49 protein-coding genes, 1 pseudogene and 1 riboswitch (1 of these 51 running past the window's edge) are annotated in these 57,671 nt (G+C 47.2%); of the genes and pseudogenes, 35 read left to right on the top strand and 15 right to left on the bottom strand.

Annotated features, from left to right (window positions below):
- Positions 1-324: 324 nt before the first annotated feature.
- The 5 genes from J2T19_RS19590 to J2T19_RS19610 form a co-directional block, all read right to left on the bottom strand.
- On the bottom strand, positions 325-825 hold the full coding sequence (locus tag J2T19_RS19590; protein ID WP_307218682.1) for a hypothetical protein: 501 nt from the start codon (positions 823-825) through the stop codon (positions 325-327).
- A gap of 179 nt (positions 826-1,004) precedes the next feature.
- On the bottom strand, positions 1,005-2,009 hold the full coding sequence (locus J2T19_RS19595) for a cation diffusion facilitator family transporter (RefSeq protein WP_307218684.1): 1,005 nt from the start codon (positions 2,007-2,009) through the stop codon (positions 1,005-1,007).
- A 194-nt stretch (positions 2,010-2,203) separates the two neighbouring features.
- The gene (locus J2T19_RS19600) at positions 2,204-2,800 is read right to left on the bottom strand and encodes an SMI1/KNR4 family protein (RefSeq protein ID WP_307218687.1); all 597 of its coding nucleotides are present in this window, start codon (positions 2,798-2,800) and stop codon (positions 2,204-2,206) included.
- A gap of 241 nt (positions 2,801-3,041) precedes the next feature.
- On the bottom strand, positions 3,042-3,812 hold the full coding sequence (locus tag J2T19_RS19605; protein ID WP_307218690.1) for a DODA-type extradiol aromatic ring-opening family dioxygenase: 771 nt from the start codon (positions 3,810-3,812) through the stop codon (positions 3,042-3,044).
- A complete protein-coding gene (locus J2T19_RS19610) occupies positions 3,812-4,486 on the bottom strand; it encodes an alpha/beta hydrolase (protein ID WP_307218692.1) in 675 nt (224 codons plus the stop codon). The genes J2T19_RS19605 and J2T19_RS19610 overlap by 1 nt, the downstream gene beginning before the upstream one ends.
- Before the next feature lie 449 nt (positions 4,487-4,935).
- Here J2T19_RS19610 and J2T19_RS19615 point away from each other — a divergent pair, with 449 nt between their 5' ends.
- Together J2T19_RS19615 and J2T19_RS19620 are read left to right on the top strand one after the other, a co-directional pair.
- The gene (locus J2T19_RS19615; RefSeq protein WP_307218694.1) at positions 4,936-5,301 is read left to right on the top strand and encodes a glyoxalase superfamily protein; all 366 of its coding nucleotides are present in this window, start codon (positions 4,936-4,938) and stop codon (positions 5,299-5,301) included.
- Positions 5,302-5,333: 32 nt separating this feature from the next.
- On the top strand, positions 5,334-5,882 hold the full coding sequence (locus J2T19_RS19620; RefSeq protein ID WP_307218695.1) for a helix-turn-helix domain-containing protein: 549 nt from the start codon (positions 5,334-5,336) through the stop codon (positions 5,880-5,882).
- Between the two features lie 141 nt (positions 5,883-6,023).
- On the opposite strand, the gene J2T19_RS19625 is transcribed toward J2T19_RS19620, so the two are convergent.
- The 5 genes from J2T19_RS19625 to J2T19_RS19645 form a co-directional block, all read right to left on the bottom strand.
- Positions 6,024-6,743 carry a 3-ketoacyl-ACP reductase gene (locus tag J2T19_RS19625; RefSeq protein ID WP_056701941.1) on the bottom strand — a complete coding sequence of 240 codons (720 nt, stop codon included), beginning with the start codon at positions 6,741-6,743 and terminating at the stop codon, positions 6,024-6,026.
- A gap of 267 nt (positions 6,744-7,010) precedes the next feature.
- Entirely contained in the window at positions 7,011-7,910 is a 900-nt protein-coding gene (locus J2T19_RS19630) for a DUF4097 family beta strand repeat-containing protein (protein ID WP_307218698.1), read from the bottom strand.
- A complete protein-coding gene (locus J2T19_RS19635; protein WP_307218700.1) occupies positions 7,907-8,503 on the bottom strand; it encodes a DUF1700 domain-containing protein in 597 nt (198 codons plus the stop codon). The genes J2T19_RS19630 and J2T19_RS19635 overlap by 4 nt, the downstream gene beginning before the upstream one ends.
- Positions 8,496-8,825, bottom strand: coding sequence for a PadR family transcriptional regulator (locus J2T19_RS19640; protein WP_239291305.1), 330 nt, complete (start codon positions 8,823-8,825; stop codon positions 8,496-8,498). The genes J2T19_RS19635 and J2T19_RS19640 overlap by 8 nt, the downstream gene beginning before the upstream one ends.
- A gap of 306 nt (positions 8,826-9,131) precedes the next feature.
- On the bottom strand, positions 9,132-10,676 hold the full coding sequence (locus tag J2T19_RS19645) for an FAD-dependent oxidoreductase (RefSeq protein ID WP_307218704.1): 1,545 nt from the start codon (positions 10,674-10,676) through the stop codon (positions 9,132-9,134).
- 361 nt (positions 10,677-11,037) lie between these two features.
- On the opposite strand from J2T19_RS19645, the gene J2T19_RS19650 reads away from it, so the two are divergent.
- The gene (locus tag J2T19_RS19650; RefSeq protein ID WP_307218706.1) at positions 11,038-13,857 is read left to right on the top strand and encodes a glycoside hydrolase family 3 C-terminal domain-containing protein; all 2,820 of its coding nucleotides are present in this window, start codon (positions 11,038-11,040) and stop codon (positions 13,855-13,857) included.
- Positions 13,858-14,022: 165 nt separating this feature from the next.
- Here the strand turns inward: J2T19_RS19650 and J2T19_RS19655 are convergent.
- The 3 genes and pseudogenes from J2T19_RS19655 to J2T19_RS19665 all read right to left on the bottom strand — a co-directional run.
- Positions 14,023-14,505 (bottom strand): annotated as a pseudogene (locus tag J2T19_RS19655) (methyl-accepting chemotaxis protein); the annotation flags it as partial.
- 72 nt (positions 14,506-14,577) lie between these two features.
- On the bottom strand, positions 14,578-15,087 hold the full coding sequence (gene nrdG / locus J2T19_RS19660; protein WP_307218709.1) for an anaerobic ribonucleoside-triphosphate reductase activating protein: 510 nt from the start codon (positions 15,085-15,087) through the stop codon (positions 14,578-14,580).
- Positions 15,084-17,045 carry an anaerobic ribonucleoside triphosphate reductase gene (locus tag J2T19_RS19665; RefSeq protein WP_307218712.1) on the bottom strand — a complete coding sequence of 654 codons (1,962 nt, stop codon included), beginning with the start codon at positions 17,043-17,045 and terminating at the stop codon, positions 15,084-15,086. Before J2T19_RS19665 ends, nrdG begins: the two co-directional genes overlap by 4 nt.
- 482 nt (positions 17,046-17,527) lie before the next feature.
- On the opposite strand from J2T19_RS19665, the gene J2T19_RS19670 reads away from it, so the two are divergent.
- Both J2T19_RS19670 and J2T19_RS19675 read left to right on the top strand, forming a co-directional pair.
- A complete protein-coding gene (locus J2T19_RS19670; protein ID WP_307218714.1) occupies positions 17,528-19,165 on the top strand; it encodes a hybrid sensor histidine kinase/response regulator in 1,638 nt (545 codons plus the stop codon).
- A 154-nt stretch (positions 19,166-19,319) separates the two neighbouring features.
- A complete protein-coding gene (locus tag J2T19_RS19675) occupies positions 19,320-20,258 on the top strand; it encodes an aldo/keto reductase family protein (protein ID WP_307218716.1) in 939 nt (312 codons plus the stop codon).
- Between the two features lie 178 nt (positions 20,259-20,436).
- Here the strand turns inward: J2T19_RS19675 and J2T19_RS19680 are convergent, their stop codons facing one another.
- Positions 20,437-21,528: a GGDEF domain-containing protein gene (locus tag J2T19_RS19680; RefSeq protein WP_307218718.1), complete on the bottom strand. Its 1,092-nt coding sequence runs from the start codon at positions 21,526-21,528 to the stop codon at positions 20,437-20,439.
- Positions 21,529-21,810: 282 nt separating this feature from the next.
- On the opposite strand from J2T19_RS19680, the gene J2T19_RS19685 reads away from it, so the two are divergent.
- The 26 genes from J2T19_RS19685 (at position 21,811) to J2T19_RS19810 (ending at position 50,047) form a co-directional block, all read left to right on the top strand.
- A complete protein-coding gene (locus J2T19_RS19685; protein WP_056701967.1) occupies positions 21,811-22,206 on the top strand; it encodes a Fur family transcriptional regulator in 396 nt (131 codons plus the stop codon).
- On the top strand, positions 22,182-22,988 hold the full coding sequence (locus J2T19_RS19690) for a winged helix-turn-helix transcriptional regulator (RefSeq protein ID WP_307218721.1): 807 nt from the start codon (positions 22,182-22,184) through the stop codon (positions 22,986-22,988). The genes J2T19_RS19685 and J2T19_RS19690 overlap by 25 nt, the downstream gene beginning before the upstream one ends.
- A gap of 262 nt (positions 22,989-23,250) precedes the next feature.
- Positions 23,251-24,711: a catalase gene (locus tag J2T19_RS19695; RefSeq protein ID WP_307218723.1), complete on the top strand. Its 1,461-nt coding sequence runs from the start codon at positions 23,251-23,253 to the stop codon at positions 24,709-24,711.
- A gap of 247 nt (positions 24,712-24,958) precedes the next feature.
- Positions 24,959-25,375: a BlaI/MecI/CopY family transcriptional regulator gene (locus J2T19_RS19700; protein WP_056701974.1), complete on the top strand. Its 417-nt coding sequence runs from the start codon at positions 24,959-24,961 to the stop codon at positions 25,373-25,375.
- Position 25,376: 1 nt separating this feature from the next.
- Positions 25,377-26,237: a M56 family metallopeptidase gene (locus tag J2T19_RS19705; RefSeq protein WP_307218726.1), complete on the top strand. Its 861-nt coding sequence runs from the start codon at positions 25,377-25,379 to the stop codon at positions 26,235-26,237.
- A gap of 56 nt (positions 26,238-26,293) precedes the next feature.
- Entirely contained in the window at positions 26,294-26,707 is a 414-nt protein-coding gene (locus J2T19_RS19710; protein ID WP_307218729.1) for a DoxX family protein, read from the top strand.
- Between the two features lie 269 nt (positions 26,708-26,976).
- Positions 26,977-27,678 carry a pirin family protein gene (locus J2T19_RS19715; protein WP_307218730.1) on the top strand — a complete coding sequence of 234 codons (702 nt, stop codon included), beginning with the start codon at positions 26,977-26,979 and terminating at the stop codon, positions 27,676-27,678.
- A gap of 46 nt (positions 27,679-27,724) precedes the next feature.
- A complete protein-coding gene (locus tag J2T19_RS19720) occupies positions 27,725-28,060 on the top strand; it encodes a hypothetical protein (protein WP_307218732.1) in 336 nt (111 codons plus the stop codon).
- 246 nt (positions 28,061-28,306) lie between these two features.
- A complete protein-coding gene (locus J2T19_RS19725) occupies positions 28,307-29,890 on the top strand; it encodes a spore germination protein (RefSeq protein WP_370874907.1) in 1,584 nt (527 codons plus the stop codon).
- Between the two features lie 4 nt (positions 29,891-29,894).
- A complete protein-coding gene (locus tag J2T19_RS19730) occupies positions 29,895-31,091 on the top strand; it encodes a Ger(x)C family spore germination protein (RefSeq protein WP_307218734.1) in 1,197 nt (398 codons plus the stop codon).
- Positions 31,084-31,305, top strand: a complete 222-nt coding sequence (locus J2T19_RS19735; RefSeq protein WP_307218736.1) for a hypothetical protein — start codon at positions 31,084-31,086, stop codon at positions 31,303-31,305. The genes J2T19_RS19730 and J2T19_RS19735 overlap by 8 nt, the downstream gene beginning before the upstream one ends.
- Positions 31,306-31,351: 46 nt before the next feature.
- Positions 31,352-32,554: a GerAB/ArcD/ProY family transporter gene (locus J2T19_RS19740; protein ID WP_307218738.1), complete on the top strand. Its 1,203-nt coding sequence runs from the start codon at positions 31,352-31,354 to the stop codon at positions 32,552-32,554.
- A gap of 132 nt (positions 32,555-32,686) precedes the next feature.
- Positions 32,687-33,511, top strand: coding sequence for a uroporphyrinogen-III synthase (locus tag J2T19_RS19745; RefSeq protein ID WP_307218740.1), 825 nt, complete (start codon positions 32,687-32,689; stop codon positions 33,509-33,511).
- A gap of 241 nt (positions 33,512-33,752) precedes the next feature.
- A riboswitch (cobalamin riboswitch) is annotated at positions 33,753-33,942 on the top strand.
- A 334-nt stretch (positions 33,943-34,276) separates the two neighbouring features.
- A complete protein-coding gene (gene cobJ, locus J2T19_RS19750; RefSeq protein WP_307218742.1) occupies positions 34,277-36,208 on the top strand; it encodes a precorrin-3B C(17)-methyltransferase in 1,932 nt (643 codons plus the stop codon).
- Between the two features lie 282 nt (positions 36,209-36,490).
- Complete coding sequence (locus J2T19_RS19755) at positions 36,491-37,681, top strand: sirohydrochlorin chelatase (RefSeq protein WP_307218744.1); 1,191 nt, start codon at positions 36,491-36,493, stop codon at positions 37,679-37,681.
- Positions 37,678-38,448 carry a precorrin-6A reductase gene (gene cobK, locus J2T19_RS19760; RefSeq protein ID WP_307218746.1) on the top strand — a complete coding sequence of 257 codons (771 nt, stop codon included), beginning with the start codon at positions 37,678-37,680 and terminating at the stop codon, positions 38,446-38,448. Before J2T19_RS19755 ends, cobK begins: the two co-directional genes overlap by 4 nt.
- A gap of 119 nt (positions 38,449-38,567) precedes the next feature.
- Positions 38,568-39,215 carry a precorrin-8X methylmutase gene (locus tag J2T19_RS19765; protein ID WP_307218748.1) on the top strand — a complete coding sequence of 216 codons (648 nt, stop codon included), beginning with the start codon at positions 38,568-38,570 and terminating at the stop codon, positions 39,213-39,215.
- Between the two features lie 890 nt (positions 39,216-40,105).
- A complete protein-coding gene (locus tag J2T19_RS19770) occupies positions 40,106-41,257 on the top strand; it encodes a cobalt-precorrin-5B (C(1))-methyltransferase (protein WP_307218750.1) in 1,152 nt (383 codons plus the stop codon).
- Positions 41,220-42,521 carry a precorrin-6y C5,15-methyltransferase (decarboxylating) subunit CbiE gene (gene cbiE / locus J2T19_RS19775; protein WP_307218753.1) on the top strand — a complete coding sequence of 434 codons (1,302 nt, stop codon included), beginning with the start codon at positions 41,220-41,222 and terminating at the stop codon, positions 42,519-42,521. The genes J2T19_RS19770 and cbiE overlap by 38 nt, the downstream gene beginning before the upstream one ends.
- 32 nt (positions 42,522-42,553) lie before the next feature.
- On the top strand, positions 42,554-43,270 hold the full coding sequence (gene cobI / locus J2T19_RS19780) for a precorrin-2 C(20)-methyltransferase (RefSeq protein ID WP_128103880.1): 717 nt from the start codon (positions 42,554-42,556) through the stop codon (positions 43,268-43,270).
- Complete coding sequence (gene cobM / locus J2T19_RS19785) at positions 43,267-44,064, top strand: precorrin-4 C(11)-methyltransferase (protein ID WP_056701998.1); 798 nt, start codon at positions 43,267-43,269, stop codon at positions 44,062-44,064. Before cobI ends, cobM begins: the two co-directional genes overlap by 4 nt.
- Complete coding sequence (locus J2T19_RS19790) at positions 44,057-45,148, top strand: cobalt-precorrin 5A hydrolase (RefSeq protein WP_307218757.1); 1,092 nt, start codon at positions 44,057-44,059, stop codon at positions 45,146-45,148. The genes cobM and J2T19_RS19790 overlap by 8 nt, the downstream gene beginning before the upstream one ends.
- Before the next feature lie 97 nt (positions 45,149-45,245).
- Positions 45,246-46,835: a cobyrinic acid a,c-diamide synthase CobB gene (locus tag J2T19_RS19795; protein ID WP_307218759.1), complete on the top strand. Its 1,590-nt coding sequence runs from the start codon at positions 45,246-45,248 to the stop codon at positions 46,833-46,835.
- Between the two features lie 425 nt (positions 46,836-47,260).
- Positions 47,261-47,899, top strand: a complete 639-nt coding sequence (locus tag J2T19_RS19800) for a ThuA domain-containing protein (protein WP_307218762.1) — start codon at positions 47,261-47,263, stop codon at positions 47,897-47,899.
- Between the two features lie 99 nt (positions 47,900-47,998).
- Positions 47,999-48,376, top strand: a complete 378-nt coding sequence (locus tag J2T19_RS19805; RefSeq protein WP_056702003.1) for a phasin family protein — start codon at positions 47,999-48,001, stop codon at positions 48,374-48,376.
- Positions 48,377-50,047 carry an ABC1 kinase family protein gene (locus J2T19_RS19810; protein WP_128103875.1) on the top strand — a complete coding sequence of 557 codons (1,671 nt, stop codon included), beginning with the start codon at positions 48,377-48,379 and terminating at the stop codon, positions 50,045-50,047.
- A 469-nt stretch (positions 50,048-50,516) separates the two neighbouring features.
- On the opposite strand, the gene J2T19_RS19815 is transcribed toward J2T19_RS19810, so the two are convergent.
- A complete protein-coding gene (locus J2T19_RS19815) occupies positions 50,517-51,044 on the bottom strand; it encodes a pilus assembly protein (protein WP_307218767.1) in 528 nt (175 codons plus the stop codon).
- Positions 51,045-51,674: 630 nt separating this feature from the next.
- Here J2T19_RS19815 and J2T19_RS19820 point away from each other — a divergent pair.
- The 4 genes from J2T19_RS19820 to J2T19_RS19835 all read left to right on the top strand — a co-directional run.
- Complete coding sequence (locus tag J2T19_RS19820; protein WP_307218770.1) at positions 51,675-53,126, top strand: SulP family inorganic anion transporter; 1,452 nt, start codon at positions 51,675-51,677, stop codon at positions 53,124-53,126.
- Positions 53,127-53,900: 774 nt separating this feature from the next.
- Positions 53,901-55,469 carry a DEAD/DEAH box helicase gene (locus tag J2T19_RS19825; RefSeq protein WP_307218772.1) on the top strand — a complete coding sequence of 523 codons (1,569 nt, stop codon included), beginning with the start codon at positions 53,901-53,903 and terminating at the stop codon, positions 55,467-55,469.
- A 336-nt stretch (positions 55,470-55,805) separates the two neighbouring features.
- The gene (locus J2T19_RS19830; RefSeq protein ID WP_307218774.1) at positions 55,806-57,002 is read left to right on the top strand and encodes a hypothetical protein; all 1,197 of its coding nucleotides are present in this window, start codon (positions 55,806-55,808) and stop codon (positions 57,000-57,002) included.
- A 77-nt stretch (positions 57,003-57,079) separates the two neighbouring features.
- A protein-coding gene (locus tag J2T19_RS19835) for a hypothetical protein (protein WP_307218776.1) crosses the window boundary here: on the top strand, positions 57,080-57,671 show its start. The gene runs 611 nt beyond the window's last position; 592 of the gene's 1,203 nt are visible here — the first part of the coding sequence; it begins with the start codon at positions 57,080-57,082; its stop codon lies off the right edge, out of view.

A 57,671-nucleotide genomic window follows, 5' to 3' on the forward strand; every position in this document is an offset into this window, starting at 1 on the left:
GTTGTATCTCCATTCCGGTCTCTTTGGTGGCATACATAAAAAATACCCCATAGAGAGACTTTTTTAAAGTGTCTACTCTATAGGGTACAGTTTAAGGTAGGTCTATGTTTATTTTACACGTTAACGGAGAAGGCAGAACAAACTGGAGAAGCGGAGCGTTCGCCTGAAAGCTTTCTGAAGGAAAGCTACATCGGAAGCATAAGCCATCCCCGGATTTTACCCTTTATAGAAGGGAATCAAGAAATCTGGGGATAACAGCGATCGTAAGTTGTTCTGACTTCGGAGTGGCTTGTGTGATCCCACCAATCAGATTATATTGCGTCATTACATGCGCTTTTTGCGACCCACGATGAGCCATGCCCCGCCCATAATTAGCACAATCGCTACAAAAGGCTGGAAGAAAGACATGCTATTTAACATCGAGCCAATCGACATTACTGCGAAGAACAGCAAGAAGAGCACGGTTAGAATGTTGATCGGAATCAGCAACCATTTGTTACGGCCGCCGAACCAATACAATTCGAACAGACCCACAGCTACCGCAAGAATAAAGCCAGGCCACATCGTTCCCCAGTTATCAAACAGCATCGCGATTTGGCACACAATACCTGTAGTCAGCAAAATACCACCAGGAACGAGCAGGCCAACTCCTCGGCCGATCATGGAGAAGTAGAGCCAGTGGAAGAATAATCCCAGTGGGATGACGAATAATGTAGGCCAGAATGTGGCGAAGATCATCCCTGGACCCACTGAACCTCCCTGGTTCAGAATTAAGTACACACCTAACAGGATGAGGACAGGCGCAAAGATTGCACGTTTTGCCATCGTAGTGTTCTCCCTTTCTCTTTGTTTTTACGAACGTTGTCATTTCAATATACACAGCATACCATGAATTGGAAAAGAATAACCTCAGTCCTTGGCGTTAAAAAGAACCTAGACTTAAGTCTAGGTTCTGTGTTCTCATCCATACGATTTACCAATAGGTTCTACAGGTAGGTCAAAGTCTATTTTTGTGAAATGTCAGCATGTTTCTTGCCCCAGCTATTTACGCCGTCATCCTCAATAATGGAAATTGCTGCATCGGCAATGTCCGGGTTGGTCATCAGTTTCTCCTGAATACGGAATTTGATATCATCCGCATCTGCGAGGGAGAGACCTTTGGTTAACTCAATCAGACCTTCTACATGATAATAGCGACCTTCCTGAATGATGCGCATCATTTGAATATCAGCCACATGGGTATCTGCGAGAATGGTCTGGGATACTTTATCCTCAATATCCTGCGGAGCAGCTACGCCGATGAGTCCGATCATATTGTCATAACCAACTCGGAAGGCTACTGCGATCATGAGACACCCAATGAGTGTAGTTACGATACCGTCGAGCAGCGCGAAGTTGGTCAGTGCAATGACTACAACCGAGATCAGGGCAAGTGTTGCCCCGAGTACTGCCACTACATCTTCGTAGAATACGAGACGGGTTGGTGGGGCAGCACGGCCTACATTTTTGATGGCGGCAGGTACGAGTCCGAATCCTGTTGCTTTGGGTGCACGAGCTTCTTTCAGGATTTCCTTCATCGCTTTGATCAGAATGGCTCCGTCAATCAAGATGTTTAACACGAGTACACCGATGTTAATCCACAAGCCACCCGTATGACCAACCGGATGCTGCAACAGATGAATACCCTCGTGAATGGTTTCGTAGGCCATGATGGTGACCACGATAACGGCGATCATGCAGAAAATGTTAATGACACGCCCGAACCCTGTGGGGAATCGTGGAGTTGGTTTTTTCTCGGACAATACACTTCCGACAAATACGAACCCCTGGTTAATCGCGTCAGCCAAAGAGTGCATCGCCGAGGCGAACATGGCACCACTACCACTGAATAGGAAGGCTCCTCCTTTGCATAGAGCAAGTACCGCATTTCCTGCCATGGCTACGGCAGAGGATGTGTTTCCTTTTTTGACGAGAGACATCAAGCTCTCAGACTTCGGTTGTTCAGCCACTTCGAATGTTCCTCCCAGAAATATGTGATAGGTGTAGAAAGACAGTCCTGATCTGGATAGCATGTGCATTCCCACTAAATGTTATTATAACCGTCTTTACATATCCCAGCATTATGCAAAAAAGGTCATATCATCAACTGGGTAGACTCAGCATTCAAAGATAGGAGAGGTGTGTTTTGAAATAGCGTATACCTTCAGTATTCAATCGCGTCCAAGGCGCGTAAATTCTCGTTGGATTGCTCCAGTAGCTCTGTGAATGTGCCAGCCACATAGTAGATAAAGTCAGGATCATGCTTGTACATAATAATCTGTCCATATGTCCCTTCTGCTGCTGGGTCGAAATCGAACATTAGATATAGGGAACCGCCTCCCAGCATACCGATGGTAACCCATTTCTTTTGAAACAGATAAGGCTTGATTCGAGCATCTAGTTTGCTCATCTCCTCAGAAGAGTAGAAGTCTTCCAGCTTATTCTCTACAACTGTGGCTTGCTCTCTGTGAATCTTCTCTAACGATAATAGATAAAATGCGGTGTCTTGGCTGCCTTCAGCATCGGTAGGATATAGGATATGAAAGCCATAACCACTCCCATTTTTGCGTTTGTAAAATGCACGGAAATCCGCGGGCAACTGCACGCTATGTTCCTGCTCGAATGCATTTAATTGTTCGTCTGTGACACCGTCCAGTTCACGATAGGCACTGAGTAGCTCCTGATTTTCCTCATCTTGTACTTTCTCATCTAATAAACCGTCTAGCTCGTCCATCAATGCATATATACGTTGTTCCGGCATGCCCATCCCTCCAGTGAACTATTGAAATACAAGCGGTGAATGATGTACAAAATAAGCCTCGTCTGATTCACCTCATATTATAGGTATAATCCGGAACGTCTCACAAGAATCGCGAGTCCTTGTCTATATGCTACGTTGGTCTCAGGTTTTAGCACCCGTAGCAACCCAAAAAAGCGTGAGCGACAGGGAAGATACCTGTGCCCACGCTTTATATTATTCGTATCTTTTTCGATCCAATGAATTAATCAAACTTCCAACAGGACAGACTTAGATTGCCCAGCTGATAGGCTTTGAACATCAAGGTCGCCTGCTTGTTGCGATCCCCTGCACCCATTGCAAGTAGCAAAGGTACAAAGTGTTCTGGTGTAGGCACGGCTGCTTGCGCAGAAGGAGCAAGTGTATCGTAGGCAAACAGAGAATCGGTATCCCAGCTCTTCAATTTGTCCTGTAACCAATTGTCGAACTCCAGCGCCCAAGCATCTATTTCGCTGCTGCCCCAGTTAAGACGACGGAGATTATGCACGGTTCCGCCACTGCCAATAACAAGAACATCTTGTTCGCGCAAGGAAGCGAGTGCTTGTCCTACCTGATACTGTTGTTGTCCTGTCAAATATCGGTTGACGGACAAAGCGACAACAGGAATGTCGGCGTCAGGGTAGAGAAGGCGAAGCACAACCCATGCCCCGTGATCCAAACCGCGTACATCATCTGTCTGAACCGGTATTCCAGCTTCCGTGAATAGACGCTCAACCTCAGCCGTGGTCTCAGCATGTCCTTGCGCAGGATATTTGATCTGATACAATTCAGGCTGGAATCCCCCAAAATCATAAATTGTCTCATACTCAGCGACAGAAGAGACTTGTTGCGTCGTTGCTTCCCAGTGAGCGGAGAACAAAACGATCGCTTTAGGTTTAGGCAGCGTTTGTCCGAGTTCCTGCAAAAATTCTGTGTATGCATTTTCCTCCAATGCAAGGGATGGAGCACCGTGTGCAATAAATAGAGATGGCATCATTATGAATTCAGTCCTTTCGATTCTCCGGTTACCAGGTTCGCATCTGTGCGAAGGAAGTGTTGGAATTGTTGATATAGCTCGGGAGTCACATGATGACCACCTTGATAAGGTACGTAGGTTACGTAATCGGTATATTGACGGAAGAAATTCGCATTATCTTCACCCAACTGCAGTGGGAATAGATGATCTTGATCGCCATGGGAGATGAACGCAGATAATGCTGGATTCGGTTGTAGCGTGTACTCGCTTTTCACAAATTGCGGTAGATAACCACTCATCGCGACAATGCCTTGGATAGCATCTCCCATCACGAGTGCAAGAGTCATCGCCATAATAGCGCCTTGGCTGAACCCAGCAATATAACGTCTTGAAGGGTCAATAGCATACTTGGAGGACAGTTCAACAATGAATTGTTGTAGCCCTTCAACGGACGCATCATATAATTCACGGATTGGATTGCCAATGCTCTTGATCTGAAAAAATGCATAACCGCCGCCTTGGACGATCGGCCCACGCACCACAATGATAATAAATTCAGACTGCAAAGGCTCCATCAAACGGAGCATATCTTGTTCATCCGATCCCATGCCGTGCAGGGCGAAGATGACGGGATATTGTTGATCTGCATGGTAATGAGCAGGAAGACGAACTTCATGGATATATGTTGATTGCATTGAAAACACCACCTTGGTAAGAATGAGTAGATTCTATTTTCAAAATTTAAAAGTTCACCAATATGAAATAATTATTCTTATTTATGAACAAAATTTATCATGCATCCATTGTGAGGTCAACATCTTTTTTGTATTATAGATGTTGTTCAAAAAGCCCGCTTTTGATTACGCGACATGCCTACTGGCATGATCAGCATCGAATATGGAATTCCGCCGAAATAGGTAGATGCTTACGAAGGTTGTTTCCTTCGGAAACAATGTAGTTGCTCACGTAGTTTCCCTACGCTCCGCTACTCCATTTCTAGCGTCATCCCATCTTCTTGGTACTGAAAACCGATCTTTTTGAACGTTTATTGAATAGAACTATGTTGTGTATAAGGAATATTTGATGGAGATAGGTGTGGGTCATTTCAGCCGGTTTACAACTTATGATCAAGGACGTGATAAGCATGTTAAAGGGGATTGTCCCTATTCTGAGGATGTTTGACGAGAACAAGGCAAAAGAATTCTACCTGGACTACCTCGGTTTTCAATTGGATTGGGAGCATCGATTTGAGCCGGATATGCCCTTATATATGCAGATTTCGCGTGATACAATTATCATCCATCTATCGGAGCATCATGGAGATTGTACGCCCGGAGCGGCGTTGCGAGTAGCGACGGACGATGTGCAAGCGTTGCAGCAGCAGCTTCAACTCTCCAACTACAAATATGCCCGACCCGGCATTGAGGAGACGCCTTGGCATTCAAAGGAGATGACTGTAACTGATCCGTTTGGTAACCGAATTATTTTTGCTCAGACTATGACGGAGTAGATCGTTTTTACAGGGAAGGGAGGGGGAGCGATATGGACATTGGCTCAGCCATTCGTACGATTCGCAAACAGAAACAGATTACAATTATGCAAATGTGTGAAGGCACAGGCTTATCCAAAGGATTTATTAGCAATGTGGAAAATAATAAAACATCACCATCAATCGCGACGCTCGAAAGTATAGCTGATTATCTCAACGTGCCACTTCCTTATCTGTTGCTGACACCAGAACAACGGATGAACGTGGTGCGCAAGCATGAGCGCCAGGAGACCACTGCAGGTAGTGGGCAGATTAAGGTTCAGCATCTCACCGCCAAGGGGGCCATGCGGTTGTCCATCGTGGAACTTCCGCCGGGAGCGTCGACAGGTAGTAACAAACATGTGGGAGAAGAGAGCCACCTTATTCTACAGGGTAAAATTCGCGCAGAGCAGGGCGAGGACGTTGAGCTGCTTGAAGAAGGTGATTCCTTCACTTGGAATGCCATCGTGCCGCATGAGGTCGCCAACATCGGAGATGAGCCGGCCATTGTGTTAATCGCCGTTTCCAAGGAGTTGGATTTGGATCAATTGTGGAATGCCTAGTTCCTTTTCCGTGTAGCCCGATATAGTGCAGAACGATGACAGAGAGAGCAAAGAATACCAAGAGAGAGAGCAAGACAAAAAGCCGCCAGAATAGCTCTGACGGCTTCATTTGCATAAGGCGATTTACTTTATGTCGTTTTCTTATTGTGGATTCGTTGTCCAGATGCCCGCAGCTTTGACAAACACACGATCCGAAAGCTTCAGTGTTGCCAAAGCAAGTTCAGCTACATCTTCCGCTTGCATCATGCGATCTTCGTCGCCAACTTTCAGGCCTGCGTTCGTAGCAAGCTCTGTATTTACCGTGCTTGGCGTTAATGCCGTTACGCGGATGTTGGATTTGCGCACTTCCTGCATGAGGGACTCGGTCATACCCAGCAGAGCGAACTTGGATGCACAATATGCTGAACCTGTAGCGAATCCGCGCTCACCTGCCGTTGATGCGATATTGATAATGCTTCCGCTGCTCTCCTTAATCATGCTTGGCAGTACAGCACGTGTTACATAATATGTACCCATGACGTTGACATGCAAGATGCGCTCCCATTCCTCTGGGTCCATATCTAATAGTGTGCCGAAGGTAGCAATACCTGCGTTATTAATAAGAATATCGATGGCACCAAGCTCCATCTCGATGGCAGCAACAGCTGCCTCAGCCTGTGTACGATCTGAGATATCAGCAATAGCACTGGTTACTTTGACACCATGCTCTTGACTAAGCGATTGTTGGAGTGCTTGCAAATCCGAAGCTGTGCGGGCGATCAGTCCAAGATGCACACCTTCTTTGGCAAGTGCCTCTGCGATGGCACGACCAATCCCTTTACCTGCGCCAGTGATGATCGCTGTTCTATTCTTAAGTTCCATGTGGGTAATTCCTCCTTCGAGATGATCTATAAAAATTAAACTAAAGAATATTTACACTTGCCACTCCGATGACAGAGCAACCTTCCGATCGCTGTTATCCCCAGATTTTTTTGAATTTTTCCCTAAAGGAGGAATCCGGGGATAAAGGCGAACGCTACGCTTCTTCAGGTTATTTCTGCCCTCTCCGTTCCCGTGTAAATGTATAGTTCAATTTGTATAGCATTCAATTATACTATATTACCCACGGTTCGGATATTTCCTTCATCATTATTGCGTGATCTTAATACTACCTGAAGTTGCTCTTGCCTTGATTACATCTGTGCTGGTCATCGGAGATTCCGGAATGTTAATATCTCCCGACGTAACCTTAACATCATAGAAACCTGCGAATTCAGGTGCGGCTTTAATGGTAATATCGCCAGATTGCCCTGACACATCAATCGGAGCTACAGTTGTCTGCTCGATTCTTACCGTTCCTGAGGTGAACGTTACATTAGCTGCACCTGCGAGTTCTTTAATCTGAAAATCGCCAGATGTCAGATCACTGGTGACATTTCCAGTAACAGCATCCATCTTGAAGCTGCCTGAGGTCATTTTCACATCCATATCGCCTTGAATCCCTGAGCCAGAGACATCTCCAGAAGTAAGGCTCAGCCCAATGTGGGGAACCGTAATGTCCTTCAATCGAACTTCGCCAGATGTATTCGTAATATCCAGTGTGTTGGCATGCAGTCCTGCCAGATTATAGTCTGAGGAGGAAGAAGTGAGCTTCACTTCATCTAGCGTATGCCCTTCAGGAATGGCAACGGTTAAGGTTGGCTTCGAGTTGCTCCAATTGAAATTGAAAAATTCAATGCGGACACGATCGGGTTTCACGAGATTGAACGTACCACCAGATAATGTAGCATTCTCCAGACTTTCGATGCTATCCTTATCCCATTTGCCATCTGCTTCAATATAGCCCTGAGATTCAGGACTCACTATGAATTGAATGTTGGCATTGAGATTGGCGTCGATCAGCAGTCGCTGCAATTCATCATTCTTAAAGTCCCATCGTTTGGAATAATCTTCACGCTGATTGCCGAATTCAACGCCGTATACCGATACGCCAACCAGACCAATCAGAATACATAACAAGGCTGTGACGAACCATTTTTTTGTAGTCATCCATTATACTCCCCTTGTATCGTTTTTTTGTTCCATTTTACGTATTGAAGCGTCACGGAGCTGAAGGCTTTGAATAGGAATCTGGCTAACATCGCAAACAGAATGCCTATACCACATGCTGCAATGGAGAAGAACAACTTCGAGGGCGCATATTCTCCAAAGAATAATAGATCAATCACGGCAGCTATAGGCGTTAAGGCGAGAAGAGAGAATCCAGCAACGGTGAGCCAGACGGACCATAGGAGTAGACCAAGCGGGAAACCTAACATAAGATTCAGGAAAACGAGTCCGATCCCGGTAAACACATTACGCGCCGTTGTACTACTCTTTGGTGGAGAAGTATTCGTAGGCATACCCTCGTAAGAATAATCCGTTCCCATAGTCATACTATCCATGACATACCGGTCACCAAGTACCTCACGTGCGATTTCCTCTGGTTGCCCAAGCTCGCGGGCAATGTCTTCCTCCGTGCGTCCATCCACAAGCCCAAGCTCAAAATGCTGTTCGTAATCAGCAAGTAACTCTGCTCGTTCTTGCGGGTCCATAGCGCTAAGCTGCAGTTCCATAAGTTGCATAAATTGTTGTTTATTCATTCGAGTTACCATCCTCAATAAGATGTGCGACATTACGCACAAATTCATTCCATTCCTCGGTGAGGGTATCCATGTAAACACGACCTTCATCAGACAACTTATAGTACTTACGTGGAGGCCCCTCCGTTGATTCCTGCAAATAAGTTGTGCAATAGCCGTCATTCACAAGCCTGCGTAGAAGCGGGTATAGCGCACCTTCCGCCACTTCAATATGTTTGGAGACCGCCTGAGCCAGTTCGTAGCCATAACGATCCTGACGGTTGATTAGGACCAGGACGCATAGCTCCAACACTCCTTTTTTGAACTGGATATTTACATTCACACAGGTTCCTCCTTCATTCCGTATTCAATCACTAGTGTGTATTGTTCAATAGCTGTGGATATAGAATAGCACTCAGTACTGTATAATGCAAGGTAGTGATTTTAAAATAGTTCTGGAACACAGATTGGTGCTTTCCACTCTCATGTAAATGGTAGAACCCATTCACCTAATCCAATCTATTATATTAAATGTAAATTTATGTATGTATATTCTATTACTTCAGTATACGCAAAACCCGGATAAAATGCCTCCGTCTGAAGACGGAACTCTATCCAGGTCTGCATACTGATTTTTATCGTTGTAGCGTTATTCCATGGCTTCAAGCACTTTGAGATCCTTGACTGCAGGCCCCTCGATAACTTCTCCTGCATAATTAAATCGTGAACCATGGCATGGGCAATCCCATGAACGTTCGCCTTCATTCCATTCCACTTCACACCCGAGATGGGTGCAGGTGGTATCAACTAGGAAGAGCTTTCCGGAAGCATCTTTGTATGCTCCAGCACGTTTGCCATCATGACGGACAACTGAGCCTTCATCATTGCCGAGCTCATTCACATGTTTGTGCACGATGCCTACTTTGCCAGAGATTAATTCTTTGGCAACATTAACATTTTCCACAATAAAATTTTTGATACCTGGATCACTCTTGAATCTTGCTGGATGGAATATCTCAGCATGTGGATTCTCTACACCCGTAATTCGATCGGCAAGCAGATGCCCGGCCATCGTACCTGTGGTCATACCCCATTTGGCAAAACCGGTAGCTACGTAGACGCGCTCATGTCTTCCGGTGATTGGGCCGATGTAAGGAACCTTGTCGAGTGAGATAAGATCCTGTGCAGACCAGCGGAACGGGATGTTGCGAATGCCATAAGTATCTGCGGCGTAGCGCTCTAACCGCTCATAATGACCAAACGTACAGATGCCTTGACCGGTTTTATGGTTCTCTCCGCCGAAGAGGATCAATTCTTTTCCTTCATGCAGGACAGTACGCAATGAACGGGATGGTTCATCATCAGAGATGTACATGCCGCCAGCGAAAGGTTTCTGTGGCTCAACAGCTACAGCGTAAGAACGCTCGGCATGAAGTCTGGTGAAATAAAAACCAGGATCATACACTGGAAAATGAGAGGCAACGACCACATGCTCGGCTGTAACCGAAGGACCATTCCCATAGGTTCTAACATGTAAATTAGCATCTTCCTCCACATCCGTTACCGTGGTATGTTCGAAGATGCGAACCCCATTTTTCACAGCAGAGTCTAGTAGAAAATGCAGGTAAGCTAGCGGATCAAAGCGAGCTTGTCCTGGCATCTTGATGCCTGCTCTTGATGGAACATCGATAGGGAGTGGATCAACCCATTGACCAGGGATATCCAGCTTCCCATAGGCTGTCAGCTCAATCTCAAGCTTCTTCAAGTTTTCTTCGGATTGGATATACACGTAAGCATCCTCGTCAGCCCACTGACAATCAATTTTGTGTGACTTCACCAGCTCACGCATCCAGCTTGCAGCCTCTGCATTACCTTCATAGTACATACGTGCCTGTTCGTGTCCGAAGTGCTGCATGATCTCGTTGAATATGACGCCATGCTGTGCAGATACCTTCGCCGTGGTGTGTCCAGTTGTTCCATCCAGCACCTTCCCTGCTTCAAGAACCACAACGCGTAGCCCTTTCTGAGATAGCAAGTACGCTGTTGTGATGCCTGCAATCCCTGCACCGATAATGGCTACATCCGCTGTCGTATCTTCTTCCAGTTTGGGATATGAATCGAAGGAGTGTGTAGCTCTCCATAAGGATTCCGGAATGGGAGGCAGTCCCACCGGGGGTTGTTGCTGATCACTCATATCTATTCCTCCTGTATCTTCTCTTGAATCCGATTGGTTCTAGATGTATAGGCGCAGTAAGTCAACCTTCTATCATGATTACCACACTAAGCGAGAAAAAAACGATACATGACAGACTTTCCGAGGAATATTCATATTTTCCTGTGGTAACCTCTATTTTTTTTGATGAACATACGATATGATAAGAGTATTATCGAAACCGTTTTAGGTAATTTATTTTATAGTGGAAAAAAAGTAATAAAACATAGGATGTATAAGGACTTTATTGTTCATATACCTATCCAATAGGTACAATGGAGTAGGTATGATTTTACTTATTATGTATTCGCTATCATTTTGAATTCAAAGGAGATTCCATACGATGACCAACCAAACCAAATATCCTTTTCAAGATACGTCATTAGAACTAGACTCCCGCGTGAAAGACCTTGTATCCCGTTTAACGGAAGATGAGAAAATTGAATCCATGTTACAGTATCAGCCAGCGGTAGAACGACTCGGTGTTGCTGCATATAAACACGGGACTGAAGCTGCCCATGGTTTGGCATGGCTGGGAGAAGCAACATCGTTCCCACAACCGGTAGGGCTTGCATGTACATGGGACACCGATCTGATGAAAGAGATCGGTTCAGTGATCGGGGACGAGGCACGTGTGTTTTATAAACGCAATCCAGCAGTGAACGGTCTTACGCTTTGGGCGCCGACGGTTGATATGGAGCGCGATCCACGTTGGGGACGGAATGAGGAGGCCTATGGTGAAGACCCTGAACTGACAGGAGAGCTGTCTACAGCACTGGTTAAGGGGATTCAAGGTGACCATCCGAAGTATTACAAGGCGGTTGCGACGCTGAAGCACTTCCTTGCGAATAATAATGAAGTAGATCGTGGCAGTGGCTCGTCCAGCATTGATCCGCGTAATATGCGTGAATATTACCTGAAAGCGTTTGAGAAGCCATTCAAAGAAGGTGGCGCGCAGTCGATGATGACTGCGTATAACTCCATCAACGGTACGCCGGCTCTATTACATCCTTATGTGAACGAGATTGTTAAGGGTGAATGGGGAATGGATGGTTTTGTTGTCAGCGATGCAGGCGATGTGATGGGTATTAAGAATGATCATAAGTACTATGATTCTCATACACCAGGTACCGTAGAATCGGTCAAAGCTGGGATCGACAGCATTACCGATGATGCCGATCTGTCCAAGCAAGCACTTCGTGAAGGATTGGAGCAAGGTCTACTTGCATGGGAGGATATTGACCGCGCATTGTTCAACACCTTCCGTGTTCGCTTCCGTCTAGGTGAGTTTGATCCAGAGGAAGGCAATCCGTATGCATCCATTGGAGAAGAAGCGATGATGACGGACAAAGCCAAAGCATTGTCACTGAGAGCAGCAAGAGAGCAGGTTGTATTGCTCAAAAACGAGAACGGTACTTTGCCACTCGACAAAACCAAAGCAGGTAAAGTGGCTGTCATCGGCACACTGGGCGGCACCGTATATCGGGATTGGTATGCAGGAACCATGCCATATAGCGTATCACCACTTGAGGGTATTCAGAGTAAAGTAGGCAACGACAAAGTATTGTATAAGGACGGAAATGATCGCATTACGCTGACTTCAGTAGCGAACGGCAAAGCGGTTGGTCTGGCAGAAGGAGAGAATTCACCACTGATTGCTTCCGGAGAAGCAGATACTTTTACGCTTACGGACTGGGGGTTTGGCAGCTACACGCTGCAATCCGAACGTAATGGTAAATATGTGACCACGGATGAAGAAAAAGTAACGGCATCTGCGAACGAAGTATATGGCTGGTTCGTGAAGGAAGTATTCCATCTGTTGCCACAGCCTGACGGCAGCGTGGGCTTAACGACATGGAATGGCAAGACGGTAACTGCACCGAATGATGGAAACGATGCATTCGCCGTTTCGGAAGAACTGAAGTCCTTTGGCAGTGCGGAAACATTCCAGAAGGACGTTGTTGTGGATGGTGTGAAAGAAGCGGTTGCGGCAGCGAAGGAAGCTGAAACGGCCATTGTGTTCGTAGGTAATAACCCGCTGGTGAACGGCAAGGAAGAGATCGACCGCCCAAGTCTGGATCTGGCAGAATCCCAGCAACGCTTAGTGGAAGCCGTGTATGCTGCTAATCCGAATACGATTGTTGTCATTGTAGGCAGCTATCCCTTCACTTCCAATTGGGTACAAGAGAACATTCCAGCTGTATTGTACACGTCCCATGCAGGACAGGAGCTAGGAAATGCACTTGCCGATGTACTATATGCCGATTACGCTCCAGCAGGTCGTCTGAACATGACATGGGTACAATCCGCAGATCAGCTTACAGATATTAAAGACTACGATATTATTCAATCAGGCCGTACGTATCAATATTTTGAAGGAAATGTATTGTATCCATTCGGACATGGATTGACATATGCAGCATTCAAATACAGTAATCTAGAACTGACACCTGCACAGGCGGGGACAGAAGATGATATTACGGTAACAGTGGATGTCACGAATACAGGCACAATCGCGAGCGATGAGGTTGTACAATTGTATGTACGTGCAGGCAAATCTCGTGTGAAACGTCCGCTCAAAACGTTAAAAGGATTCCGTCGCCTTCATATTGAAGCCGGGGCAACCGTTAACGTGAGCTTCAAGCTCCCGGTACAAGAGTTGGCCTTCTGGGACGTGACTCAGGATCGCTATGTGGTAGAGTCTGGAACCTATTCGATTATGGTGGGGAAATCTTCTTCGGATATTCAACTTGTTGCCGATCTGACGGTTGAGGGAGAAACAATTCCAGCCCGAAACTTGAGTGTCTCCACACGAGCTGAGAACTATGATGCGTACCTCAGTGTTGATCTGGATGAGAGCAAAGAAGGCGGAACAGCTATCCGTGCTCTTGGAGAACAGGGATGGGTTCTGTATAAGGATGCAGATCTCGGCAGTGAAACGACTGAGCTGGAAGCACGTGTATCCTCCGAACAGGAGGGTGCTGTCGTGGAAGTTCGATTGGGTTCCCCTGATGGTACATTGGCAGGACGTACTGAGCTGGCACAAGGTGGAGCCCAACAATGGTCTTCGGTGAAAGCAGAGCTTACGGGTGCAACAGGCGTACAGGATGTATATATCCTGTTATCAGCAGGGGTACGTCTCAGTCATTTTCAGATTCGATAATTGCGCTGAATTCTATTAATCTAATGCAAAGAACCTTCGAAACCACGTGTATGGTGGGCTCGAAGGTTCTTTTTTGTGCAACTTATATTTCACAGACGAATCATTGTTGGATCAATCTGAAATGTGTCTTATAGGCAAGGCTGCTTTAATTATCAAATGAATTTGCTATTGTGCTTCTGTTTTAATAATTTTATCAATAAATTGTTTGAGCTGTTGATTGGTTGCATTTAATTCATCGATCGTTGTCATAAAATTGTTAACGAGTTCTGCCTGTTCTTGCGAACTCGCACTAATCTCACCAATCTCATTTTCCATTCCCTGTATCGATTGCCGAACAGCTAGAAGAGATTCTTCAATGCGAGTAGTTGCATCCTTGGTATCTACAGACAGCTTGCGAATTTCCTTAGCAACGACTCCAAATCCTGCACCTGCTTCACCTACACGAGCAGCTTCAATGGCTGCATTTAAGCCAAGCAGATTCGTCTGCTCGGATATTTCGCGAATAAAGCTGGCAACCTGATTGACGTTACTCGATTTCTGCACCGCTTCTTTGGAATTGTTCAAAATCTCTTATGTCGTGGCACTGAGTTCTTCCGAGTGTGCAGCGACATGCTGTACGCTGTCCATGAGTTGATTGGTAAGGTTGTCGGCTCAAAATAAATCAAGCATAGAACTTGCGTTAAAACTTCTGAAGTCTACGTATGAAAAAGAAAAAGACCGTTACGATGCATCCATCTGCAAGGTAACGATCTTCTCGTTCATTTGTGTTGCTCTCACATCAATAATTCGTTGGTTACGGCTACCGCGATAAACTAAAGAAACATCTCGTTCGGCGGCGACATAACGCCCATCAATAATGACGTCACATAATTCGGCTAGTGCTGCCCGAGACGGCTCCAGCACGAGTTCTTCATACATAAATCCGGTGTATGCCCAGACAGACAGATCAGGGCGTAGTACTCGAAATTGTTGAACCCAAGGGATCAGATCGGCTGCCGAGAAAAAAGGGTCGCCACCACATAAGGTTACGCCATCCAGCAGAGGGTGGGTTGTAACTTCATGCATGATTTCCTGCTGCTTCTCCTCTGTAAACGGCTCACCTGAGCGAAAGCTCCATGAGTCTGGGCTGAAACAGCCTGGACAAGCATGGAGACAACCACTGATGAACAACACTGCACGTAAGCCGGGGCCTTCATTGACAGATTCAGGGATGTAACCGTGCAGGTTCACTTATGCTTCACCCGATCTCGAACTTCAGCTTGTTTGGCACCGTTGAATCGCACCTTGTAATCCCCGGTGAGATAACCGGTAACCCGGCGTAGACGTTGGAAATGCACATTGTTCTCGTGAATGCCACAGTTCGGGCAGCTCTCCCCAATGACACCTTCATAGCCGCAAGATGGGCAGCGATCAATGGGGTGATTGATGGAGAAGTAGCCAATATCTTGTGCCAATGCATATTGCACAATTCGCTGGAAAGCCTTCGTGTTGGCCCGCACATTCCCATCAAGCTCAACATAGGAGATTGCTCCGGCGTTACATAGCGTATGGAAAGGTGCCTCAAGTTCAATCTTGCGGTAGGCAGGTAGGTTGTAATATACAGGCACATGGAACGAATTCGTGTAATACTCACGGTCATTAACACCTGAAATTGAACCGAACCGCTTCCGGTCAATCGTTGTGAATTTACCAGATAACCCCTCGGCAGGTGTTGCGAATAGCGTAATGTTCAAGTTATGTAATTCACTCATTCGGTCGCAGAATTCACGCATCGTACGGATGACATTCAATGCTTCTTGGTGAATATGCGGATCTTGACCATGGTGTCGTCCATATAGAGCAGTCATACATTCCGCAAGACCGATGAAGCCAATGGACAACGTACCATGTTTCAAGAGATCAGCCACCGGTTCATCGGGATCTAATTGTTTACCACCTTCCCATACACCCTCACGCATCATAAAGTCAGAGGCTTTAGCTGGTTGCGCCTTCTGAATCTGATATCGATGAAGCAGACCTGAAGCTGCTTGCTCCATAACCGATTGAAGTGCAGCATAAAATCCTGTCCGATCGGCTACAGCGCGTGTTCCCTGACAGATGCCGAACCGAATACCTAGTTTAACCAAGTTGATTGTATTGAAGGACAGATTACCTTTTCCGCTCTGACGGTTACGTCCGAATCGATCTGCCAGTGTACGTGTACGGCATCCCATCGTAGCAATAATGGTGTCCGGATCATCTGGCTGATAGAACGGCAGATTGAACGAAGCATCCACATTAACAAAGTTAGGGTACATGCGGCGCGAAGAACAGGTGACGGCAAGCTGGAATAGATCATAGTTGGGCTCTCCAGAAGCCTGATTAACCCCTTGTTTACACTGGAAAATATGCTGTGGGAATACAGGTGTCTCCCCGTTCCCTAGACCACGGATGGTAGCTTCTAACAACGAGCGAGATACGAGTCGTCCTTCGGCCGATGTGCAGAGTCCGTAATTAAGTGATGTGAATGGAATTTGTCCTCCAGCACGGCTGCTCATGGTATTGAGATTATGGATCAATGATTCAGCAGCTTGTTCGGTCTCTAGGATCGTCTCATCCATAGCAAAATCATAGGCACGTGGGCATTGCTCCTGTGCTTCAGCACTATCCAGATAGAGTTGTTCATCCGGAATGTATGCATGCTCTCCAAAGAGCCGTTGCCCTTTACGATAATGCTTCTGGAAGGAGCGTCGCACATAAGGTGCAAGATCCCAATCTATTTTGTTGGCAGATACACCGCCATATTGACTATTCTGTTGAGACTGGAAAATGATTGCTACCAGTGCCATCGCTGACATGATCGTCTGGGGAGTACGGACTGAGCCGTTACCCGTATTGAAGCCGGAGGCGAGTAATCGGTCAAATGGAATGAAGATACAGTTGGTTGTGCCAAGTCCATACTGATCAAGGTCATGAACATAGAGGTCTCCATGCTCCACAGCTTGCGCGAGCCCTTCGGGCAGGACATGGCGAACCGCATGCCACTTAGCTGTCTCTGAACCGAGCCGGCTCATTTTTCCACTAAATGAATCTCCATTCAGGTTGGCATTCTCCCTTAACGTATCCGCATCCTCAGCCCCAATAATTCGTCTGCCAAGGTCAGATAGTAGGTCATTTGCTGGTGGAGAGGCACATTCAAGCATATTCATTTAAGGTTCCTCCTATAATGAGAGTATATATTGGCTAAGCCTGATTAAATACTACATGTAGTTTTTCATTATCCAGTTATAAACTATATATGGATTTTTGGGTGTGATAATGATCACATCGTAATCGTGACAGAACAGCAGATTTGTTTGTAGAATGTGGATAAAGGTTTCCAAAGTTGGATTCGAAGAGTATAATTTCTTTTTATGCTACACCGCATCAAAACATCTCGCTCACGGACACAAAATCTAGCAGCAATGGTAGATAATCATCGGCCATTCCTAGCGTGGAGATCCAGCGAAACAGGAACTTCTCAGAAAGAGCAGCGATCCTGAAATCGCCTGTGTGATTCTTCTGAATGTCCGTGGTGTTAAAACATATATGTACAGGTTGTGACAACTGGTTCAGGAGTTTTTTTTCACCCTCATATATCTTTATGGATTGATTCTAATTTGAAGCGCAGCTAAGACAAGAGGGGTGAGTCATGGGAACCACAGGTGTTGCAAGAGGATTTTATGAAGATATACAGGAAGCTGCGACCCACATCGTGGACGTATTAAGTGGGATTCTGCAGGTGAATACCATCTTTGTTGCCAGCAATGATGGCATGACGAATGTGATTCTTGAGGCATTTAACCGTCATGAGCAGTTGGTCACTAAAGGTAGCAAGCTTCCATTTGAGACATCCTACTGTAGTTTGGTTTTACAAGATAAAAGCAGTGAGCTAACCATTAAAGATACGGCGCAGCATCCATTAACACGTTCTATGAATGTGACGGATGGTTTGGGGAGTCGATTCTTCATCGGAGTCCCTATCTTGCGGCGATCGGGTGATGCGTTTGGCACCATATGCTTAATGGACAACCCGGATTACCAACTAAATGAAACGGATATGAAAACACTAAAAGCAATGGCTGTGTTTCTCGGATACGTCATTGATCTCGAAGATAGCTTGTTGATGCAGGAGCAGAAGTTGAGTGATACGGAACAACTGAAGGCGCAGTTGCAAGCAGAGAAGGAACGAGCCGAGTCCGAGGCCATGACCAAAACGCAGATGCTTGCGTTAATGAGCCACGAAATTCGCAATCCATTGAACGGGATTCTGGGGTTGACGGATCTCATGCGGACGCCAGATATGCCCGAAGAGCATCTGGAATATGTGAACATGATTGAGACAAGTGGCAATATATTATTATCCCTACTGAACAATATGATGAACTTCAACATCAATGATACTGGCAAAACGGTTGTACACGATGATCCATTTGATCTGGTGTCTACAATTGAGAATACAGTGTATCTTCATGTTGGACAGGCGATCAGCAAGGGCATTGAGGTTGGTTTGAACCTGGAGATGAATGTATCCCAAGTATTTGTAGGGGATGAGATCAAGATTGGGCAATTGCTGGCACATGTGCTGCAATACGCTATTGATTATACACGGACTGGTTCGGTGCTGATCACGGCCGTTGTGGATGAAGAGAGTACAGACAACCAAGCTGTGCTCCTGTTGAATGTAAAGTATAGCGGCAAGATGCTGCCTGCGGACAAGATGCGACAGGTGCTTCATACTTCAGACGGGAATATCAGCACACAGCGGATCGTTGGTACGAATCTGGGGTTAGCCGTGAGTCAGAATCTAGCGATTCTGATGAATGGAAGCATTCAGATCAACAGCTTGGGGGAAGACGAGACGGAATTCCAGATTAGGCTGCCACTGCTTAGACACTGGGAGTTACCTCAGCTTAACAGCATCCAGCAGCGATTGAAGGGAATGAAGGTATTACTTGCCAAAGACCCGGACATTTTGCAGGGTGTATCTTCCTTGATGCGAAGATGGAAGATGGATGTGCATATGACCTCAGGCTCAGCAGAGGCATATAGCTGGATGGAAGAAGGCTTCAGCCCGGATGTAGCGGTAATTGATATGGGATTGGTCGAAGGTGGTGCGGTCGATTTTGTGCATAACCTGAAATCTCGTGCTCACGCACTGCCGATTATCGTACTTGTGCCCTATGGTATGCATATTAACCCCCGGGAGGCAGAAGTATTTGACGCCGTTCTAACGAAACCCGTGAGACAGGCTGATCTATTGAACGCATTAAGCGTCATCTTGCACTAGAGATCGATATATAAGATATACAGCGCATCTGTTCATAAGGTGCGCTTATTTCTTTTGGAAGTCTGGTCAAAATGATTCGTTTAACGTGTATAGTTGCGTTACAATAGAAAGGGAACGTCATCATAAAGATTTATACAAGGAGGATGTGCAATCAATGGAGTATCGCAGATTAGGTGGAAGCGGACTGAAAGTAAGCGAAATCAGCTTGGGTAGCTGGCTGACATACGGAGGATATGTGGAACGTGAAAATGCGGTGAAATCAATTGAAACCGCATTCGATGAAGGTATTAACTTTTTTGATACAGCTAACGTGTATGAGCGTGGCGCAGCAGAGGAGCTACTGGGTCAGACATTGAAAGCGTACTCTCGTGATTCTTATGTTCTGGCAACAAAAGTATTTGGCAAAATGGGCGACGGTCCTAATGACCAGGGATTATCCCGTAAACATATTATGGAGCAATGTGACGCGAGCTTGAAGCGTCTTGGAGCCGATTATGTGGACATTTACTATTGCCATCGCTACCATACGGAAACACCGATTGATGAGACACTACGTGCGTTAGATGATCTGGTACGTCAAGGTAAGGTGCTGTATGTAGGTGTCAGCCAGTGGACAGCAGCTCAGATGGAGGCAGCGCTAGGTACAGCAGATCGTCTGTTATTGGATCACATCGTGGTGAACCAACCGGTATATAATATGTTTGATCGATACATCGAGAAGGAGATCATTCCACTAGGTGAACAAAAAGGCATTGGACAAGTTGTTTACTCCCCGCTTGCTCAAGGCTTATTGACCGGGAAATACACGTCGATATCGGATATTCCTGAGAATAGCCGTGCAGCCAAGCTCGGCTGGGACGAAGGCAAGATTAATGCAGATCGAATCGGTAAAGTTCGCCAACTGATCGAGGTGGCAGACAAGCTAGATTTGAAGGTGGGTCAACTGGCACTTGCTTGGATTCTGCGTCAACAAAATGTATCTAGTGCACTTGTAGGCGCAAGTCGTCCAGAACAAGTGAAGGAGAACGTTGTAGCTTCGGGTGTGAAGCTGGATGCATCCATTATTGAAGAGATTGAGCAAATATTGGCTTAATATGAAGTGGTCTATCGGCTTCTGAAGCGATATGAAATGAAGAAAGGGATGCACTCTCAAGCCGTCTAGATGGACGGATGAGAGGGCATCCCTTTTGATCTTATACGTGATCGGAAGGTTACTCTGTCATCGAAGTGGTAAATGTAAGATTCTTTAGTTCATTTTATATAACGAGACCCTATAACCTATGTTGCACAGAAAGTGGCAGTGAGCGCTTCTTCATAACACATACCCGATTCCGTCCTGTATTTTTGGCTTCATACAAGCCACGATCCGCCTGTTCGAAGAAGTCATCGTCATCCTTGTCATCGCAGTTATCTGGAAACACGGCTACGCCGATCGAAACGGTTAGACGTGTTGTATTTCCGTCGGGAAGAGAAAAGAGATACTTCTCTACAGCCTTCCGTATCCGTTCCGCAACGGCAAGAGCTTGCTGCTGATCGCAATCGACCAGCAAAATGGCAAATTCCTCGCCCCCGTTACGGGAGACAATGTCCACAGGGCGTGCATGTTCAATGAGAAGCTGCCCCAGTTGCTTCAGAACGGCATCACCCGAGGTATGGCCGAAGGTGTCATTTACTCTTTTGAAGCGATCGATGTCAATCACCAGTAGGGACAATCTCTTCTGATGTTCTCTAGCATATTCCAGTTGGAATTTGAGTGACTTCTCAAATTGAAGCCGGTTATTCAAGCTCGTCAGATGATCGGTTGAAGCCCTTCGTTCCAGCGTAAATAACAATTCATTCGATTTGTTAATAAATTCGGCGATAAAGTAAATAAAGATTCCGCCGATGAATGAGATGGTTAACTGCACGGGATATATTTTCATAAATTCATTAATGCTTGTTGTATTCATCAGTAGAATAATAAAAATTAATGCCATAGAAAATAAGTTCATCGTCAAGATTTTAGTTAATCTAGACCAAGAAGCATAAGAGAAATATACCCCAGCTAGACCGATGAGGACCATGACAAATGCTGCATCTATAGCAGAGGAGGATAGACCAAAAATCACCACACGCAGGATGGAGATTACGAGTCCTGAGATGAAGGAGGCCATTCCACCTAAATATACGGCGGCTGTTATGATCGCAAGATGTCTTAGATCTACAATCGTACTTTCATTAATGCTGAAGGAATAATTCATGAGTACTGTACCATATATACCGAACAGGATACCCCCGATCAGTTGCACACGTATGGATGGAAAGGGAACACGGATGCTATAGAATTTAGCGATAATTCCGGACACGTACATAAATGTGATCATGATACAAAGATTAACAAAGAACGTGCTGAACAATGAGCATCCCCCCTTTACACACATTGTTATATTTTATCTGAAAATGAGGCTAGTAGCGAACCAATTTATCCCAAATAGTGGATGTGAGTACTGGGAATTATAGAAAATTCGCTGAATTCTAGAGTAGCCACTGATGTTGACTTCATTATACATTAAGATTTATACTTAATCTAAATCAAAATGTTTCTGTGTGTCACAGTATTTATAGACTGTGTCCTTCTATAGAATGAGAATAAAGGAGAATGGCTTGTGAGAACGCTAAATCTGACTATACAACGACAGGCCGTGTATGATGTAGTCCGTCATTCAGAGGATCATCCTACAGCGGCAGACGTAATGAACCGTCTTGTAGAGCAAGGTTATAACCTTGCCTATGGTACGGTATATAATTCACTTCGCTATTTAACGGATAAAGAATTGATTCGGGAGCTTAAACTCGGTGAGACGGCAAGTCGTTACGATGCCCGAATGGACGACCATCAACATATTATGTGTGAAGTTTGTGGTAAAGTGGACGAGGTTATGACGGAGGTCCCCGCACAATGGATGAAGCAGGTGGCTGAAGAAACCGGATATGCAATTGACCACGCTCATGTGGTCTTTGGAGGTGTCTGCGGGGAATGCAAAAACAAACGGATCAAATAAAAATCAACCTGTCTGGTCGGCGTTTACCACTTCGGGTCAAGCCGGCTCTGACGGATCCAGCTCCAGTGGCAGAAGCTTGTCCGATCACAAGGCGTGTTATTCTCATTAGCCCTATGCCAGGTCAGGTTCACGAACTGGTCAAAGCATTGACGGATAGTTGCTTCGATGTGCTGGTATTTCATCGCTGGGAACCAGATTTGCATGAACGTCTTGATTTTGATCTTCTCGTCTATGACCTATCTGTTGCAGGAACAATTGATGCCTTCGCTGGAATCAGCAGTCGTCTGAATCGAGAAGCAGAGTATACAACGCCATGTTTGTACCTTGTAGGGGAGAAAATGATTGGCAATGCTAGCGGCCCGATGCTTCAGGAAGAATTGTTGGTCTGGCCAGCGCGACCGCAGGAAGCTCTATACCGCGTGCAGCGGATGATCGGCAATAGCCCGACTGTGCCGAAGCGTGGGTTTTTGCCTAAGGAAGGGCAACGGATCGGGTTCAAAGATCTATGGCTGGATCGGGAGCGGATGAGCGTGCAGCGGGATGAGGATCGAATTCATCTCACCAAGACGGAATATGATCTATTGCTTAAGCTGATCGATGCCAAGGGCGCAGTCATTTCCCGTGAGGAGATGCTTAGCGATATTTGGGAGACGGATTTCACAGGAGGAAGCAATGTCGTCGATGTGCATATCAAAAGCTTGCGAAAAAAATTGGGCGATAACGCGGCTTCCCCCAAATATATTGTAACGGTAAGAGGAGTGGGCTACCGCCTAGCGGATTAGTCCGCTTTTTTTTGTGCCTATATGTGCGTGTTCAAAAAAGACTATTTGAACAACCTCCATAAACATGAAGTTCGTTCATGCGAAAGCCATGTGACCCTCATCTTATGCTCATGTAAACCTCATGCAAGCGGCAAAGGAGACATGTTAGAATCATTTTAACAGTTAGATCAAGTCTAAATGTATATTCGATCAAATGTTGAATATGATCTTAATCATAGAGCACATAAAGCAAGCGTGAGACCAACATGAGGAGGAAAACAAGATGACAGAACGTATGACAACCAATCAAGGTGCACCTGTAGGTGACAATCAGAATTCCCGTACAGCAGGCAGGAGAGGGCCAACATTACTGGAGGACTATCACCTGCTGGAGAAGATCGCGCATTTTGACCGTGAGCGTATTCCAGAACGTGTAGTGCATGCTAGAGGTGCTGGTGCGCATGGTGTATTTACACTGGAGCAGAGCATGAAGGCATATACGAGTGCTGATTTCCTTCAAGAGCCGGGAACAGAGACGGATGTACTCGTTCGCTTCTCCACTGTTATTCATGGAACAGGGTCACCAGAGACGGCTCGTGATCCTCGTGGGTTTGCCGTTAAGTTCTATACCCAAGAAGGGAATTACGATCTTGTAGGCAACCATTTACCTGTATTCTTTATTCGGGATGCCATGAAATTTCCTGATATGGTTCATTCATTGAAGCCTGCACCAGATACGAACATTCAAGACCCGGCAAGATACTGGGATTTTATGACCCTTACCCCAGAGTCGACGCATATGATGACTTGGTTATTCTCTGATCTAGGTACACCCGCTAATTATCGTGAGATGGATGGGTTCGGTGTGCATGCTTTCAAATGGATCAATGCCCAAGGCGAGGTCCATTACGTGAAATACAAATGGGAGTCTGCCCAAGGTGTGCGCGGCTTCTCCCGTCAGGAAGTTGCCGAGGTTCAAGGGCAGGACTTTAATCATGCCACCCGGGATTTATACGATCATATCAAGAACGGACAATACCCACAGTGGAAGCTACAGGTTCAGTTGTTAAAACCGGAGCACATGGACGACTTTGCTTTTGACCCGCTCGATCCAACCAAAACATGGCCTGAAGATGTCATCCCGTTCCAAACGGTGGGTACGATGACATTGAATCGTAATCCACAGAACTTCTTTGCCGAAGTGGAGCAAGCAGCATTTTCACCAAGTGCATTAGTACCAGGCATTGAGCCGTCGGAGGATAAATTGTTACAAGGGCGTTTGTTTTCTTACCCAGATACGCAGCGCCATCGTCTTGGCCCGAATTATTTGCAAATTCCAGTAAATTGCCCGTACGCACCTGTGCGCAATCACCAACGGGATGGACTTATGAATGTGAACCAGGATCCCTCTCCGGTAAACTATGAACCGAACAGTTCTGGCAACAGCCCACAGGAGGATGCGACCTATAGAGATAGCCGGGTTCCTCTGCATGGTGAGGTTACACGGGAGAAGCTGGAGAAGACGGATGATTACACGCAGGCAGGTGAGCTATACCGCTCATTTACCACGGTAGAGCAGCAACATTTATTAGATAATTTGGTCAATGACCTGAAAGGCGTGCCTGTAGATACTCAAATGCGTGCACTATGTCACTTCTTCCGAGCAGATGGACAATTCGGTGCTCGGTTAGCTCAAGGGCTTGGCGTAGATATTTCGGCTCATATGCCGCCACAAAATCGGTAATAAGCACTAATTTTCTCATTATAGTCATAAGATATGATATGGATATATATATAGACCAGGGAGAACCGCATCGCTTGCGGACTGCCTGGTCTTCGTGCTTTTTTGGGAATCAAGAGTCACCCTATAAACTCCAGCCATTGCGCTGAAATGGAAAACATATTTACAAATCATTTACAATAAATAGCTGACATAAAGGTTGACTTCTTACTTGATGGCACTACAATGGGTAGTGTGAGGGGTGTCGGAAATGAGAATAAATAATTTCAAAGTAGGTGAACGTGGGCTGAATCGTTTTTTTGGCCCGCTGGAAGCGAAGATTATGGATATTTTGTGGGCTCGTCCGGGAAGCAGTATTCGCGAGGTTCAAGCCGCACTGGAGAAGGACAAGGATGTTAATTTTAATACGGTGATGACGGTGATGAATCGCCTCGTGGACAAGGGGCTGCTCGGCAAGACGCAGAAGGGTAGAACGTCATTGTACCAGCCAGTACAGAGCAAGGAGGAGTTCATGAACAACCAGTCCAAAGAGCTGTCCCATGAACTGGTGGATGAATTTGGTGCTCTGGCGTTGAATCATATGCTGGATGCATTGGAGGAAGCAGATTCAAGTTTGATTGAACGACTGGAGCAGAAGATTAAACAATGGAAAAAGGATAGCAACTGACATGTGGAGAGCTCGCTCGAAGCTACTGTTTACCGTCGGCATTGGCATTCCGTTGTTTGTGTTCATGCAGATGTTTATGTACGCGATGTACAAAATTTTCGGGTGGGATATCCCGTTTAATCTACTCTGGCTATGCAATCACTGGATGAGCCGGTTAGGCTGGGTATCCGTAGGACATGTTCTGCTCGTGTTGGTGTGTCTCACATTTGCTGGAACAGGTGGGTTGTTATTGGATCGGATGATGCAGACAAGAGCAGCAATTCAGAAGCTTCGTACGCTGGAGAATGTGGCACTGTCGAGGGAATTCGAAGCAACGTATCAGCATCTGAAACACCCAGGCTTTATTATCGTGGACAAGCGGTCACCAGTTGCATTTACGATCGGCCTCTGGAAACCTTATATTGTGTTATCCACTGGACTGCTAAGTATGCTTGATGCAGAGGAAGAAACTGCAGTGGTATATCATGAGGTTCACCATCTATGGCACCGTGACCCACTAAAGACAACGTTGTTGTCGGTGTTTGCCATCATGATGCCTTACCTGCCTGTATTGAAGCATACGTCCAAGCACTACCATGTGGTTAGAGAGATTTTGGCAGATAATGAAGCTATCGAACGTACGGGTAATGCAGTGGGGATTGGCAGTGCCTTGCTCAAGCTTATCCGTGCCTATCCAGAACAATGGCACGCCAAAGGAATGGCGGCTCAATCATCGTTTGCTGATACGTCGGTCAATGTCCGTATATCTAGACTGCTGGATCCCGAACAAGATGTCAGATTGATTCTGCCACGTTATGCAGTTCTGACATCGGCTACCGTAATCTTGTTACTTTCTGCCCTGTTTGTTTGGTCTATTGGGTGAGATACATGGAGAAGATGTCACTTGAAACGATATGAATATGTAGGAGGATGATGGATATGAATGCGAGAACTGTAGAGATTGGATTGTTCTTTTCTAGAATTATGATTGGATTGATCTTTGTATTGCACGGCTGGAGCAAATTCGAAGGTGGGATTAGCGGTACGGTTGGTTTCTTTGAGAGCATTGGTGTCCCTGGATTCCTCGCCTCGGTTGTGGCGGTTATTGAGCTGGCTGGAGGTGTAGCAATGATCCTTGGTTTAGGCACACGTGTATTTGCCGCAGCATTTGTTGCTATTATGGTAGGTGCACTGTTCACAGCCAAAGTGGGTGCACCATTCTTGAACGGAACCGAACTAGATTATATGCTTCTGGCAGGTTCCCTAACTTTGCTGTTTGCGGGTAGCCGTTTCTTGGCGTTGGATCAGCTCTTATCTAGACAGGGGAATGTACGACAGAACGTGAGTGCTTAACTTGGGATAATGAGTCTACAGTGAATCTAAGTCTAAAGTAAAAGTAGACTGTTATGACACCTATTAGATAGGGTTAGCAATAATAAATCATGTCATGATATATCGTCAAAGTCAGCCTTGCCTCGCTTGTCGGAATTCCGGGTAATATTACGGGAATGAAGATAAGTGGACAAGGCTTTTTTGTTTTGGACGATGGGACTACGTTTTTGGTACAATGAGAATAAGTATGCTACTAAGAAAAAATAAGAATGTTGAGGAGGATGCGCTCCATGATTAACCTTATTCCATCTGATGCCCGTTCAAGCTTTGATCGGGGCTGGTTACGTGGTAGTCACAGCTTTTCTTTTGGAGAATATCAAGATCCTAAGAACACTGCTTTTGGTCCAATGCGCGTAGCTAACGATGATGTCATTGCTCCAGGTCGTGGTTTCGGCGCACATCCGCATAGTGATATGGAGATCGTGAAAATTGTATTAAACGGTAAACTACGCCATGAGGATAATTTGGGTAATGTGGCGGTCACATCATTTGGTGGCATTCAACGGATGTCTGCGGGCAGTGGAGTCATTCATACCGAGCATAATGCTTCAGATCAGGAGGAGGTACGCTTACTCCAGCTCTGGTTTATGCCGCACACTAGAGGGCTGAAACCATCCTATGAGACGACTTCGTTTGATCCAGATGCGCTTACGGGTCAGCTTGTTCCAATCGTATCTGCAGAGGGCGGGCCTCGAATTGCATCCATCCAGCAGGACATGACCATTTACCTCAGTCGTTTGAGTAAAGGGGATACGCTGTCATTTCAGCAGGCAGCTGGTCGGCGCAGCTACATTTTTTCCATTGAAGGCAAGCTTGAGTTGAACGGAGAATTCCAACTGTCTACCGGTGATACCGCTCGTGTAGAAGAGACGCCATCGTTGGAGCTTCAAGCGAGCGATGATGTATTTTTCATGTTGATTGATCTACCTTAATGAATCGAACCGGCTTGGATAAATTCGAAGAATAGGGGATGCGTATATGACACAGCAAGAGTGGTTTATGGTTAAACATGCAGTGACAGGACGAGGACTGGTGAATAGCAAAACAGATACGTCGTCCTATCGCTATCAGCATGATGGAACCCACTTTATATTTACTGTCACAGGGCTAGACCAGCAGACAATCGAGCAGATTCTGGAGCTCAGACAGGAGCTGAATGTGTTTCGATTTGTACAACGTAAAGATCAGCCCCTGGTGAAGCATTGGTATTATGTACAAGGGGACAAGGTGGAGTATAACAAGGAAAGTCAAGCACTTACTATATTTGCAGGTTCAGAGATTCGTTATGTGCCTGAAGACTATTTTGCAGACTAGACCAGTATGATCGAACGAATAAATCAAAAGTGAGTTGCCGAGCTTTCAACAACGTGAGGAATCCTGTATGTTCAGGGTTCCTTTTTTTGTTGTTCCGAAATGTTAGGAGCTGAATTCTCAGGTGAGTATCCTATACGTTCACAGGCTTCGACATAGATATCTACCAAAGTTTTAGATCAGTCCACATAATTCTGTTCTTTCTGGCACAAGCTACCTTGTATAAAAACAAGAGAGGAGGGACGGTATATGGCGGATCATACATCGGGGAAAAGCGGTTCCCGGCACGAAGAAGAGAAGACTCATATCCCATTGGGATTACCGTCCCCGCCCATTTTACGACAGCCGATTGGTCTGACACATGAAAGCCATATGCTGGCGGTTAAGGACATTTTCTCGGATTGCTCAGATGTGGTCTTTCGCAATGTCATGATCTCACCCGAGGTTCAGGGCGTCATTGTATATATTGAAGGTATCGTTAACTCCACAGATATTCAGGAGCATATGTTACGTCCTCTCATTCGTGGTCTGGTGGAGCAGCGCACGAATGAACCAGAAGCTCCCTTGGATGATACCCGTGTTGCTCTGTCTCAGGTGAAGAAAGTAGCGACGTGGGCAGAGGCGGCAGACGGTGTACTGGAATCCTCAGCACTACTGTTGATGAATGGTAGTAAGGAGGCATGGCTGTTCAATGTCAAAGGCGGCGTCCGGCGCGGTGTCGAGGAGCCACAGACGGAGTCGGTTATTCGCGGTCCACGGGAAGGATTCACGGAGACACTACGTGTAAATACCGCGCTGCTGCGGTTTAAGCTCAAGACGCCTACGCTTAAAATGCTGAGCATGACCATCGGATCGGACACCAAAACCAATGTGGTGTTGTCCTATCTAGATGATGTTGCAGATCCGAAGCTGATCAAGGATGTGAAGAAGCGTCTCAACAAGATTAAGATCGATGGGATTTTGGAGACGGGATATATAGAGGAACTGATCGAAGACCATCCGTATTCCCCATTTCCACAGATGCATTACACCGAACGACCGGATACGGTTGCAGGTAATTTGCTGGAAGGTCGGTTTGCCATTTTTGTAGATGGAAGTCCGTTTGCCTTAATTGGGCCAGTGACGATGTGGCAGATGCTTCAGGCGAGCGAGGATTATTATGAACGGTTCTTCATTAGTAACCTTATTCGCTGGATTCGGTTTTTATTTGTGGCGATTGCTTTGTTTTTACCCGCTCTTTATATCTCAATTACGACCTTCCATCAGGATATGTTGCCAACGACTTTGATACTCAGTATTGCAGGGGCGAGGGAGGCCATTCCTTTTCCAGCCTTAGTCGAAGCGCTCATTATGGAATTATCCTTCGAAGCTCTGCGGGAAGCCGGGGTCAGGTTACCCAAAACAGTAGGCCAAGCCGTCAGTATCCTCGGTGCTTTGGTAATCGGGCAAGCAGCTGTTCAGGCAGGAATTGTATCTGCACCGATGGTTATTATCGTTTCCATGACAGGGATTGCATCGTTTACCATTCCTCGGTTCAATTTTGCTATTACGGTTCGTTTATTGCGCTTTCCGATCATGTTGCTTGCTGGGGCACTCGGATTGTACGGCATTGTCATTGGGTTGGTACTTATCTCGGTACATCTAACACAGATGACCTCCTTTGGCGTTCCATATTTATCGGGCCTTAGCCCGTATAGCAAGACAGATACCAAGGATATTGTCATGCGTGCTCCTTGGTGGAAGATGATTAATCGTCCTTCTACCGTTCACCGTGATCAGAAGAGGATGAATACGAATATCAACGGTACGCCTGAATCCGAAGAGGGGTGGTGAGTGCATGTTATTCATACGAAGATATCTTCTAGTAGGAATATTGTTGCTGAGCACTCTGCTGACGGGATGCTGGGATCGAAGAGAAATTAATGATGTTGCCTTTGTCATTGGAATTGCGGTGGATAAGGAAGAACAGCTATATCGAACAAGCCTACAGATTGCCTTACCTGGACAATCGGGGGCTTCGGGAAGTGAAGGAGGCGGGGGAGGCACAAGTGGTGATAAACCATGGTTTATGTTGTCCAATACTTCCGAGACGTTACGGGGAACCTCAAATAAAGGACAGAAGGCACTATCGCGCCAGCTCTACTATGCACACCGCCGAACATTAATGATTGGCGAGGACCTAGCTCGCGAGGGCGTTGCCCCGATGCTGGATCTATTAACACGTTATCCGCTCAATCGTTTATCAGCCATGCCGATTGTAACGAGGGGGGCTGCCCATAAGGTTTTGGACACAGATGCGCCAATTGAGAAGTTCCCTTCAGAGATGGTGCGTGAGCTGTGCTTCCTGAACATGCGTACACCTCGTTCGCTCAAAATTTTTATCGATGCCATCCTTAGCGAAGGCATTGATCCCTTTCTCCCCATCGCTTCCGTAGTCGAGAATGTCCCTAAAGACTGGAAGAACGTCAAAACCAATATTAAGCTGGATGGGCTAGCGGTTTTCAAGAAAGACAAGCTGGTGGGGATGGTTGAAAAGGAAGCTGCGGATGCACTTATTCTGGCGATGGGTGAAGCCAATGCCCCAGAAGTTATGATCAAGGCTCCCCGCGGGGAAGGAAACCTGTTCGTTAAGCTAAATGAGAACAATTCTTCGTTTGATCCTCAGATTAAAAATGGAAAAGTCACCGTGACCATCAAAATGTATGCCAAGGGAGTATTGGTTGATAACGAATCCAATTATGGCGACCTCCGAGAGGGGGAGATTACGAAATTGACTGAAGCTGTTCATACGAAGATCAAACAGGACATTGAGGAGGGTGTACGACTAATACAGACCAAATACAATGCGGACATCCTCGGTCTAGGTCGGTCTATTCATCAGCAACTTCCCAAAGAGTGGGAGAAGATGAAAGATCGCTGGAGCGATGTGTACCCTGATGTGAAAGTGATCGTTGAGCCACATATCATCATTGAAAATGTTGGCATTGTGAATAAACCGATTGGTGTTGGTGAGGAGGAGATCGTTCATGATTAAACCACTTCTCTTTACCTATTTATTCATGGTTGTACTCGTGCTCTGGATGGACTTCAAACATCTGAAGCAGGCGGCGGCGATTAATCGCTGGATATCGTACACCATCATTGGGTTTAGTACGGGGATCTTTTTCTACGTCACCAATTTAAGCAAAACGTTTTTCATTTCTGTATGGCTAACCCACTTCATTCAACACTGGTTGCCATTACCCTAATCGATTCCAATCGGGATGATCATATCCGAAAGAAAGGAGACATGTTATGAATCAGGCAGTCACCCATCGTCAACTGATTCTGCTGGTCATGCTGCTTAGCATCACAACCACATTAATACAGCCACATGCACAGGCGATATATTATGCTGAACAGCATGCGTATCTGTCTTATATCCCCGTGTTTTTGGTGATGATTTCGGTTCTCTGGATGTTGAGTCGAGTCCAGCGGCGGTTTCCGAATCAAGATCTATTTGAATCACTCGTTGTACGACATCCGTTTATGGGTCGGGTGACGGCTCTGTTGTACATCATGTTTTTCCTTTTTATATTTGCTCGCGATATTCGGTTAATTGGTGACTACGTTAGCATCACCTTGCTGGAGACTACTCCGATATCCATCATCATTCTAACGCTGATGGTCATGGCTGTATTTATTGTGAGGGGTGGACTGGGCTCGTTAATTGGGATGTCAGAGCTGTACATTACGTTATTTTTGTTGAACTCGATCATCGTTCCCTTTATGCTCATCCAGCAGATCGACTTGGATAATTTGATGCCGTATTTTGATATTGATATGGGCGGTGTTGGCAAAGGTAGTTGGTACCTAATGTCCTTTTTTGGAGAGATGGTGGCCTTGCCGTTTGTGGTGAAAGGCAGTGACTTTCGGTTTAAATCCGTGTTCTGGGGAGTAACGATTGCTGCGCTGTTAATGATGCTAATCGTCGTTGAAACGATCACATCGATCGGGGTTCCTATTGCATCGAGGCTAGTATACCCTTCGTATGAATTGGCAAGGCAGCTACAAGTGAGTGACTTTCTTGATCGGTTCGACCTAGCGCTAGCTGCAGCAACGCTACCGACCATGATTACGAAAATTGCGTTTGATCTCTACTTTGTCTGCTGGGGTATGAAACGAATGATTCCGAAAGTATCCGGTAAGGTGTTAACTGGGCCAATTGCCTTGCTTGGTTTTGTCTGTGCGTTCTGGTTCTTCCGGAATGCAATCCAACTCTTTCGATTTACAAGAGAATGGACGTGGGTCGCCATTTTGTTTGAGGTGTTGTTACCGATCTTAATATTTCTGTTTCTGCATCCTCGCAAACAAGATCGACAACCCTCTGCGGCGAAGGAGAGTGGCAATAGTGGAGGACACAGGCATACGCCGGATTCAAAAGAATCCACTTCGCAAGATCAGAAGAAAAGTGATGAGAATACAGATCATCAAACGGGAGAGCTTCAGCCTTCCTGATCCATTTCATAAAAAAACGTTATAGCTGAACATGCACCTAATGGCATGAACAAGGTTTCCCTCCACAGGACTACCCTGTATACTGTAGTCAGACTGAAGAACGTTCGGCTGAACGAACTGGGGGGAACTTGAATGGCTCAACATTTGGCAGGCATACGTGTAGCACTTACAGGACCACGCAAATCGAAGGAAATGTCCCTGCTCGTCGAGAAAATGGGTGGAATCCCACTCGTGCGACCTGCGCAGGGAACGGTGTTTTTGGATGATCGGAATATTCGCGATGGCCTCGTATCTTGGATCTCTGATACACCGGATTGGGCTGTACTAACAACAGGTATGGGTTTGGATGCGCTATTTGATATGGCAGAGGACATGGAAGTTGCGGGTCAATTATTGGACGCTTTATCTGAATCATCCATTGCAGCGCGTGGATACAAGACGGTGAATGCACTTCGCAAGCGGAAGCTGAGTCCATTAGTTCGGGATGATGATGGCAGTACAGATGGGTTAATTCGGGAATTGGAATCACATGATCTTGCAGGGAAAAAAGTAATACTACAGCTACATGGTGAGACAGCACCGAAGCTGGTAAACTGGCTGCAAGAACAAGGTGCAGAGGTTCGACAAGTGTTGCCTTACCGCCACGTCCCTCCAGAGGATCATGAGTTGGAACAGCTATTGAATGAGATTGTGAATCGTGAGGTTGATGCGGTAGCCTTTACAAGTGGACCCCAGGTTCGCTTTTTGACGGCATATGCCACATCCCAGGGGAAGCTAGAACAGATGCTGCAAGCTTTTCGTGAAGGGGTCGTTCCTGCTTCTGTAGGTAAAGTTACGGCGAATGCGATGCGTGAAGAGGGTATTGAGGCACTTGTTGTGCCAGAAGAAGAGAAGATGGGTGCCCTGATCGTGGAGCTAGGACGTTATTATGCTGCTGCACACGTGGACAAAGCATAAGCGACAATCAACAAATATAAGCATGCTAAGACGAGTTTGAACATAGATCATACTGTGCTTCATTGTATGAATAGGTCATCCTGATCCATTTTTGGGTCAGGATTTTTGCTGTTTACCCGTTGTCGTATACCAATGGATTCTGTATTAACGGAGAAAAGGTAAGCGGTTCATCCTGATCTTAAACGTGGACATTTTTTCCACAGCGATGTTATGATAAAACAAATTATTCAGCATTTTGCTCATATCTGAAAACAAGTAAGGTGCTCTTGCGTCAGGCAAGAGATAACAGGGAATCGGGTGCAAATCCCGAGCGGTCCCGCCACTGTAATGGTGAAGCTCTTTTTTGGTTGATGTCACTCGTTATTCGGGGAAGGCAGAAGAAGAAGCTAATGATCCAGAGCCAGGAGACCTACCTTACATGTGTCACCAAACCCTTCGCGGAAAGGAGTGGTGTACGAATAATCAGGAAACAGGCGGACAGACGGTTCGCCTGGTAGGCCTTTTATTTGGCGTATCAACAACTAGACGATGCTCTGTATTCACGTCTTGTGGTTGTTTTCTTGAGTGTACGTACATACGTATCCCATCCGATTGTAGGATGGGATTTTTTTGATTTTAAGAGAATGAGATATGATTTGTTGTTGATCGAATGCACTTGTCCATTTTTGAACAAAAAGCTGTTTCATGAAGCCTATTTATATAGAAGTTGCTGAACGGAATTATGGAATGTTTAGGTTTACTCAGGGAGATGGAGGAGGAGAAGCGATGCAAGGTCAAGGTAAGTTGTTGGTCATCGGATTTGGCCCAGGCGCGATGGAACATATTACGAATCGTGCACTGGAGGCGCTTCAGGAGAGCGAGGTTATCATCGGCTATAACACGTATGTCGATCTCATTCGGCCGTTGTTAAACGGACAAGCGATCGTGCGGACGGGGATGACAGAGGAAGTAAGTCGGGCTCAAGAAGCGGTTAGACAGGCCGAAATGGGCAAAATTGTTGCGGTAATCTCCAGTGGTGACGCCGGCGTATACGGTATGGCAGGTCTAGTCTATGAGGTGTTGATGGAACAGGGATGGAAGCCTGAGAGCGGCGTTGCCGTTGAAGTCATCCCAGGTGTATCGGCTATCAATTCCTGTGCATCGCTACTTGGCGCACCAGTGATGCATGATGCGTGTACGATCAGCTTAAGTGACCATCTTACCCCATGGGATACGATTATTCGCCGGGTTGAAGCAGCGGCATCAGCAGACTTTGTCATTGCACTCTATAACCCGCGCAGTGGGCGGAGAACACGTCAAATTGTTGAGACACAGGAAATGCTGCTTCGTTACCGTGATCCCAAGACTCCAGTTGGATTAGTCAAAAGCGCTTACCGGGATCGTCAGGACATTGTCATGACTACCCTGGAGGACATGCTTAATCATGAGATCGGTATGCTGACCACCGTGATCATCGGTAACTCCTCGACCATGATGTACGAAGGACTCATGGTCACTCCGCGTGGATATCAGCGCAAATACACGCTGAATACCGCGGAACAGTCGCTCAGACCTCATGAGCGACTTCGCACCGAAGCCGAGCCATGGTCGCTCGGCGCAAGAGAAGCCCGCGCTACCACCTCCGGTGAGGCAGCGGGCGCGGACGCGGCTCGCGAAGCACAAGCCGCGAAGCCCCAGGCGGAGCAAGCCATGCCCGGCGTTAGCGCCGGAACAGGCCCAGCTCCGCAGAGCCAGCCGCCTGCCGGTGCAGGAGCCTTTGCTGCGCAGGCATCGCACCCGGCTGGCGGCGGCACCGCCGTGCTCGCTGGCGAGCGGCCAGCGTCAGCACCGGCAGATGCCGCACAGCGCGCAGCCGTTGCTTCGCCGCAAGCGGGCGCAGCTGCGCTGGCGGCGGAAGCGCTAACGCGGCTCGCGGCAGGCGGTGCCCTGGCGGGCGAGTCCCCTCGCCGCTGGCTGGACGCAGCGCCTGCTGCGCCTGGCGTGAGCGGCGAAGCACTGCAGGCCGCGGTCACTACGGCGGTTCGCACTACGCCCGCACCAGGGCAGAAGCCGCCGCTGTTCGAAGTTGGCGTATCGCCTGGCGTCGGCAACAAGAAGTTCACTGCTGCGCAGATGGCACTGCTCGCACAGTGTGCGAGTGAAGATGGGGAGCTGGAGTATACACCAGAGCACCAGATTATTTTGCGAGTGCCAACCTTTGAGCCGGATCAACTCGTAGATGAGCTGCGGGCAGCGAACTTTATCGTAGTACCGATCGGGGATGTCATTAAAGTGAAAGCATGTGACTTCTGTGACATGGAGAAGGATGATGCTGTGCCGATGGCTAATCATTTGCAGGCCGTTATTGGCGGATTGAATGCTCCGAAGGAAACAAGCGTTGCCCTCAATGGATGTGGGATGGCTTGTTATGGTGCGGTGCTTGAGGATATCGGTATTGTGTATCGCAAAGGCGGGTATGACCTGTTCCTTGGCGGTAAGAAATTCGGACGTAATGCTCATCCTGCACAACCCGTGGCTGAAGGCATTACGGGAGATGAGATTGGTGGCATTGTGGAACGGATTGTTGCAGAGTATCGAGAAAAAGGACATCCGAATGAACGTTTTCATAAATTTTTCAAACGTGTTGGCATGATTCAAGGCTTCCGTCATGTGGATGCACCCGTTACGGTGGAAGTTAATCCGATCTGTGGCGACTAATCTTCTGCGAGGCAGAAAAGAACTCACAAGGTGATAAATGTGTGTTCAATAAGATCTTTTTTTTGCAGAGAATGCGATCTAAGTCACCTTTCAGTTCGAGCTGGATAGCCCAGAATCGAGTGATACCAACACGTTGTTATATAGAAGAGAGTAGCTGGACTACACCATGAAATGAAAATGTAGAAACATGCAATTGTTGTTGATGTGCAATGAATGGAACACAAACACTATTTGATGAGATGCCTAGATCCGTAGATCAGGCTAGGGAGGAATTATCCGGAGATGAATGCGATATTGCTGGTGGGACACGGTAGCCGTGATCCCGAGGGAAACCGGGAGTTAATGGAGTTTGCAAACTCAGTGGCAGAGAAAGCACCGAAGAATACGATTGTGGAAACTTGTTTTTTGGAGTTAGCTAAACCAGGTATTGCCCAAGGCGTAACGGCATGTGTAGAAAAGGGAGCGACTCGCGTCGTGCTCGTACCTATTATTTTGTTCGCAGCAGGTCATGCCAAAATCGATATTCCAAATGCCATTGACCGTGCCAAAGCGCGTTATCCTCAAGTGGAATTCATCTATGGACGTCCTATCGGTGTGCACGAGAAGGTCATTCAGATTATGCAGACCCGTTTGCAGGAAGCACAGCCTGTATCTGCAAGTTCCGGCGGGGGAACGGCTGTAGCAACTGCACCGGTGGCGACGGATGAAGAAACTGCGATCCTAGTGCTTGGAAGAGGAAGTAGTGACCCTGATGCGAACAGTGACTTTTTCAAAATGACGCGGATGTTGTGGGAGAAGTTGCCCTACAAGTGGGCCGAAAGTAGCTTTATCGGTGTAACTCAGCCTTCCTTCCCAGATGGATTGCAACGTTGCCTTCTGCTCGGAGCGAAGAAAATTATCGTGATGCCGTACTTCCTGTTCACAGGTGTGCTCATTAAACGTATTGATGAGATGACGGCAGAATTTGCAGCAGCACATCCAGATGTTCAGGTGGAGATCGGGGGATATTTCGGTCTACATCCACAACTGGTGGAAGTCGTACTAGAAAGAGCCAACGAAGGCTTATATGGACGTGTAGCTGCCAACTGTGATAATTGCCAGTTCAGACTGGAAGCGGCAAAACATCACCATCACCACCACGATCATGACCACGATCATCATCATGATCATGACCACCATCATGATCACGACCATCACCATGATCACGGGCATGACCATCATCACCACGATCATGTGCATACACATCACCACGAAGAGACGCATACTCACGAGCACACTCATGAACACGAGAAGGCCGAACAGAGGCTGGCGCCTGATTTCCATCACGATCACGATGGCGAGTTACATCATACTCATCATGATCAAGAAATCATTTCCGGTCATCAACATGATGTGCCTTCACATGCCGAGACAGATGAGCAGACAACTAACGCACAGATTGCTGTAGCGGAGGAGCAGGTGAAGGGCTCATGATCTTCATGTTATGTGGAACAAGTGATGCGCGGGAGCTCGCATTACAAATTCAGCAGCAAGGTACAGAGGTGCTGACATCTGTAGTGACCGAGAGCGCAGCGAATAGTCTGTCTGAGGCAGGTTTGCCGGTACGCACAGGTCGTTTGACGATTCAAGCCATGGTAGAACTGGTACAAAAACAAGGAAGTCAAGCCATCGTAGATGCGAGCCACCCCTTTGCTGAAGAAGCACATGCCAATGCAATGGAAGCGGCCAAACAAGCAGGCATTCCCTACATTCGTTACGAGCGTACAGGACTTGCCTACGACGACCATCCGTTGTTACATGTGGTTTCTTCCTATGATGAAGCGGCACAGCAAGCGAAAGAGCTCAAGGGTTCTGTGATGCTAACAACAGGCAGCAAAACACTACAAATTTTCACGAAGCACCTGCTCGGAGACCCAGATATTCGTCTCGTTGCTCGTATGCTTCCGCGTCTCGATAATATGGAGAAATGCAATGAGCTAGGTGTGGAACAACGCAATATTATTGCGATGCAGGGGCCATTTTCACGTGAGATGAATGAAGCATTGTACAAGCATTACGCCACAACCGTTATGGTCACCAAGGAAAGCGGCAAAACCGGAGCCGTTGATGAGAAAATCCAATCTGCGTTGGAGCTGGGCATTCATGTGGTGCTGATCTCACGCCCTGAGGCGGAGTTTGGAACGGTATTTGATGAATTTGATGGTGTACTGAGTGAGCTGAGCCGTGTACTGGTGCCATAAACAGCACATATAGAGGTTGTTCCAAAAGTCCGCTTTTGATTACGCACATATAGTCCAAATTTTCAAAATTTAATTTTAAATGAATGATTTTCATAATCCCTTTTAGGAGTGAATGCAGGATGGATTTCAAAACAGAATTCAAACCTCTGACAGTACAGCCACAGGAGATTGAAGGCAAAAGCTTCGAGATGATTACCGAGGAGCTGGGCGAGCATCCGTTCACGGATGAACAGTATCCAGTCGTGCAACGTGTCATTCACGCATCTGCTGATTTTGAACTAGGTCGGAGCATGGTATTCCACCCTGATGCGATCCAAGCCGGGATTGCAGCACTGCGTGCTGGACAATCTGTTATTGCCGATGTGCAGATGATTCAAGCGGGCGTGAGCAAAGACCGCATTCGCAACTTCGGCGGAGACGTGCATGTACATATCTCCGATCCAGATGTGATGGAGGAAGCGAAACGGTTGAACACAACGCGTGCCATTATTTCCACTCGTAAAGCCACCCAAGCATACGAGGGTGGGATCTACGCGATTGGTAACGCACCAACTGCGTTGCTGGAACTAATCCGTCTGGTTAAAGAAGGCGAAGCGAAGCCCGGCTTGATCATTGGTATGCCCGTAGGATTCGTATCCGCTGCTGAGTCGAAGGATGAGCTGCGCAAACTGGATATCCCATTCATCACCAATATTGGCCGCAAAGGCGGCAGCACCATCGTCGTCGCTGCCCTTAACGCCATCTCAATCATGGCAATGAAATCCTAGTGCTCCTTGTTTGATTACTCATTCGACACATGTTTCATCAATTACAAGGTTTGAACTAACAAGCTATCATCAAGGTCAAAATGGCTGCGAGGTCTGTGGACTAGTAACTCCATTCACCGCGATCTACTAGTAGAGGTGAATGAATAGTTACCCCAATGCATTCCAGCCAAGGTCAACCATTTAATCCATGGCTGTAATGTCTCTACGTGCCATGGTCAAAATGGCTGCGAGGTCTGTAGACTAGTAACTCCATTCACCGCGATCTACTAGTAGAGGTGATTGAATAGTTACCCAAATGCATTTCAGCCAAGGTCAGCCATTTAATCCGTGGCTGTAATGTCTCTACGTGCCAAGGTAAAAATGGCTGCGAGGTCTGTGAATTAGTAACTCCATTCACCGCGATCTACTAGTAGCGGTGAATGAATAGTTACCCAAATGCATTTCAGCCAAGGTCAGCCATTTAATCCATGGCTGTAATGTCTCTACGTGCCATGGTCAAAATAGCTGCAAGGTCTACGGATTAGTAACTCCATTCACCGCGATCTACTAGTAGCGGTGAATGAATAGTTACCCCAAATGCCCTCTAGCCCAGGTTTAGTCATTTAAATCAGGGCTGGAGGAATGTACTGTTGTACTTACGAAGTGTGCCAGAGACGCAGGAGGTAGCGCAGGGAACGGAATCGATTCTGTAGAAGCGGAGCGGTCGCATTTGTCCCCGGATTTCTCCCTTAGCATAAGGGGAATCCAAGAAATCTGGGGACAACGGCGATCGAAAGAACGATCCGTTCCCGGAGCGGCCACCCCGGAGTCTCCGCCCTCTGCGGCAAACGTAGTTACCTCAAGTACATCCGACAATTGAAATGATAAGAAAGGACGGGAGGTCAGAGACCATGGAGAAGAAACGCATGAAAAGCGGTGAAGCACCCGATCCCGACAAACCGATGCGATCTGGCTTCACCACAGGGGCGTGTGCCACAGCCGTTGCGAAAGGGGCTACGCAGTTGCTGCTAACCGGAACCGTGCCTGAACAGGCTGTCGTCTCCCTCCCTGCAGGCTTTGACCACTCGTTCGAACTGATCGAGCAAAGCTTAAAGGATGGGGTGGCAACCTGTGCCACGATCAAGGATGCCGGCGATGACCCGGACGCAACACATCTCGCAAAGATTATTGCCCACGTCTCCTGGCGGGATGAACCTGGGATGGAGCTGGATGGGGGAATCGGCGTTGGGCGTGTGACGAAGCCGGGATTGCCTGTTCCAGTTGGCGAAGCAGCGATTAATCCTGTTCCGCGCCGCATGATCACCGAAGCAGTAACGCAGGTCCTCGCCGAACATGGCACAGCGCGAGGGGTGCGTGTGGTCATCAGCGTGCCAGACGGAGAAGAGATCGCGAAGAAAACGCTGAATTCCCGACTTGGCATTCTCGGTGGTATCTCGATTCTGGGTACACGGGGCGTAGTTGTACCGTTCTCCACATCGGCGTACAAAGCCAGCGTCGTGCAGGCGATCTCGGTAGCCCAGGCTTCCGGTTGTGAACATATCGTCCTGACCACTGGAGGAAGCAGTGAGAAATATGCGATGAAGATGATGCCTGAACTGCCGGAGGAAGCTTTTATTCAGATGGGCGATTTTGTTGGCTTTGCGATCAAGCATGGCAAGCGGCTAGGGATGAAACGCATCAGTCTGGTCGGCATGCCGGGTAAGTTTGCCAAGGTGGCACAAGGTGTCATGATGGTACATTCCAAGAGTGCGCCGGTGGATTTTGGATTTCTTGCGTCCGTCGCTCGGGAGACGGGAGCCGGAGATGAGCTGGCGCAAGCGATCGAGGAAGCCAACACGGCGACTCAGGTAGCGGATATGATGACCGAAGCAGGATATTTGCCCTATTTTGAGCGGTTATGTACATATGCCTGTCGGCACTGTCTGGAGCATGCAGGCGGTGGCATGACGGTGGAAGTGGTCTTGGTAACGATGAAAGGAATGGAACTTGGGAGGGCGGAAATCAGTGAACTTGACGACAACAACTGGAGTAAAGGATCGTAAAATCCACATCATTGGTATAGGCGAAGACGGTGCAGCGGGGCTGACATCCGAATGTTTGAACATGATCCAAGCAGCTAACGTACTTGTTGGCGGTGAACGTCTACTGCAACACTTCCCTGCATTTGCAGGCGAGAAGCTTGCGATTAAGAGTGGTTTAAGTGATCTTGTTGTGAAAATAAAAGCGCTTCACGCCACACAAAATGTTGTTGTGCTGGCTTCAGGAGACCCGCTGTTCTACGGCATTGCCGGGTATCTGGCGCGTAAGCTTGGCTCGGATCAATTGCAGATCCGACCTCATTTGAGCTCGCTGCAGCTCGCATTTGCCCAGCTCGGCGAGAGCTGGCAGGACGCCGTGCTCGAAAGTGTGCACGGACGTCCGCTCAAGGGACTCGCACAGCGCATCGATGGCAAAGCCAAGGTTGCGCTGCTCACCGATGAGCAGAACAGCCCGGCGGCCATTGCAGCCTATCTGCAACAATTCGGCATGACCGAATATGACGCCTATGTGGCTGAGAATCTGGGCGCGGCAGATGAACGTGCCCGTCATTATACATTGGACGAGCTGGCGGCAGCCGAATGCAGCCCACTAAATGTAGTTATATTGCTGCGCCGCAAGGACGCACCAGCACCACGCAAAGGATTTGGCTTCTCGGATGAAGAGTTTCACCAACGCAAGCCGGAGAAAGGCCTAATCACGAAGCGCGAAGTGCGTGTGTTCAGCTTATCGGAGCTGCAACTCGCAGAGGATAGCGTTGTCTGGGATATCGGCGCAGGCTCAGGATCGGTGGCTGTGGAGTGCACACGGCTCGCGCCGAAGGGACAAGTCTTCGCTATTGAAAAAAATGAAGGTGACCTCGTCAACATCGAGGCCAATCGAGTGAAATTCCGAACGGACTTTACCGTCCTTCATGCCAAAGCACCAGCAGGGCTGGACGAACTACCGAATCCGGATGCGGTGTTCATCGGTGGCAGCGGCGGTGAACTCGCGCAACTGATCGCCCTATGTGCGTCCCGGCTGCGCCCAGAGGGACGCATCGTGGTGAATGCAGCGACAATTGAGACGCTGCATGACAGCATGAAGGCGATGCGCGAAGCAGGCATGGACGCATCGGTGACGTTGCTTCAGACGGCGCGTAGCAAGCCGATTTTGAACATGACTCGTTTTGACGGACTGAACCCGATTTATGTGATTACAGGACAGTATGTTGTTGCAGAGAACACAGAGGCACCAGCAGCGGGAACAACAGCAGGAGCGGCAGAATGATCGGTGAAACAGAGAACAAGGGGGATAACAACATGAGCATGGGAGCAGTAGGCACACTATATGGCGTGGGTGTTGGGCCAGGAGACCCGGAGCTGATTACCGTCAAAGCATACCGTATGATCAGGGAATGCCCTGTAGTCGCTTATCCGAAGAAACGCAAGGGTGGTAAATCCTACGCCCATGAGATCGTGGAGTTGTACGTGAATCCCGAAGAGAAGGAAATGCTGGGTCTGATCTTCCCGATGACGAAAGACCCTGTCGTACTGGAACGTGAATGGGGTAAAACCGTTGAGGCATGTTGGGGTGCGCTCAAGGAAGGGAAAGACGTCGCTTTTGTGACCGAAGGAGACCCGAATCTATATAGCACATTCATTCACTTGGCACGTCTGATGCGCGAGTTGCATCCTGAAGTGCCGATTTCCTCTATTCCAGGTATCTCATCTGTACTAGGTGCAGCGGCAGCGCTGGATATCCATCTGGCGGATGGGGACGAGCAGGTGGGCATCATCCCAGCAACAGCTGACAAAGAGGCTATGCGACAAGCGATTGAGCATCACGATACGATTGTATTTATCAAAGTGGCAAAGGTGCTTGACCTGATGCTGGAACTGCTGGAAGAGATGGGTCTGGGCGGCAAAGCCTCGGTCGTTACCAAAGTCACCTCTCCCTACGAACTGATCTGGCGTGATGCCCGTGAACTGAAAGGGCAGGAGCTGGAATATCTGAGCCTGATGGTGGTGAGCAAATGAAGACATTGGAACCGAAAGTATATATCGTAGGTGCAGGTCCAGGAGACCCGGAGCTGATCACAGTAAAAGGTTCGAATATTTTGCGAAGTGCCGATCTGGTGCTCTATACCGATTCACTTGTGAATGATGAACTTATTGCTACAGCGAAGCCGGAAGCCGAAGTGTTGCAAAGCTCAGGCATGGATCTGGAGCGTCAAGTTGAGCTGATGACGGAGGCAACGCGTAATGGGCGTAGTGTAGCTCGTGTACATACAGGAGACCCAGCAATGTACGGGGCAATTTTAGAGCAGATGGTGTTGCTCAAGCAGCAAGGTGTGGACTATGAGATTATTCCTGGCGTTAGCTCGGTCTTTGCTTCAGCAGCGGCCTTAGGGGCAGAGCTGACTGTGCCTGAGCTGACTCAGACTGTTATTCTGACCCGTGCAGAAGGGCGTACACCTGTACCAGAACGGGAGAAACTGCGTGACCTCGCATCACATCACTGTACTGTTGCGCTGTTCCTGAGTGCAACACTTGCGAAAAAAGTCGTGGTTGAATTCCTCGCCGCAGGCTGGAGTGAGGATACACCGGTTGCAGTGGTGCAACGTGCCACGTGGCCTGATCAGAAAATTGTGCGTACAACGCTGGCTAATCTTGCCGCTGACCTGCGCGCCGCAGGCATTACAATGCATGCGATGATTCTCGCTGGCTGGGCGCTTGACCCAGACCTTGTGAATCGGGATGCGCACCGCTCCAAGCTATATGACAAATCCTTCACCCACGGGTACCGTAAAGGAGTGAAGTCCGGTGAGTAATCCATATGCGACGGTAGCCATCACCAAGCATGGGGTAGAGATGGTACGCAACATGGCTGGACAATTTCCGGGTACGGATGTCTTTTATATGACGAAGTTCGCCCGTGGAGATGAGCAGCAGCTTGGCTACAACATGTTCGAGGGGTCCGTGAAGCTGATTCTGCCGGACTTGTTCAAACGGTATAATGGTATTATTTTATTCATATCTCTGGGTGCTGTAGTACGCATGATTGCACCGCTATTAGTGGACAAAAAAGTTGATCCGGCTGTTCTGGTCATTGATGATCGCGGAGAACATGTCATCAGCGTACTGTCGGGTCATTTAGGCGGTGCCAATGAGTTGACCCGTCAGGTGGCAGAGGTGCTTGGCGCACGCCCTGTGATTACGACAGCTTCAGATGTGCAGGGGACGATCCCTGTGGATCTGTTTGGCCGTGAGCTCGGCTGGACAATAGACAGCTTCGATAAGGCTACGCCCGTGAGTGCAGCAGTTGTGAATGAGGAGCCAGTTGCGCTGATTCAGGAGACGGGGGAGCGGAATTGGTGGAAATACGATAAACCTGTCCCGGATCATATTCGTACCTTTCATAGCATGGCGGAGACAGAGTCATTTGCATTCAATGCGGCACTCGTAATTAGTGATCGGCTGCTCACCGATGAGGAACAGCAGCGATTCATGAGTAACGGTGTGTTGTACCGTCCCAAAAGTCTAGTCCTAGGCATGGGCTGCAATCGAGGGACATCCTTGGAGGAATTGGAGCAGGAGGTTCTTGCGACGCTTGCAGAACAGTCTCTTTCCGTGAAGAGTGTGCGTAACATAGCCACCATTGATCTGAAAAAGGATGAGGAAGGTTTGCTCGCGTTATGCCAAAAGTATGGCTGGGAGCTGGTTACCTATTCCCCTGCTGAACTAAACACGGTCACTCTGCCGAACCCATCCGAGACGGTATTTAAATATACAGGAGCATATGGCGTCAGTGAGCCAGCGGCACTGCTATCCTCCGGGGCAGACCACTGGTTGCTGGAGAAGAAGAAAAGCGGGAATCTGACGATTTCGATCGCACGCATTCCGTTTAAACCTTGAACTAACGTTATATAGATAACCGCATCGGTATTCGGTGCGGTTTTGTTATATCAGTCTTTGTGCACGAAATATGCAGATAAGGTAGGGAATTCATATGATGACAAGTGATAAACCACATGCTGCACATGTCAGACCCCGGCTAATTATTGCGGGGACAGGAAGTGGTGCAGGCAAAACAACGGTAACGCTAGGTTTAATGAAAGCTCTCGCTGAGCGGGGACTACGTGTACAGGGCTTCAAGTGCGGCCCAGACTACATCGATCCGACCTATCATACGGCGGTGACCGGCAGGGCATCTCGCAATCTGGACGCATGGATGACCTCACCGGAGTATGTATGTCATACATTTGTGCAAGCAGCGGATGGGCAGGATATTTCGATCATTGAAGGAGTCATGGGATTGTACGATGGCAAAGACCCGCTCAGCAATACCGGCTCAACTGCTGAGATTGCGATGGTCACGCAGACACCTGTGATCCTGGTTGTGGATGTTCGGAGTATGGCACGCAGTGCGGCAGCGATTGTGCTTGGGTTTCAACAGTTGGAGCCTGAGCTGAATATTGCAGGTGTTATTGTAAACCGCTGCGGGAGTGCAGGACATTACCAGATTGTGAAGAAGGCGATTGAGCAAATGTGCGATATCCCTGTGGTAGGCTGGCTGAAACGAGAGGATGATATGTCAATTCCAGAGCGTCATCTTGGTTTGGTTCCCGCCATTGAACGAGGCGAACTTGACCCGTTATTTCAGCGCGCCGCTGATGCACTTCGTGAGGGTGCGGATTTGGATTTAATTCTGAGGATTGCTGGCGCAGCACCGCCGCTGGAATCGAAGAGCCTTGTATCTGAATTGGAAGAGCAGCAGCTTTCTGATGATGAGAAACGTTCTCAGTCTGTGCATCCCTCGGAACAGGATCAATATCAACAAGAACCACAACAGCAGTTAATGACACATCAAAATCAACAAGATCATCAAGAAAAAAATGAACATCAGCAGCACCAAGAGCGCCAAAACGATCAACAACATCAAATACGTCCTGTCATCGCAATTGCACGGGATGCGGCGTTTAACTTCTATTATCCGGACAACCTGGAGTTGCTTGAGGAAGCTGGCGCGAAGCTTACGTATTTCAGCCCAATTGCGGGTGAAGGTATTCCAGCGGATGCAGACAGCATCTATCTGGGAGGTGGTTTTCCAGAAGAATTTGCTGAAGCTATCGCATCAAATCACTTGTTTCTAGAAGGGCTGCGTCAGGCTGCACGTCAGCATATGCCTGTGTTTGCCGAATGTGGGGGTTATATGGTGCTTGCCGAAACGTTAACAGATCGACAGGGGGTAACGTTTAACATGGCGGGTATTGTTCCTGCACATGTGCAGATGCAAACCACGCGCGCAGCCCTTGGATATCGTGAGGCGAGTGCCGTTCAGGATTCATTTTTGCTGGAAAAGGGAGATATACTGCGAGGTCATGAATTCCATTATTCGACGATGACCTATCACGATTCAGATACGATTCCATATGCCTATGAAACGAAAGGGATGCGAGGGTTGAAGCCAGAGGGATACAATTCAGGTCATATTCTAGCTGGGTACACCCATGTGCATCTTGGTTCTAACCCGGCAGTTGCTAACAGATGGGTAGAGCATTGTCGCATGTATCGACAAAGTAAGCAGAAGGATGTAGAGTGACTCTATTCTTGTTCAATTATCTGAGACTTTGGTCGTGAAGTTGGCCGCTAATCGTCAGAATTAAAGGTTTTTGCCTGCATATGTGGAATGACTTACATACTGCCCAGAGCATCGTGGATGCTGGACTGGCCAGTGATGACATATATACAATTGACGAGTGCACCTGTGACTCTCTTGGGACAAACTCTCTAAAGGTAACGGAATTTCGGGATATGCTTATGAATAATGCGGCTATACTAAGAAGTAGTAGTGAACATGTCCGCGAATCTGAACTATAGGCATAGCATCTCGTAGATTAGGGATTAGGTATACTGAGCCTACCGTCATGAGGGTTTTGAAGGAGATTAACCTGCTTATTTGGATCGCAAGGGGGACATGCTTTTTCGGACACTTTATAATAGGAATTAGAAAGGGGATTACATGTAATGGATCATCGTAAAAAGGCATTATTGCTCGGCGATTACACACATCCCGATTGGCACCCGCTTCAGGGTGTGGATGCTGAGATTAGCCGGATTTTTCATGATATTATGACTGTGCAATGCAGTGAGAACCGCAATATGTTATTACAAGAAAATATCACAGGGTTTGATGTGTGTATTTCATATATGGACGATTGGAAGGGAAAAGTCTCTCCACAGCAAACGGCAGGATTACTGTCCTATGTAAGCAATGGCGGAGGTTTGCTCATTTTGCATAACGGAATCACGCTCCAAAACCGATACGAACTCAAGCAGATGATTGGTGCGAAATTTTTGCAGCATCCACCGTATGCTCCGCTGGAATTCACGGTCACTGCGGAATCACATCCTGTGACAGAAGGGATTACCGGATTTACGCTGGAAGAAGAGCCTTATCAGTTTGAGTTTGGTTCTTTCTCCGAAACAAAAGTATTGCTTGAGTATCAGTCGGAAGAAGGGCCAAAGCCAGCGGCTTGGGCGCATAGATATGGTTTGGGACGGATTGTGTACTTGATGCCAGGACATCATGTGCCAACGTTTGCCCACGAGACGTATCGGAAGTTAATCTTCCAAGCAGGCAAATGGGCTGCACGTTACGTGTAACATATCGGTGTATGTTGTGTTACTTGTGTGTACGGACTTTTTGAACGACCTCTAATAGGGGTATAATATATGCATTAATGAAAGAGGGGGATGACAGGAATGAGCGATTTGTTCAAAAAGGCGATTTCATTGGGGCTGGGTCTTACCGTCGTAAGCAAGGAGAAGATTGAAAAAACAGTGGATGATCTAGTAAAACGCGGTGAACTCGCGCCGGGTGAATCCAAAGCTCTGGTTGAGCGTCTGATGGAACGAGGCGATGAGGAGCAAGGCCAGTTGAAGAGGGTGATTCACGAACAGGTTAAACGTGTGCTGCAGGAAGTGGGCGTACCTTCAAAAGATGAAGTAACAAGTCTAGAGCAACGTGTAGCGCTCCTTGAGAAGAAACTTGCAGAACTGAACCAGACACCACAGCTTCAAACGGATAGCTCCCCTGCTCCACTTGAAGTCCCTCCTCTCAAAGGAAATGAGATCGAGTAGATGGCTGTACGAATTAAACATGTCGGCAGATACCGGGAAATTGCCATGGCGCTGGTGCGTCATGGCTTCGGTTATATGGTCGAGGAGTTGGGATTGTTCCAAATTCTCGCCTTACCCCGCCGATGGATGTCACGTGAAGCCCACACGACCAAAACACTGAGTGAGCGTATACGGCTAGTGCTGCAGGAGCTGGGGCCGGCTTTCGTTAAGCTGGGGCAATTGGCGAGCACACGGGCAGATTTATTGCCTGAGTCGGTCATTCGTGAACTGGTGAAACTGCAGGATCAGGTTCCGCCATTTTCTTCGGAGACGGCCAGGGGTATTTTGGAACAGGAATTGGATATACCGCTGGAAGAGATCTTCTCCCGGTTCGAGGATACCCCTGTAGCTGCGGCCAGCATTGGTCAGGTGCATTTGGGTAAACTTCAGAGCGGTGAGGCGGTTGCGATCAAAATCCAGCGACCTGGCATCTCACGAATAGTGCAGCGAGATTTGGATATTTTACGCGAATTGACCGCGATGGCAGAGAAACGCTGGGATTGGGTCAAGCAGTATCAGATTCCGCAAATGGTTGAGGAGTATGCACAGGCTCTTATGGCCGAGCTAGATTATACCATTGAGGCGAGAAATACCGAGAAGATCGCACAGCAATATCAACCGGACGAGAAGGTGAAGATTCCGACGATTTACTGGGATCAGACGTCTTCCCGTGTGCTTACGATGGAGTATATCGAAGGAATCAAGCTGAATGACCGTGAACAATTAGTTAAAAAAGGACATGACCTGAACGATATTGCACAGCGGCTGGTAGATTCGTTATTGAATCAAATTTTCATTCACGGCTTTTTCCATGCCGACCCACATCCAGGTAACCTGATGGTGCTCAAGGATGGTAGATTAGCCTTTATTGACTTTGGTATGGTAGGAACGCTGAGTGACGAGATGAAGCAGCAGCTAGCTACACTTATTATTGGACTGATGCGCAAAGATACGGACAGTATGGTTCGTTCCATTGAGAAGCTGGGCATGATGCCTGATGATATGGATCTGCGGGGACTACATGTCGATCTGGACAAGCTCAGAACAAAATATTACGATATTCCATTCTCTAAGATCAGTGTAGGTGAGGCACTCAATGACCTGTTTGGTGTGGCTCAGCGGCACCGCGTGGTGATGCCTGCGGATATACTGCTGTTAGGGAAGTCGCTACTGACGATGGAAGGTGTAATCGAGCATCTCGATCCATCCTTGAGTATTGTTGATATGGCGGAGCCCTTTGGACGTAAACTGATTAAGGAACGATTCAGCCCAGGCAGGATCAAAAATAAACTGTTCCGCAGTGCGGCTGATATGGCAGAGAGTGTGATTGGATTGCCAGGCCAGCTACGGCAGTTATCTTCTATAATCAGCAAAGGAAAGCTGCGATTGGAAGTCAGTGTGCCTGAACTTGAGACGCTGCTGCGAAGGTTGGATCAGATCAGTAACCGTCTATCATTCAGTATCGTACTACTTGCCTTCTGTATCATTATGGTCGGACTTATTATCGGTTCATCAATCAGTCATCAGGCAACGATGCTATGGGACATACCAGTGATTGAGATTGGATTTCTCGTGGCTATTCTGATGGTAGCGTTTCTGCTCTATTCAATTTTCAAATCAGGGCGGTTCTAGACGGTAATTGAACGAAACAAAGGATATTTACACTCTAGCCACTCCGATGACAGAATAACATTCTGATCGCTGTTATCCCCAGATTTTTTTTGATTCCCTTTGAAAAGGGTAAAATCCGGGGATAAAGGCGAACGCTTCGCTTCTCCATGTTATTTCTGTCCTCTCCGTTCTGGTGTAAATGTTTAGTTCAAAAATATAGCTAGAACCGTGATTTATTGGGGAGTAAATATTACGAGGCTGTCTCAAAGTCACATAAGTGACTTGAAGACAGCCTCATTTAGTTTGATATGAAGTGCAATAAGAAGGACTGTCCGTGTCCGACTGAATTTTAGGATTTATATAAAATGAACTAAAGAGTATTACACTTGCCACTGCTCGTTGTATATAGAGCTTCCTCAAACCAAAACATGTTATACCGCCAAGCCCATACACATGCATGGGTCTTTTTTGAAGGCTTCAGCTAGCTAAATTAACGCAATGAAAAATCATGTATGCTGGATGCAAGTTTACCCGAAACCTCGCCATTCACGGCATATTCGCTACCGCTCCATTCCAAGACGTAAGCCCCGCCACGCATGCCTTGTGGATACCCCTCTTCAAAATTAGTCCAGATGAGAGTATTGTTTGCAGCAATTGTCTTCTCGAAATAGATTTTATCCGTGCTCCCCTGATGTGTCAGAGTGACTTTGACTGGATGGATACTATTATTTTTCATGATGAGTTTAAGATGTCCACGACCTGCATCTATGTTAAATGCGTTAAGAACCGAAGTGCCGCCAATCGCTTTATGTTCCCAATCTGCATCCTTAGTAGAAGGTTCAGTCTCATCTCCTCCATCCGCGGACGTATGAATCACCGAGTAGGTGGTTTCCGTTGGAAGTAAGCTGTCTTGCGAGTCGCCGGAATGTGTCCTGTCCGAGGTGACACCTACAAGAAATGTGATGAAAGTAGTCACTGCGATGGTTAGCAATAAGGTGACCATTACTCTTTTCTTCATAAATCATAGTCCTCCAAATTGAAATATATAAAAAGGAACAAAGTATGATAGAACGGTTTATTCTATAATATGTAAATCGTTATGTGTAATTAACTATAATAGGTATTTTTTCTGAATTTAAACCATGACGGCTCAAAGAGCAAGTTATATTTTTTGACTAATTAGAGCATATCGGAGTAATTTATAGAAAAAGGAAGATATTAAAAGATAATTCGTTATTATATCCACATAAACGTATTCGTACATATATAGCACATTGTCTATAATAATAGGTCAGTACATAACGGATCCGGTTTTTCTGAGAGGGGAAAACCAAGAGTATCATGAGTTTAAAGTATCAGTCGTTTCATCATGATAACTCATTCGTGTCTTAAAGACCGGAATGAATCGATGGAATTTAGGTGGATTCACACTGGAACGGATGTCGGTGTAGACCTGCATTATTTTTGCTGTGCAGTAATCTCGGATGGTTATGAAGTCATACCACAGGTGCAAATGATCATTTGCGGATCATGTATTCCGCTATTTTGTGCTGGTTGCCTTCGTAAATCGGTGAAGAATCGTTCTCTCGATGATCGGGTACGCATTTTAAATTTGGTGTTATAGAGCGGGAGGATCAGCAAGAAATATATGAATACGTTAAAACAACAGTGGTTTGGCAACATTCGCGGAGATGTGCTGGCAGGTATTACGGTTGCGCTCGCACTTATTCCCGAAGCGATTGCCTTCTCCATCATTGCAGGTGTCGATCCGATGGTCGGATTGTACGCTTCTATTACGATTGCTATCGTGATTTCGATTGCCGGAGGCAGACCGGGTATGATCTCGGCTGCAACAGGTGCTATGGCAGTGCTCATGGTTGGACTTGTCAAAGATTATGGTTTGGAATATCTGTTTGCAGCAACCATACTGACAGGGATTATTCAATTTATATTAGGTATCTTTAAAGTGGGACGATTTATAACCTTTGTGCCGCATTCGGTGTTGACCGGATTTGTGAATGCACTGGCGATTCTCATCTTTATGGCACAACTTACGCATTTTACAGGCGCGAATTGGATGATGTATGCGATGGTTGCGGGCACGCTGGCGATTGTTTATATTTTGCCAAGGTTCTTCAAAGCGGTACCGGCTCCACTCATTGCGATTATTATCATGACGATTATTACGATGGTCTTTCACTTAGATGTGAAAACGGTAGAAAATATGGGTAATCTGACAAGTACACTTCCGATGTTCCATTTGCCTAATATAGCTTGGACATGGGATACACTGATGATTCTGTTACCGTATTCCTTCACGATGGCACTGGTAGGTTTGCTAGAATCACTGTTGACTGCAACCATTGTTGATGAGATGACGGAGACGAAGAGCAGCAAAAACCGCGAGGTACGTGGTCAGGGGATTGCGAATTTTGTGAATGGATTCTTCGGTGGTATGGGTGGTTGTGCGATGATCGGGCAATCGGTCATTAATGTGAAGTCGGGTGGACGTGGACGTTTATCCACCTTCACGGCAGGAGCTTTTCTGGCAATTCTGTTGCTACTTTTCAGTGGTGTAGTCAAGCAGGTACCGATGGGTGCGCTCGTAGGTGTTATGTTTATGGTATGCATCGGAACCTTTGACTGGAGTTCAGTTAAAAATATTGCTCGTGTACCTCGGGCGGAAGCCATTGTCATGATCATTACCGTGGCAATAGTGGTCTATACTCACGACCTGTCCATTGGAGTTATGGTCGGAGTTGTACTCAGTGTGCTGCATTTCGGCTGGAAACAGACCAAGATTCGTGTACAGGCAAGCCAGGAGCAAGGGCAGAAGACTTATCAAGTTTATGGACCGTTTTTCTTCGGTTCATCCTCTCATTTTGTTGATCATTTCAATGCAGAGGCTGATCCAGAAGAGATCACGATTGATTTTGGCGGGTCACATATCTGGGATAATACAGCGGTCGTTGCGATTGGCAAGGTGAAGTTCAAATATGCGAAGCTTGGCAAAACTGTGCATCTGCGTGGACTGAATGAGGAAAGCTCGCGTTTGCTAGAGCGTAGCGGATTTGCCACATCGGGCGGACATGGATCATAAATGGATTTAAACTACGTTTAAACCACGACAGGATGATATGGTTTGTAGCTGAATGAAGTGGTTTTTATAGCGCTGGAATCAAGTGATTTATAGCGGTAGATAAATGAAATGGTTCATATCGTCTAAACAAAGTGATTTGCCAAGCAGACCAGAACGAACTGCTATATAAGTAAAAGGTGCTAACTTACAGCGGTGACTTCTCTCAGAGGATTTAACTCGGGAGAGGGCGCCGCTGTTCTAGTTTTAACGAACCTAACACGTCTTATATGGGGGTAGTGCATGCTTTTGTTTTTCTAACGAATCACAGACACGTTAATCTGCCAGGTATCGCCAATATGTCCTCTGTTTGTACGGATATATTGTGTAATAGGGCGGTTGGAATTCGTTAGAAATGACAACTCGCTAAATACGCTGGAATAGAGTGCGTTAGGTTCGTTAGAAATTCGGGATACTTCGTTGAAAACGGTCTGCTACAAATCTCGGAATTTGTGATACAAGTTAGCGGGGAAAGCGGTATCCCCTTTTGTTTTGCTTGACTAACGTGTAAACTACAGGGTATGGAGAAGAAGAGCAACGAGTGGAGTGCTTTTCAAAAATTCATTTCATAATCATGATTGAAATAAGAGAAACTATGTAGGTTGAAAATAGACATTTTACACTGATTAGATGGTTATTAAGTCATTAGAGTGGTCATTGTAAAGTAAACTGGTTCAATTTATTACGCGAGTCATTATGAAATGGACTTATCTAAATGAATATACAGAGGTGTAACGATTGGCAAACTTTGAACAACTGGGCATTCGTCCAGAATGGTGCGAAATCCTGAAGCATCAGGGAATCGCTGTTGCGACTCCGGTACAGGAACGTTCGATTCCCGTACTACTCGGAGGACGCGATATTATTGCTGAGGCACAGACAGGCACAGGGAAAACACTGGCTTTTTTGCTGCCGATTATTCAGAAAATCAACGTATCTGACCGCTCACCGCAAGCGCTAATTATTGCGCCTACACGTGAACTCGCGTTGCAGATTACAGAAGAAGCGAAGAAGCTGACAGCTAATGATGATAAGCTGCATGTGCTTGCTGTATATGGTGGACAAGATGTAGAGAAGCAACTGCGTAAATTGCAGAACGGTACTCAGATTGTGATTGGTACACCGGGACGTCTGCTCGATCACTTGCGCCGTGGCACATTGAAGCTGGATAACGTGAAAAAATTGGTGCTGGACGAAGCAGACCAAATGCTGCACATGGGCTTCTTGGATGATGTGGAGACGATTATTCGTGAACTGCCACACAAACGTCAGACCATGCTGTTCTCGGCAACCATGCCGAAGGGCATTCGGATGCTGGCTAAAAACTACATGAAAGACCCTGAGGATGTCAAAGTATCCTCGAAGTCGGTTATTCCGATCCATCAGATTCGCCAGCAGGTGCTGGAGTGCACGGATCGTGGGAAGTTTGATGCGCTTCGTGGCATGATTGATACGTATCGTCCATACCTCGCGATCATCTTCTGTCGGACGAAGCGTCGTGCCAACAAGCTGAATGAAGATCTGCGCGAAGCAGGGTACGAAAGTGACGAGCTTCACGGAGATCTGTCCCAATCCAAGCGTGAAAATGTCATGAAAGCATTCCGTGATGCCAAATTGCAGATCCTTGTTGCTACGGATGTAGCGGCACGTGGTCTGGACGTTGAGGGCGTAACGCATGTATTCAACTACGATATTCCTCATGATGCGGAAAGTTATATTCACCGAATCGGCCGTACAGGTCGTGCGGGTGGAACAGGTCTCGCTGTTACCTTTGCAACACAGCACGACAGACCGGAGCTTGCGCGTATTGAAGAAGGCACGAATCAGAAGCTGAACCGTATTCAGTGGACGAGTGAAGGGCCAGTAGCTTCTACTGGAGCAACCCGTCGTACCATCAATAGTCAAGGTGATGATGAGCGTTCAGGCGGACGTTCTGCTGGCACGGGCAGTGCTCGTCGCGGTGCAGGTCGTAGCGACCGCAGAGATGGTGGTCGTGGTGGTCGTGGTTCCCGCGGCGGCGAAGGTGGACGCAGTGGTGGACGTAGCGGCGGCCGTAGTGGTGGACGCAGTGGAGATGAGCGTAGCGCTGGACGTGGTTCCGCACGCAGCAGCGACAGCAGTCGCGGCGCTGGTCAAAGCGGACGCAGCGCAGGCCGTAGCGGCGATGAGCGTAGCAGCAGCCGTAGTGGTGGCCGTAGCGCCGAGGGACGTAGCAGCGGCGGCTGGGGTGGACGCAGCGCCGACCCACGCAACGCTGGGCGCGGCGCAGCGAAGGGTGAACGTCGCGATTCACGTCGCGGACGGTAAGATCGATTATGCCAGCGGTAGTATAACCATGCTGGCGTAACGATGAATGCCATGCTGGATGTAAGCATGGCATATATACAAGAGGACTCCGGTACAACGGTACCGAGTTCTCGAACAAGGGTTACGGCAGGGATTTTGCCGTGACCCTTTTTTCCGTGGGAGAAACGCTTTACATCCTGGTACGTATTGGATAGTTATGGATTATTTATAAGGTGAACTGCACTTACGAGTGTAGAGATGGATTGTTGCAAATGTGGAGAATGCGGGTATACAAGAAGTGGGATTTTGCCCGTCGTGGTTATGTACATTGAACCGTTTGAGGCTAGGAGGCTATACATGAGTACATATGGTTTGATTCAAGAACAGCGTAGGATACAACCTTTTTACTGGATATTTACACAGATCATGAGTGGATTAGGCATGCTTATTGCATTAGCAATGATTGTAGGTCCGATCTATCTGGTTACCATATTTACGGAAGAGTGGCTTTGGTTGACACTTATTCTGCTGCCGTTGGGGTTATGGCTTTTCTATGTATTATGGCGAGCATTGCGTCGGTATGCGTGGAAAAATCGTCATCTGGATCGTGTGGAAATGGATGACTACCAGGTGCGATATATACAGTGGAACCCAGAAACTCAGGAGTCGGAAGAGGATGCGTTTGACCGTTCGGCTATTCAGCAGGTGTATATGAGTCGTTATACGATGAAAAATGCTCATTTCTACCAGAAGGCGAATTTTGGAGAGCATGTGATGCTCTATCAGTTTCTGCCGGAAATACATATCATCTACCGTCAGGGTATGCAGAATAAGATATGTACCGTCCGGTTTTATGAAGGGGCTGAAGCTAAGGCATGGTTAGATGAGCTGTCCTCACAGGAAGTTCCACTAACGTTCACGATGTACTCTAACGCGAAGCTTGGTACAGAAGAGTTTAGAGCAGGACTAGAGGAAGACCCATATCTGGAAGAGGCATCATGGACGGGAAATGTTCTACTCCAATATGAGTCTTACCATGAGCGCCGGATGAAGTTGATTCTGGATCGGATCGACAGTGCTCGGTCAGTGCAAAGGAAGAGGAAACAGAAAAGGGCTGCCCGTAAGAACGTCAAAGCCTTCCGCAATGTAGGTTGGGCTTGGCTTGTATTTGCACTCCAATGGGGAATAGCCATACTGCTCAAAGAGCAAGCAGAACAAGGTAATGTTAATCCGGTTTCTTCCCTTATTCCTATCGTGGTTTATGTTGTGTGCGGCGTCCTATTCGGATTTTTGACAACGATCTTTGTCTGGAAGCATGTGTTGATCTATTGCATATTCACTGCGGTTAACCTGATTATCATCAGCGTCTCATTCTATGCCTCAGATGATATGAGTGCCGGCGCGCGTATGTTGGATACTATGGGTGTTGTGAGTTTCTTAGGTGTTCTATTTGTCGCTTTGCCTTTGATCGCTTATCAATATCGGCTAACGACACGCAAAGGATTGCTGTATAAGAATGAGGATCAATCCTCTTCCACTACCCAAGACAAGTGACATTACATGAATTGTCGTGAAATAAAACATATCGAATTAAAGCTTATATTTACGCCTTTTGAGAAGGAGGACTTCATATGAGTATGTATAGCCATTCGCACGATCTCGTCGAGAAGCAACGATGCATGTCACCTTCGTATCGGAAATTCCGTTATGTCACGTTGTATGCATATATGATTATCGGAGCTCTGCTCGTGATTGCGCCTGTTATTCTCCTTTTCGTTGATCTATCCATTTTAACGTGGTTCTTTCTTGGTGCAATTCCTTTTGGCGGCGTGTTAGCCTATCGTTCTTATCATCAATTACAACAGGAGACGTGGGTGGAGAATCACCTTAGTCAGACTCAGATGCGTAATAACCAAATTAGATACAGCCAGTGGAATCCACATACTAAAATGAACGAGGAGAACCAATTGGATTGGTCTCAGATTCAAACGGTGTATTACGGCAAACATATGATAGATCGCCTTAATGCTTATGTGCATAAAGCACCTTCGGGTCTGCAAACCATGCCTGTCATTCACTTGGTGTATCAGCAAAACATGAAAGATCGAGTTCACAGTGTGCCATTTTATGAAGAGCAGGATGCTGAAGCGTGGATAGCACGTCTTGCACCAACGGGCAAATTGAAGTTTACAACGATCCATACCGTTGGTTATGTACCTGAAG

The sequence above is a fragment of the Paenibacillus tundrae genome (assembly GCF_030812775.1).
Classification (GTDB): domain Bacteria; phylum Bacillota; class Bacilli; order Paenibacillales; family Paenibacillaceae; genus Paenibacillus; species Paenibacillus tundrae_A.

What these genes read in the sequence shown, in the direction of transcription:
- J2T19_RS19590 (WP_307218682.1), bottom strand. Translation starts at nt 825, where the DNA reads ATGGCAAAACGTGCAATCTTTGCGCCTGTCCTCATCCTGTTAGGTGTG.
- J2T19_RS19600 (WP_307218687.1), bottom strand. Translation starts at nt 2,800, where the DNA reads ATGCCGGAACAACGTATATATGCATTGATGGACGAGCTAGACGGTTTA.
- J2T19_RS19605 (WP_307218690.1), bottom strand. Translation starts at nt 3,812, where the DNA reads ATGATGCCATCTCTATTTATTGCACACGGTGCTCCATCCCTTGCATTG.
- J2T19_RS19610 (WP_307218692.1), bottom strand. Translation starts at nt 4,486, where the DNA reads ATGCAATCAACATATATCCATGAAGTTCGTCTTCCTGCTCATTACCAT.
- J2T19_RS19615 (WP_307218694.1), top strand. Translation starts at nt 4,936, where the DNA reads ATGTTAAAGGGGATTGTCCCTATTCTGAGGATGTTTGACGAGAACAAG.
- J2T19_RS19620 (WP_307218695.1), top strand. Translation starts at nt 5,334, where the DNA reads ATGGACATTGGCTCAGCCATTCGTACGATTCGCAAACAGAAACAGATT.
- J2T19_RS19625 (WP_056701941.1), bottom strand. Translation starts at nt 6,743, where the DNA reads ATGGAACTTAAGAATAGAACAGCGATCATCACTGGCGCAGGTAAAGGG.
- J2T19_RS19630 (WP_307218698.1), bottom strand. Translation starts at nt 7,910, where the DNA reads ATGACTACAAAAAAATGGTTCGTCACAGCCTTGTTATGTATTCTGATT.
- J2T19_RS19635 (WP_307218700.1), bottom strand. Translation starts at nt 8,503, where the DNA reads ATGAATAAACAACAATTTATGCAACTTATGGAACTGCAGCTTAGCGCT.
- J2T19_RS19645 (WP_307218704.1), bottom strand. Translation starts at nt 10,676, where the DNA reads ATGAGTGATCAGCAACAACCCCCGGTGGGACTGCCTCCCATTCCGGAA.
- J2T19_RS19650 (WP_307218706.1), top strand. Translation starts at nt 11,038, where the DNA reads ATGACCAACCAAACCAAATATCCTTTTCAAGATACGTCATTAGAACTA.
- J2T19_RS19665 (WP_307218712.1), bottom strand. Translation starts at nt 17,045, where the DNA reads ATGAATATGCTTGAATGTGCCTCTCCACCAGCAAATGACCTACTATCT.
- J2T19_RS19670 (WP_307218714.1), top strand. Translation starts at nt 17,528, where the DNA reads ATGGGAACCACAGGTGTTGCAAGAGGATTTTATGAAGATATACAGGAA.
- J2T19_RS19675 (WP_307218716.1), top strand. Translation starts at nt 19,320, where the DNA reads ATGGAGTATCGCAGATTAGGTGGAAGCGGACTGAAAGTAAGCGAAATC.
- J2T19_RS19680 (WP_307218718.1), bottom strand. Translation starts at nt 21,528, where the DNA reads ATGATCACATTTATGTACGTGTCCGGAATTATCGCTAAATTCTATAGC.
- J2T19_RS19690 (WP_307218721.1), top strand. Translation starts at nt 22,182, where the DNA reads ATGCAAAAACAAACGGATCAAATAAAAATCAACCTGTCTGGTCGGCGT.
- J2T19_RS19695 (WP_307218723.1), top strand. Translation starts at nt 23,251, where the DNA reads ATGACAGAACGTATGACAACCAATCAAGGTGCACCTGTAGGTGACAAT.
- J2T19_RS19700 (WP_056701974.1), top strand. Translation starts at nt 24,959, where the DNA reads ATGAGAATAAATAATTTCAAAGTAGGTGAACGTGGGCTGAATCGTTTT.
- J2T19_RS19705 (WP_307218726.1), top strand. Translation starts at nt 25,377, where the DNA reads ATGTGGAGAGCTCGCTCGAAGCTACTGTTTACCGTCGGCATTGGCATT.
- J2T19_RS19710 (WP_307218729.1), top strand. Translation starts at nt 26,294, where the DNA reads ATGAATGCGAGAACTGTAGAGATTGGATTGTTCTTTTCTAGAATTATG.
- J2T19_RS19715 (WP_307218730.1), top strand. Translation starts at nt 26,977, where the DNA reads ATGATTAACCTTATTCCATCTGATGCCCGTTCAAGCTTTGATCGGGGC.
- J2T19_RS19720 (WP_307218732.1), top strand. Translation starts at nt 27,725, where the DNA reads ATGACACAGCAAGAGTGGTTTATGGTTAAACATGCAGTGACAGGACGA.
- J2T19_RS19725 (WP_370874907.1), top strand. Translation starts at nt 28,307, where the DNA reads ATGGCGGATCATACATCGGGGAAAAGCGGTTCCCGGCACGAAGAAGAG.
- J2T19_RS19730 (WP_307218734.1), top strand. Translation starts at nt 29,895, where the DNA reads ATGTTATTCATACGAAGATATCTTCTAGTAGGAATATTGTTGCTGAGC.
- J2T19_RS19735 (WP_307218736.1), top strand. Translation starts at nt 31,084, where the DNA reads ATGATTAAACCACTTCTCTTTACCTATTTATTCATGGTTGTACTCGTG.
- J2T19_RS19740 (WP_307218738.1), top strand. Translation starts at nt 31,352, where the DNA reads ATGAATCAGGCAGTCACCCATCGTCAACTGATTCTGCTGGTCATGCTG.
- J2T19_RS19745 (WP_307218740.1), top strand. Translation starts at nt 32,687, where the DNA reads ATGGCTCAACATTTGGCAGGCATACGTGTAGCACTTACAGGACCACGC.
- cobJ (WP_307218742.1), top strand. Translation starts at nt 34,277, where the DNA reads ATGCAAGGTCAAGGTAAGTTGTTGGTCATCGGATTTGGCCCAGGCGCG.
- J2T19_RS19755 (WP_307218744.1), top strand. Translation starts at nt 36,491, where the DNA reads ATGAATGCGATATTGCTGGTGGGACACGGTAGCCGTGATCCCGAGGGA.
- cobK (WP_307218746.1), top strand. Translation starts at nt 37,678, where the DNA reads ATGATCTTCATGTTATGTGGAACAAGTGATGCGCGGGAGCTCGCATTA.
- J2T19_RS19765 (WP_307218748.1), top strand. Translation starts at nt 38,568, where the DNA reads ATGGATTTCAAAACAGAATTCAAACCTCTGACAGTACAGCCACAGGAG.
- J2T19_RS19770 (WP_307218750.1), top strand. Translation starts at nt 40,106, where the DNA reads ATGGAGAAGAAACGCATGAAAAGCGGTGAAGCACCCGATCCCGACAAA.
- cobI (WP_128103880.1), top strand. Translation starts at nt 42,554, where the DNA reads ATGAGCATGGGAGCAGTAGGCACACTATATGGCGTGGGTGTTGGGCCA.
- cobM (WP_056701998.1), top strand. Translation starts at nt 43,267, where the DNA reads ATGAAGACATTGGAACCGAAAGTATATATCGTAGGTGCAGGTCCAGGA.
- J2T19_RS19795 (WP_307218759.1), top strand. Translation starts at nt 45,246, where the DNA reads ATGACAAGTGATAAACCACATGCTGCACATGTCAGACCCCGGCTAATT.
- J2T19_RS19800 (WP_307218762.1), top strand. Translation starts at nt 47,261, where the DNA reads ATGGATCATCGTAAAAAGGCATTATTGCTCGGCGATTACACACATCCC.
- J2T19_RS19805 (WP_056702003.1), top strand. Translation starts at nt 47,999, where the DNA reads ATGAGCGATTTGTTCAAAAAGGCGATTTCATTGGGGCTGGGTCTTACC.
- J2T19_RS19810 (WP_128103875.1), top strand. Translation starts at nt 48,377, where the DNA reads ATGGCTGTACGAATTAAACATGTCGGCAGATACCGGGAAATTGCCATG.
- J2T19_RS19815 (WP_307218767.1), bottom strand. Translation starts at nt 51,044, where the DNA reads ATGAAGAAAAGAGTAATGGTCACCTTATTGCTAACCATCGCAGTGACT.
- J2T19_RS19820 (WP_307218770.1), top strand. Translation starts at nt 51,675, where the DNA reads ATGAATACGTTAAAACAACAGTGGTTTGGCAACATTCGCGGAGATGTG.
- J2T19_RS19830 (WP_307218774.1), top strand. Translation starts at nt 55,806, where the DNA reads ATGAGTACATATGGTTTGATTCAAGAACAGCGTAGGATACAACCTTTT.